This is a genomic window from Bacillus silvicola (assembly GCF_050524305.1).
Taxonomy (GTDB): domain Bacteria; phylum Bacillota; class Bacilli; order Bacillales; family Bacillaceae_G; genus Bacillus_A; species Bacillus_A cereus_AT.
The window spans coordinates 115,344-173,014 of record NZ_JBNGVC010000002.1 but is presented as its reverse complement, the minus strand read 5'-3'; the positions used below and the strand labels follow the sequence as shown (position 1 = coordinate 173,014).

Sequence of the window (57,671 nt, the reverse complement as noted above, 5' to 3'; positions counted from 1 at the left end):
AACGACCAATCATGTTCATTATTTCTTTTATAGAAAAGCCTTGTACATAGAAATAGATCGTTTGATAACGTTCATACATTCGTTTCGTTTTAGTCGTTTTCATTGCTACAAGTAGGCTTTCTTTTTCGTTTTGGTGTACATGTGTCATTTTGCTCCGCTCCATTTGTCAATATATGTTACTTATTATATTTCGACAAACAGTAGCTGTAACCTTTTAATTCAACTTATATAGTTTCTTTTTATATTTTTTCGTTAAATCTTTCGTTTCAAGTGCAAACATTACTCTTTCCCCTCCTTCGTAATTTTGTGTATCATGTCCATCAATTCGTCTTTTGATATTTCTAGTACTTTTGCTTCTTCCCAAACTTTAGGTAAATACTCGGTCATAAAAGTATTTTGTCTTTTTTTTAGTACGACTTCTTTTGCTCCCTTTGTAACAAACATCCCGATCCCTCTCTTTTTATATAAAATCCCCTCATCTACTAGTAGATTTACTCCTTTTGCAGCTGTAGCCGGGTTAATTTGTAACATCTTCGCAAATTGATTTGTCGACGGAACTTGTTCTTCTTCAAGTAATATGTCTTTTAAAATATCAGATTCAATTGTTTCTGCAATTTGTATGTATATTAACTTATTTTGTTCTAGAGTAGGTTTCACGATTTCACCACCTTAGGTTCATAGGTTCATTACTTATGTAATTAACCATAGCACAACATTATATTTTTTTCCATAATTTTCATCAAAAAAAGAATCATTCGATACTGAATGACTCCCTTTGAAAAATGTCCGTATTTTCAATCGTTAAATAACCACATCTTCCTCCATATCACTTAGATTCCCGCACAGGATGTTCATCAAAGAATTGTTTCCGGAAATCTTTATTATTAACAAGCGCTACTATTTTTTCTAAATTACCATAAAAGAAGTTCATTATGATTCCCTTATTCCATATTTGATCACCTTTCGGAAAATCATTAAATTCTTTATACAGTATAGGTAAGAGTTCTTCTCTTTTCAGTGTAAAATTCTTAGTTTCCAACTGAAACTCATACCCTTTCGCATTTGGTACTAAAATTGCAAGATAAATAGCATTAAAGAGAAAGTTCTTTTTCATCGTATCCTTTTCGTCAAACCAATACGTCTCAATCATATCTTCTGTTAATTTATCGTTCTTTTTTTCACCGTATTTCACTGCGACTTTCTCATTTTTCAAGCTTATACTTTGAACTGTTTCACCACCAGGTAAACTTTTAACAATTGCAGACACATCAGAATTATTTCCAACGTACGTCCACGTATATTTCTTAAAATCCGCTGGTCCAATATCTGATATTTCTTTTATTCTCCCTCCGTTAGAACAAGCAGTAACAAATAAAAAAATTGTTAGCATAACACCCGCTATTTTATTCATATAGTTCATTAGACACCCCCATTTTCTATATATAATTCGAGTAATACAATATATCCATTAAAAACCCTTCAAAATATACGCATTTTAATCAAAATTAAAAATTTTCACTTTTTATGTTTACAATTATCCATTAATTGTATATACTTACTAACGTAAGAAAAATATTCTAAAAGGAGGTCGAAGGAAATGATGAAATTACAATTACATGCTTTAACTTTAGCGTTAACTGCACCTGTGTTTTTCGGACAATTGAATATGAATTCGACCACCCTAATGGAGAATTGAAAATCGTACTTTATTTCTATTAATTCATAAATTCGCCACAGGAGGTCGTATACTTTCCTGTGGCTTTTTCACGCCTAGCCATAGGAGAACTATATCTTCCTGTGGCTTTTTTGTGCGATTTTTTAGTCTCTTACATTATTTTTTTAAGAAAGGAGCAACATTCGATGACTATTAACGTATTGTTTTTAAGTATTACGATTCAAAGAAACACACTTTCAAAGGCTGAAATGCTTCATAATGAACAAATTGAAAAAGCAATGGATCGTGTTAAGGAGCGCCAAGCACATTATTGCGATCACTTGTAATTCCTTTTCGAAAGGAGGAATTCGCTTATGACTTTTCATATTTTCTTTTTTACGACTGCACTTCAGAAAAAAACTTTATCTGAAGCTGAAATCTTTCATAAACAACAATTAAAACAAACTATGGATAAAATAACGGACATTAAAAGTTCGTATTATACACAAATGTATTAAAAATACTTTTTAAAGGGGCAATATCCTAATGAAATTTAAAGCTTTCTTTTTAACGATTACCATTCAAAAGCGTAAATCTTCAAAAACTGAAATCTTACGTGAACAACATATCAAAAACATTATGGACGAAGTGAAAGAGCGCCAGTCCTCTTATTACAATCGTCTTTACTAAATAAATGATAAAGGGGCAATATCCTAATGAAATTTAAAGCTTTCTTTTTAACGATTACCATTCAAAAACGTAAACCTTCAAAAGCTGAGATCCTACGTGAACAACAAATTAAGAATATTATGGATGATGTGAAAGAGCGCCAGTCCTCTTATTACAATCGTCTTTACTAAATAAATGATAAAGGGGCAATATCCTAATGAAATTTAAAGCTTTCTTTTTAACGATTACCATTCAAAAACGTAAACCTTCAAAAGTTGAAATCTTACGTGAACAACAAATTAAAAATATTATGGATGATGTGAAAGAGCGCCAGTCCTCTTATTACAATCGTCTTTACTAAATAAATGATAAAGGGGCAATAAGCCAATGAAATTCAAAGTATTCTATTTAACGATTACCATTCAAAAAAATAAATTTTCTAAGTCTGATATGCTTCATGAACAACAAATTAAACAGGCTATGGACAACGTAAAAGAACGACAAAGTCATTACTGTAGTCACCTGTAATCCCGATTTGAAAGGAGGAATTCATGTATGAAGTTTCACCTTTTCTTTTTAACCATTACGATTCAAAAAGAAACTATCTCTGAAAATGAAATTAAACAAGAGCAACAGTATAAAAAGATTATAGATGAAATTCGTGATCGTAGAAGCAAGTACTGCACTCACCTATAATTATTTGAAATTAGGAGTCGATTATGATGTTAATAACGCGGTGTAAAGAAATGATTTGGATAGTTCAGAGGGATTCCACGTAGTTTAACAGGAATACTTTATACATGCGTTGTAGTTAATTTGATGTGTAAAAAATATATAATAATACGCCTTTCATACACTCTAAAAATTTGAAAAGATACACCACTTTTTCAGCGGTGTATCTTCCCTAATTTTTTCTATTTCCGATTACTTCGTTTCGTTTTAAACAATCTCACTAGGTTCGAAACAACTGTTTTCGTTACCGCATAAACAGGCACCGCTAAAATCATTCCGATAATTCCAGCAAAGTTACCTACTCCTAAAATAAGGATAATAATCGTTAACGGATGAATGTTTAATTTCGAGCTCATAATACGTGGAGATATGATGTTACTTTCAAACTGCTGTACAATTGTTACAATAATAATTACGTACAGAGCTTGCATCGGAGATACGAATAGACCGACAATAACAGCTGGTGCTGCTCCGATAAAAGGACCTAAGTTCGGAATTATATTTGTAAGTGCTGCGATGATCCCTAAAACGAAAGCGTACGGTAAACCGATGATTAAATAACCAGTAAATGTAAAGGCGCCAATAAACATACAAACGAGTGCTTGACCTTGAATATATGCAGATAATGTTTCGTTCGTTTCCTTTATGATACGAAGTCCTTCTTCACGGTAAGACTCTGGTAATACACTAACGGCTTTACCTGGAAATGCATGTCCATCTTTAAACATATAAAATAAAATGAACGGTACTGTAAAAATAACTAATGCTACGTTCGTGATAATACCAAATAAAGCCGTTGCACTCGACGTAAGTGTGTTTGGTATTTCCTTTAAGTATTCAATTGCATTTTTCTCAATTGTCTCAATGGAAACGTAGTTTTGTGTAGATAGCCATTCAAATAATCTATGATGGGATAGATCTTGTATGTATACTTTTCCCTCTTTTATATAAGTCGGCATGTTTTTCACTAAATCCATTAGCTGTTGTGAGATTGTTGGAACAACTACTCCAATAGCAACTCCAGTTAATGTAATGATAAAAAGATACAGTAGTAAAATCGCTAAACCTCTCGGTACTTTTTTATTCTCCAAAAAGACTAACAATGGGTTAAAAATGAAGTATAAAAATAGCGCGATTAAAATTGGGAAAAATAATGTTGATATGAAGATACCAATCGGTTGAAATAGAAACGATATTTTTGTGCAAATAAATATAATTCCTACAACCATCAGCACTTCTAATGTCCAAAAGTGCACTTTCGATTTCAAAAAAACATCCTCCTTTAAACTAGCACTTCTTTTCATTGTACCAAAATAAACATGAATTTTACATAATATTTTCCTTTACAATATTCCAAAATACCTTTAAATACACTACAATGAGATTGCATACAAATTTGTAGGTAAAGGTGATAAATATGACCCAATGCATCATTTGCAGAAAAGATACGAAAGAACTTAGTGAACAATATGTCATACCAGAGATATTATGTGGATATTATTTCACAAACTCCATTTGTGATTCCTGTCATGAACACATGACAACAAATATTGACCGTCCTTTAATTAGACATAAATTAAGTCAATATAAGATTGAGCAAATGAAAAAACAAATCGACTCCCCTCTCTATACGAATGAACATGGTGAGGAGCTGGCGGCCGCTGAAACGGATGTAGTCGAAGTAAGTGATGAAATACTTTATTCCAATGCATTAATTATGAAACTATGTAAAAAGCACGATATTTCATTACATAATGAAATTTGGAAAGAAGAGCGCGTAACAAAAGTAGCTAGTTCTATTCAACGTGAATTGCTTTTAGATAACCGTAAATATAAAATGAGTGTATTAAAAATGGCTTATACTTTTGCTGTACAAACAATTGATGGCTACTTTGACGATCCAGATGCGATTGATATTTCTACCATTCTATTAAATGCCGATTTCATGGAATTAAAGGAAAAGAGTATCGTTCGTGACTTAAGCAAAAGTTCTTTATGGAATACATTAAATACCACGAGTGAAAACCATTACTTTATTTTACTTAGTGATAAAGACGGGCTGTTCTGCTTCATTCGCCTATTTGATATTTTTGACGTTGTTGTTCATTTATCAGAAAAAAGGTACGATCTTCCATCACCAATTGTCGGCGTAAATAATGTAGACAAAAAAGGATTTTTTGTAGAAAGCTTAAAACAGTATATGGACGGGCTATTTAAAGAAACTAAACCTTCTATTTAATCGACACCAGAACATACGGTCTCCTTTCTTCATGAAAAGACACTGTGTTATAATGAGTATGAAAAGAACAATACAATCACATAAAACAATTAAAAACTGTATATAAATAAAAAAGGACTAGTGTGCGGCTACACACTAGTCCACGTAACTTAGCAGATTGGATTGTTCATTTATCCTATTTGTTTCGTACAAACACAACAACCCACTTTCTATAGGCATAGGTGGGTTGTTATTTTTTGAGCTTGTCAATTAAGACGACAATAAACGTTAACAATGCAACGAGAAACAGTCCACCTTGCAGCAGCAACGTAATTTCACTCACGAATTATCACCCCCCTCCTACCTGGAGAAGTGATAATTGAACAACCAACCGCACCTTAAGTTACCTCTTAATTTTACCATATTTATTAATTGTTTACGATGAAAACCCGCAAGCTTAAAAAATTGCGAGTTTTTTATTTCTCACTATTTTTTTAAAGCATATGCATCAGCTATCATTTCACCAACGATTTTATTTTCTTGTTGCTTCTCGTCTTTTGATAAAGGGAATAACAGTTCTGCCACTTCTTCCCCCTCCTTGAACTGATTCATATAAATGAATAAATTAGGTTTTTATATAATAAAAAACCAAAGGCATTCCCGATGATTTAACTAGGTTTTATTAAAAGACACATATGATTCGTTTGAACATCGTTACTGTTTGTTTGAAATACAGTTCGATTTATATTCATAAAAATAGTATATTTCTTTATTTGAAAGGCATTTTTCACTTACTATTTTTCATGGTCCTTAATCCACTGTAGCCAATAAGAAAACTCACATGCCAAATGCATTTGATGCGATTTAATAAGACTATTAGGACAAAGTGCTGGAAACTCTACAACTAGACTTACTTCTATTCCAGTATCTGTATCTTTGAATTGATGTCGAACTCCACCAATAGTAGTACCGTCTTTCATACGTGCAACACCTGTTGATTGGTATTGATAAGACTTATCTCTAGGTGTCTTCAATCCCGTTTCGTTACCATAAACAATAAAAAATTGAACCGGAAACGGAGAATTACCAGTAGTTTCGATAACCTCTAATTCATTTTCCCCAAAGGGTCTTAGTACATAGTGATCAGGACAAGCTGATAAATTCACTTGATCATTTTCACGTGATTGTTTAAGCATAAAACTATCAATCCCATTTATCGCTTCTTCTGCTGTAATCCCGTCTAAATAGATACTTGTTTTTGAAAATTTTCGTCTATCGCCAGATAAAACAGTACAAATACGCATACCTATTCCACTTAATCTAAGTTTTGATTTCAACTTATCATACATCTCATTATATGAATATCCCATCTTTACTTCCGTTAGCTTTTTTATCATGGCGTCTGTATCATTTATTTCAGGCTCTTTATGTCCTAATGTATTTAATACTTTTTTAATACGCTCTCTTTTCCATTTTGTAAGTTTCTCTTGCGAAATATTGTTTCCATCGATAATAATCTTCATATATATTCACCTTCTTTTTGATCGTATCGTAGTGTAGTTAATACTAAATTAACCATTTCTTGCTTCGTATCTAGACTCAACTTTACTTCTGAATGGGCAATACTGCTAAGACCGTATAAAATAAATCCAGAAGCTAATAATGAGTTGTCAGTATAAAAAATCCCCGTTTTCACTCCTTCTTCAATTACTTGTCGAATTAATGGTTGCATTCGTGTGAATAATTTCTGTTCCAGTTGAAAATGTTGTTCCGTCTGAAACGAACTCATATTTTTATAGGGTGCTAATTTTTCAATAAATGTCCAAAATATATCTAGAGAATCTTTCATCTTCTGCATTACAGACCGTTCATTTGAAATAAGTATTTCTTCGATTAACTCCATATTTTTCACAATGAAGCTATTTAAAGTCTCATCAACAAAATCTTCTTTAGATTTAAAGTAATAGTAAAACAGCCCTGTTGCTACACCCGCACGATTCACAACATCTTTAATGCTAAATCCTCCCATACCATTTTTCATATATAGTTCAAAACCAATATCCATTAACTCTTGGCGTCTTATATCTGGTTCTTTTGATATTCTTTTCATACGTCATCTCCTACTATGTTTTTTACCACGACTGAATCTGATTCAATCAATCTTATTTGATAAATTTAAAAATCAATTTAGAAACTAAGCAACAAAATCCCTACAAAAAAAGAGTAATCCCAAGAAATATGCTTCTAACCTTAGATTTATCAAAAAAGTTAGATCATATAACTTGAGACTACTCATTCTCATTAAACACGTATTTTCTTTTCAAATCGATTAAACTTTATTTTAGCTGCACCATTTCTGTCTCTACAATCATTTGAGGAAGCGACTTTTGAATTATTTCCTTTAAAACATAAAGAGCTTCATCCACATAGCCACCTTCAAAATTCTCTAAGGGCTCAGGTAATTCATCTTCATCTAATATATAGTATTCTCCACTTGGAAGTACCAAAATATCAATAATTAAGTCTTCAAATGACACTAGTTCGTCTGTTATGTGCGTATTTTTTACAATATTAAAATAAGAGCCTAAATACATTCCGTTCTTATCTCTCCATATGTATAAATTGTACGGACGATTTTCCCAGTAGTATGCAATGGTGTAACTTCCTTTTGGGATTGTTAAACTCGAATCATTTGTATTCATCGTAAATGAATACTGAACCTCATGAAATAACATGATACTTTGAGATTTCTTTTCAAGTATTAAGCAATTGTGATCTATTATTGTTGAGTCATACCGAATTTTCCTTTCTATAATTTCACTTTTAGGCGTCCGTAATTTATTCATTTTTTGTTTCCCCTTATGCTATTTCTATTCTTAATTATATCCCTTTATATAGTGATAAAGAAGTGTATGGCCTACAATTACACAATAAAACTCCTTCTTATTTAGAAGGAGTTTTTCACTATCCACCATTCATATGTTTTAACCTTTCAGTAACCGCATCATAAAATTTTCTTTCCTCATCCACATTTAAATGCACACGACTCACTGTTTTAGAAAATCCATATAACAACTGCGCTTTAATTGGTTCTTTTAACGTTATTTCAAAAGTTGCAGGTTCCTTTATAAATTCCATAACAGTTGCATCAAGAGCCTCTTTCTCTTCTTCTTTCTTTAAAAGTTCACCTTTATAAAATGCAATGTTATCAATTTGTGCAAATGGTATAACGATTTTCTTTCCTAATCCAATTTGAATAATTACTTTTTCTTCCGCAACGATAATTGGATTTTTACGCATCGCTTGTATTTCAGCTAAAAAATAAAACATCGCATATATGTTTAAAATAAGTAAAATCCAAGCTATGACTGGATTCCATTGATGAAGTAAATAATGAAAACCGATACTTTCAATTACAGTTGCATGAATAATCATGATATAAACACCTATTGCACCGGTCTTTTTATGATATGAGTATGTGAATTCACTTTCTGATACTTTTACACGCCACGATAAAAAAGCATAATAGAATAATTTACACTCAGTAAGAATGATATTTACTGACTTACTTCTTTTCATAGTATCATCAAATGCTTGATCAATCGCATAAGAAAATGAAGAATACTCACTTCTATATTCTTTATATCGTTTTATTATTTTAGGTAGAACTCTAATAATTTTATATATCAGAAGCAGTTCAAAACATACAAACAAAATTTCTCCAGCAACTATTACATACGAAACAAATGAAAAAGCTTGTAAATAATCACTAGGAATTATAAATCTTGCGAACACGTATCCTGCTATAACTACAGGAAACATATACGTTAACGAATACCTTTTTCGTATAATAAAGAAATATGTGATGACTGGAATTACAAACATAAAATCTAATAACGAACCAAGCACTACTTCTTTCGGAGCAGCCGGTACAATTGGAAGGGCATACAATAAATAGTTTGACAACATAATTAAAGATACAAGCCCAAACCAAACACCCCTTCTCTTCCGAGATATGGTGACATTCATACGTTCACACCTCTATTCAAAAACCTCATTTAAATGGTCTTTATAAAATAAAATGGCACGTTCAAATTCTTTTACTTCCTCTACTTTTACGACCGCTTCCAGCAATAATTTCATCGCGGATTCATGATCGTTTACGTTGTATTTTGCTAGTGATAAAAACACTTTCATCACGTCATTTTCCGGGAACTTCTTTATCCCTGCTTCTAATACAGTAATCGCTTTATCATACTCCCCTATACAACGATACGTACTGCCAAGACCGATATACGCACCGCAAAGGGATTCACCATCAAGTCCGTTCGCGATTGCCTGTTCATAATACGGAACAGCCTCCGTTTCAAGACCCATTACATCATGTATCCAGGCGCATTGATATAGTACTTCTGCATCCCTCGTAAAATTTGTTAACCCTATAAGTATCTCTTTAGACTGTGCATATTTCTTTTCATTTCTAAGTTTAATAGCTTGCTTCAATAAATGTTCCATAAAATCCACTCCTCACAAAATGTTCATTATGCATATAACATGTATTACACATTTACGAGCAGCTAATAGCCTATTCCGTTGATTCGATTTAATAATCAGTAAGGGAGAAGTTCCCTCACTAATTTAATATTAACTCCATTACATACTATGCGACTGCATCTCTTTCTAAAAGCTTAAATTTACATAGAAGTGATACGATTACATAAATGCTCTAACATATTGATAATTTCTTTTGCAGTTTCATCTTTCCCATTACATAACTTCACGTTGCCCTCTTGTCCGATAACATGATGTACAGCGCCGCGAGAATATAAAGAATGCGGTGAGTTCGCTATCATTATACTTGCTTTCGCATCTTCCATCCTTTTGCTTGCTCTTTCAATAAGTTCTGCTTCATTTACGTCACTTTCCAGTTTAAAGCCAACGAGTATCGTTTCTGGATCCCAACTCTTTATTTGTTTTAATACTTTTGGTGCTTTTTTAAAATGAATAATTGGAGCGATGTCACTCGAAATCTTTCCGTTCATATTAAGAATATTTCCATCTTGATCACAAATCTTTTCGACAACCCAATCTGAGCCAGCAGCAGCCATAATAACCGCATCAACTTTTTCATGTGTAATAATACTTTTCATCTTATCTTGTAAATCAATAATCCCCTCAAATGGGTGCAATTCTAATTGGTCATTTACATCCATTGGCTTCTCAGCGAAATAGCCATGCAAATATATTACATTTGCTCCTTTTGTCATTAGCTCTTCTGCAATAATTCTTCCAATTGTACCTTTTGCTAAATTTGTATGTCCACGTACTTGATCCCATTTTTCTAGGCAACCGCCGCTCGTAATTAATACTTTTTTCCCCTTCATCTTAACCATCCCTTACTGATTTTTCGCACGAAACCACTCTGTTCCAAAGTCAACTGCATCGCGTTGTCTCATAAAACGGCACGTCGCATTCCCTATCTTCCCACGCGTAACTGTTCCTTTCCGTTCGTGTTCAATTCCGATTTCTACAAACGTGTCAGAATCGTAATCCATTTCAACGAACTCTTTCCATACTCTTACACCTGCTTCTATAATAGGCGCTCCTACCTTTATTAACTCGCGTGCACCTGTACGTACCTCAGATAAATGTATGGACGTATTGGAGTCGTATCCGACACCAAGTAATAATATGTATCCATCTAAATCATATATTTTTCGTAAGGGCGATTCTTCCCCAAAACTTATGGAAAGTGAATGATTTGCTATAATTTCCTCAGCATGTTTCCCCCATGCTGCAAAACTACTTAGCGGATGATTACTGCGCAATACATTCGGATATGTACGAAAACATTCAACTACTTTTCCCATTGCCCTTGTTGGTGTTATACGTGGGTCAAATGCGGGGACATTATCCCGGATAATTTGCCACCAGTCTTCTGGTACAGGTGGTCTTGACCAATGTTTTGGATCGGATAAATCTGAAGATTGGGTTGGCATAATTATCGTTCCTTCTTCTGTAACAACTTTCATTAACGCTTCTACTACGGCAACTGCCCCACCAGATATCCAACCGATTGAACTTAATGATGAATGAACAATAACTGTCATTCCTTTTTCTATCCCTAAGGTTTTTAAATCGTTTGTAATTGTTTCGATTGTATTTGGAAGTTTTGTACTCGCCACTATTTCATTCATTTTCACGATTGTTCCCCCATTTTGCTTTAAACTAATACATACATATATTATCATATTTTTCTTAATTTTTAACTTAATCATTCCGATTACTATACGTCTGTCGTTTTTATCATATCGAAAACAGTTAAATTATGGTATATTAATTTGAAATAAATATAAAAAAGTGAACGCAATGAAAAACTTTCAATCTAGCGATCTTAATTTATACTAATATGAAATAGCCCATCACAAATGATGAGCTATGTATTTTATTCATTCTCTAAATAACAATAAAACCTCTCTACTCCCAGGTATTTCTCTCCTAAGCTTTCAATCTTAAAGTTACATTTCTTGTAAAATCCGACTGCCTCTGTATCTGTCTCAGCCTCAATATATGTTAACTCATATTCCCTAATTATTTCTTTAATCATTTGAAGTGCAATGCCTTGATTACGATATTTTTCATCAACAGCTATGTGACACATTCTCGCTCTATTTGTATAAATTAACGCTATACCTATACAACCCTTACTCCCATATTTATATAGCACTGCCTGATCATTTTTATACATTGAAATTGCTTTAATTAAGCTTGCTTCACTTGGACCGGTCGCATGCTTTAATACTTTTTTAATGGAATCTATTTCTATATGCTCAACACGTTGTAACATCCTATCTCCATCCTTTCTCATGAAAAAAAATTAGCTCTTTAGTGAAAAAGAGCTAATCTTTTTATGCCGTTATTTTCTCTTCTTTTTTCACAACTACAGCTACATAACTATGAAGTATCATTCCGACAATTACAAGACTCATTCCAATCCACGATAAAGAAGACGGAATTGGAGCCGATAACCAGATCAGCTCTCCTACTAATGCAAATAAAACTTCACCAGACTGTGTCGCCTCGACTGTTGCTAATTTTTGCGGATCATCTTTTACAAGATCTGTCGCAAAGAAAAATAATACTGTTGCAATTAAACCTGAACTAATCGCTACAATAAAACATTGAAAAACTTGACTACTTGACGGTAAACCGCTTGTAGATACTTCATAACCAGAAAGTAAAAACCAAACTGGTAAACTTGCTAATGTCATACCGAGAACTCGTTGGAAGACATCTAATTCGCCCTTACATACTTGCATCATTTTTCTATTTCCAAGTGGATATGCAAACGCAGCAATGAGTACAGGAACTACACATAAAATGGTTTCACGAATCCCTAAAGAAGAAGCGTGTTCTACTTGCATAAGAACAACACCAAATAAAATAATACCTGACATTACTAATTCCTTCATTGGAAGTTTTTTATGTAATGGGTCTACCGCAAAAAATGGTGTTAACAAAATCCCTGCAACTATTGTTATTTGCCATGTTGATGCAACAAGCCACCCTGGCCCATACGCTCCAGCGAAACTTAGCGGTGCATAAAAAAGACCGAATCCTACAATACTCCATAATAGCCATTCTTTCGGATTACTTTTCATATATTGAAAGAGTTGTTTTAAGTTCCCTCTATACATAACAATAAGTAATAGCATTGGAACCATAAAGTAATATCGTAGTGATGCACTCCAAATCCAACTCCCGCCCCCTAAGTCCATCGATCGGTTTAACACAAAGGTAAAGGCAAAGAAAAACGATGCCAATATCCCTACTGCAATAGCTTTCATTATAAAACCCCTTATAATAGTTTTTTTATTAAATAAATTTCAATCTATTCGAATGCAAAATTTTTTAACAGAATATTAACTTATAAAAATAATAATGTTTTAATTCATCATACAATATATTAAAATAACATTAAAGTGAACCGCTACAGCATTCGTTTCGTGAATTACGCTAATCGAAATGTGTATGTATTTTATATCCGCTGTATGCATAATGATCGGTGCATATCGTACAGATGAAGAGTTTTAACTTAAGAAATAAATTAGTTATTTGGATGTGATCATATTGAAAACATATAAAATTTCCATGGTATTCACCTTAATGATGTTAGCTGCAGGACTTTCTTTTCTTTTCATTTGTATTTTAGCTTTAATAGATGAGTTTTTCTTCCTTGGTATTCTAATTTTAATCATCCCAGGCCTTTTTTTATACTATGGTTTTTATCTTTTGAAAAAAAGAGGAGAGAACACCGTTTTTTATTGGGATGATGAAGGTATAATAATTGATTTAGATGGGAATAAAGTTTATTGGTATGAGATAGAAGATATTGTATACAGCGGTTTCCCAGAAACAAAAGCGACTGTAGTTTCCACTCACTATACTCATCACGAAAATATAAGAATACGCCATAAAAAATGGCAGCCAACAATTTCGCATATAATTTACTGGTATTTAATTGAGCAACCAAAAGACTACCATAAAAATTTGATGTTAACTTGGGAAGAAAAGAAACAAAAGCCAATTTAAAACGAACTCCCCTAATCTATTAATTAAGGGGAGTTTTTCACACTTACATTTAGATTATATGTAATTGATTTTCTTTGTATAATTTTCTCAATCGATTTATATGTGCTTGATGGTACCGATTATGATCAGCTATATGCCATATTCCCCATCTTATAGTCGCACTTTCTCCCTTTTCATAGGACACTTCCCGGGTTAAATCATTTTCTGTTAGTTTCATACATTCCGCATAAAATATATGTTGCACAGCTTCATAAGCTTGCATTAATTCTTGCAATGTATCTTTTCTTAAACTTGGCAATTCCCCTATTTCATTCAACATAGGCCCATATTTATTTTTAAGCACCTGTGGAACTTCTTCTCCTCTTAAACGATATACCCAGTGTAAATCGACAACTGCTAAATGCTGAAGTAGTTGCCCTATACTATTTTCATTATTTTCAGACCCTTTAAAGGATAGTTCGTTCTCTTCTGTACCTTCTACTAAAATTTGCAATCGTTTAAATGTATCAAGAACTGTTGCATACAAGATCGCTACTTGCGGGTTCATATCTTTTTCTAAATGGAGATCTTTCATGATAATATCCATCCTTTAAAGAAACAATACCATATTTTCATCATCACTATACACACCATTCATCTTTATAGCTCTTTTTTCAATTGCATACGTTTTAAATCCCATTGATTTGTACAATTTTTTTGCTGGTTCGTTTGTGGACACAACACCTAAGGTTAATTGCTCTAGTTTTATATCTCGCGCTCTTTGAATGGCATTTGCTATTAACTCACGTGCCAATCCGTTCCGCCTGTTTTGTGCATCTACATACATCGCAACGACATGACCTTTATGCTTATATGCCTCTTTCTCTTCAGTCAGTAAAGTGACAACTCCAATTAATTGATTTTCTTTATTAAAAGCACCGAATGTACAACTATTAGCAGATGTTAAATTACTTGCAACTCGGTCAAGAGGATTTTCCTGGCGGATTGCCTCTTCATAAGTTGTTATAAACGCCTCTGGATTTACTTGTAATGCTTGTAAGCGTAACTCCCAATATTGCTCCGCATCTACTTTCGTAAGTAATCGAATCATATTCCCTATCCCCTTTAAGTTTACATAATATTTTTATAGACTATTAAATAAAGATTGATATTCTTCTTTTAACATACTATAACGATAGCGATGAATGAATTTACCATGACGTAATCTATCATTTCTCATTATTCCTTCACAAACAAATCCTGCTTTTTCATAACTCTTTCTAGCTTGTAAATTATCTTCGTCTACTCGTAGCCATATTTTTTCTAATTCGAATGCAGAAAAGCCAATTTGTAACATACTGTATAGAGCTGCCATTCCATATCCTTTACCCCAATATTCTTTATTTCCAATGGCAATCCCTAGTTCAGCATTTTTATTCGTTTTATCGAAATTCTTAATATCTACCCATCCAATGTGTATACCCTTATCAGTTAGAATAGCTCGTTGTTCATATCCATTCTTTCGACTTATACACGTTTCAATCCACCTTCTCGTATCTTCACGAGTGAACGGTGGATATTGATCTGGTACAACTAAATGTTTTGTTACTTCTGTATCTAATGACCACCTGTACCGATCTTCTACATCATCTAGTGATAGTTCTCTTAATTGAACAATTGGTAAATTCATTTTGCTACCCCTTCTCATTTCCCTATAGAAAATCCTTCGAACATTCTTCCCCCATACTCTTCTAACGTTTTTTCTATAAAAGCGATTAAATCCTTTTTCTCACCTGTTTTATAAAAGTGATCGAAAACCACAACAAATTTCTCCGCATATACTTCGTCGTACCTTTTCAACACTTTAATGAACCATTTTGAATTTCCAAGCCATTGTCCATTTACCCTCAAAACATATTCATGTACTAAATCAGCTAATAAGTTTGCGATAAACAATTCTTCTTCTCTCTTTGTTGCACCAATCAGGTCATCCAAAGCATCCGTAATAAAATAGCGCTTCTGCTTCATCATTTCTTCAGTCCATTTATCTGGTCCCTTCATTAGTAGATCATTCGCTTCTCTTTTTAACCGCTCAACAATTTCAACTTTCCCTTTTAAAACAAACCCTTCTAATACTAATTGCGGTAAAGAAGGTCTCCCGCGGTCACAATCCATTTTAAAAAAGGTTTTATACGTTTCAAAATTATGTACAAATACTTCAACAGGCCACCCATTACTATAGAAAGATTCTCTATAACAAGATGACAAACTGTGGTCGAATATTACAATATCAAGGTCAGATGTTTTCGTAGCCTCTCCTCTAGCAACACTTCCCCCTAGTAAAGCAACATCACATTTCGAAAATTTTGATGTAATTATGTTTTGTGCCGCTTCAATTGGTTTCATAATCTTACCCCTTCTTATTTTACCTTCCTTTTTTCAGCTCTTTCTCGTGCCTTTTTAATATATGGTTCTGCATCTGGAGTTTTACATGACGTTGCACCATGATCAACTTCTACTTTTCCAATTTCACGTGCAATTTCAATCGCTTGTTGCTCTAAAGCTTCATTTCGAATCCCTATCGCAATTAATGCACTATTCATTGCCTCTCTTTTTCTGTTTTTTTCATTATGTATATGAACTTTAATCACTTCTAAATACGGTAAGAAGAAGTCATTGTCTAACGTTTTATTTTTTATTGCAATATTCGCTAATAATGACCAACCAGCTCTTCCAATCCATTCATCATCAGACTTTGTCCATTCTTCCATTCTTTCTATCGCGATTGGCGACGTACATATAGCTGTCATAAAAACGTCCATTAAACAATAATAATCAACATCCTGAACCCACCTATTTAGCTGTTCTGATGTTAGTTTCTTCGGATCTAAAATCATTGTCGCTAAAGTCATAGCATCCATATTTTTTGTTTCCCATAATGAAATTGCTAAATCATGATCTTTTTTTATCTTCTTTTTTAACAATTTTAAATTCGCAAAACTAACTCCAAATAACGGCTCTTTCGCCCCATGGTTTTTATACGTCTTACGAGTTTGTTCTGTCCCATACTCTTTTAGTTGCTGCATTACTTCTTCAAGTAACATAGGTCCACCTCTTTTATGTTTTATGTTGACTTCATATATGTATGTACGATATATTCTACATTATTTTTTGGTTTTCCTATATTTATTTTTTAAATACGGTATGTGAAATTTTCATCGATATTCTTTAAAATCAAAAACATCCTCTTCTTTATTTTTCACACGGTTGTTCATTCGCACTCTGTATACAATACTCCACTAGCGCATTCAACGGATTTATTATGTTCCTTCCTATTATATTTTCTACCCTTGTAGCAGCATCTACCATTGATAATTGTGTAACTGAAAACATTTCGTTTCTATCTTTCATAATTTCATATAAATACTGTTCTAATTTAGCATCATGCTCTTCTTTGCGGCCTTGCATAATTAACTCAAATATCCCCTCTATCACTTCTACTTTTACTTGTATGGATTTATTATTCTGCTGAGCGTATAGTCTTAGAGCCTGTTTATAGTCTTATCTTTTTATTAAAATAGCGAGAAATCCTAGGACAACCATTTGTTTACTTGTTTCTAGTTTTCTCTCTACATTTTTGAACAATCGTCTGTATTTTTCTAACCAAGCAAATGAGCGCTCTACGATCCATCTTTTAGGGATCACTTGAAATTGATGCAATTCGGACCGCTTGGCAACTTGTACTTCAGCATTCAATAGCTTTTGAATTTCTTTTTGAAACTTTTCTCCTGTGTACCCACCATCCGTGAGGATGGCTTCTATGGTTTCTTTCAATTCAGGATATTGCTCGTACATTTCGAGTGCGCCTTTTCGATCTGTGACATTGGCAGTGGTAACATGGATTGCATGGGGAAATCCAAGAATATCTACACTGATATGTCGTTTAATACCAGAAACTTTCTTACCACCATCATAACCTTTTTGTTCAGCCGTATCTGCATTCTTAACACTTTGGGCATCGACAATATTAAAGCTAGAGCTTTTGGGGCGATTCACTGCTTCCCTTATTTGCCCAACAATTTTTTAATAAGGTCTCTAATAGACTACTACCTTCGGCATTGGATTTACTCCATTTTGCATAGTAGCGGTAAACATTTTGCCATTTGGGATAATCTTTTGGTAAAGCACGCCACTGGCAGCCTGTACTCAGAACATAGAGTAGTGCATTGAACACATCATAAAGGTCATACTTTCGCGGACTTGTGCGTTTGCTAAACGTTTCTAGTTCCTCACGAATGATCTCGAATTTTTCACGGCTGATATCACTTGGATAAGACATACACTCATCTCCTGTTTTTGCATACATCCTAACATATTTATAAGACTATAAACAGGCTCTTAAACGTTCCATCGTTCCTGAAACAGTACGGTTATTTGTAAATAGTATTGTCTGTGGCTCTTCAACCTGACAAATCATTTCAAAGAATGGCTCATCAATTTTCAATATAGGCATGTCTATTTTGAAATCCTCATCTAATAACGTGATATAATCTGTACAAGTTATTAAAAGTGTATCTACATCACTTTCAGCTATATACTTTATAATATCTTTTAAATTATTTCGTGCTTGTTCTCGTTCTATTTTTAGTCTGTGTGATAAGATTGGATCTACAAAATGGAGTATTTCGATTTCAAAAGATTGCAACACTCGGTCAATGTATTCAATATTTGAATGATGAGCATGTAAACAAGCTAATTTTTTCATACTTATCCTCCCTTTCTAAAACAAAAAATATGAATGAACCATTTTACATACAGTTCCATTCATTTAATTCTTCTTTCATTTTTTCAAACCTGCAAAACCGTGAAATCTTGCATACTTTTTAAAAAACTTTTTTGCGTTTGTAAAAAAGTTTTTTTGCATTTCCCCCTCTAAAATTGCTAATATAGTAGAGTAGAACTTTTATAGAGAGTAGGAAAATTATGCACAATGGAATTCGGATGACAACTTTAGTGAAAAGGGCTCTGTTGATTTGCGCTGGGGTATTATTTACATACGAAGCTGCTTATGGATCAACACATATCGCTCTAGCAAGTACAGAGGATGAAGCGAAATCTGTTCAACTTGTAAGTGAAATTCAAACGTCCCTTGCACCGAAAGAAGCTCCAAAGCACTATAACGGGCAAGTTAGAAAAGTCGCTTACTTAACATTTGACGATGGTCCTGGAAAATACACAGCTGAGCTTTTAGATATGTTAAAGAGTGAAAATGCAAAAGCAACATTCTTCCTAATTGGTTCAAATGTGAAAGCTTTCCCTGATCTTGTAAAACGTGAAAATGCTGAAGGCCACTATGTTGGGATGCACAGTATGACCCATAACTACAAGAAGCTTTACACAGAAGGTCATTACGTTGATGAAATGAAAGAAGACCAAGGCTTAATCGCTGGTGTTCTAGGAAAATCACCAGTATTAACACGCCCTGCTTACGGCTCAATGCCAGGATTAAATGAAGCCCTTCGCAACAAAGTTGTCGAAAATGGTTTAAAAGTTTGGGACTGGACAATTGATTCATTAGACTGGAAATACAACAAAATGCCAGTAGACGCTGCATCTGCTAAAATCGTAGAAAACGTTCTACATGGTGCTACAAACCCAACAGAAGTTATTCTAATGCACGATATTCATCCACAATCAGTAAAAGCAATACCTGGTATAATTAAAGGATTGAAAGAAAAAGGATATGAATTAGAAGCTTATAATGAGAACGAACACTTCCCATTAAACTTCTGGCATGATAATCGTATGTAATAAAAAGACTTGATTCCCTCTTGTAGGTTATCAAGTCTTTTTTTATCGTTTTGGGAATTTCCTTTGTTGCTCTTCTATAGAACGAATAATATTCTCTCTATCCTCTTGAGTTATACCGATAGAAAATTCGTACTCTTCTTCCTTACACCATGCGGGGTTAAGTTCCAGCGATAAGCGAATAACAATGTTAAACTCCCCTGATTTTTCCCCCATAAATTCAAACGCTAAATTTGGTTCTATGAAATCTAGTTCGTTATATGTAGGGTTTGGTAAAGATTCAAACCATTTTATCATGTACTGTAAGTCGTAAGTTTGTAAAAAAGGATCCATCGTTTCAAAAACTTTATTTTCTTCTGATAGTTTCGCCTTTACTCTTAGCCAATTTCTATCACACTCGTCTTTTGCATCTTTATATTGGTAATTTACAACCTCTAAATGTAGTGATATTTTTTCATTTTGAAAATTCATGCATAGACTCCTTTTATTTTACCCTATTTTAAAAATATACTTTTCTGTTTCAATATTGATCCTCAAGGAAAATCAAAAAGTTTTACAAACAATACAATCATAACACATTTTTTTCAAACCAATCCCTATTTCCTTTATTCAAATTCCCTCACTGTCTTACAGTATAATATTTACATTTAATAAAAAGACTTGAATTCTAATTATGAATTCAAGTCTTTTTATTATCTATTCTTTAGAAAATATTTCCTAGCAATTTTGCAATCTCACTAATTAAAATACCAACAACAGCAAAGTCAGAATCACCGAATGTTGTATTTTCAAATCCTAATCCACCTAATATAGGTAGTAATATGGCTGGTAGGAATGAGATTAATAACCCATTTACAAAAGCTCCAAGTATTGCTCCTCGTCTTCCTCCAGTTGCATTTCCAAATACAGCAGCTGTTGCCCCTGTGAAGAAATGAGGGATTAATCCTGGCACTATTACACTTAAGCCGATAAACGGAAGAATAAACATAGATAGTAATCCAGCAATAAAACTTATTAAAAAACCAATAATAACTGCATTTGGCGCGAATGGAAAGATTGTTGGACAATCTAATGCTGGTTTGGCGTTTGGTACAAGTTTATCTGCTATCCCTTTAAATGCGGGGACAATTTCTGCAATCAACATACGGACACCAGCTAGAATAATATATACACCCGCAGCAAATGTAATTGCTTGCATGAATGAATACACGAGATAATTTTGTCCGTTACTTAATTCTGTTTCGATAAAGTTTTTCCCAGCAAATGGTGCAACAATAAAGAATAAAATAGCCATTGTTAATGACATAGAAACTGATGTATCACGTAAAAAACCTAATGACTTCGGTACTTTAATTTGTTCTGTAGATTTTTCCTTATTCCCAAATTTACTACCAACAAATCCTGCTGCTAAATACCCAACTGAACCGAAATGACCAATTGCGATATCATCCATTCCCGTAATTTTTCTAACATACGGTTGAAGTAGGGCTGGAAAAATGACCATAAGTAATCCTAGAATAATGGATCCAATAATAACTAGTGAAGCGCCTTTCATCCCTGTAGTTGAAAATACAGCTGAAATTAAACATGCCATGAATAAGGTATGATGACCGGTTAAAAATACATATTTAAATCTTGTAAATCGTGCAATTAGTAAATTAGCAATCATCCCAAATACCATAATTAATGCCGTTTCTGTTCCTAAAGTTTGCTGTGCTATCGCAACAACTGCTTCGTTATTTGGAATAATCCCTTTAATATGGAATGCTTTATCAAATATTTTACCAAAAACATCTAAAGCTCCTATTAATATAGTGGCTCCGCCTCCTAAAACGACGAAGCCCATAATTGTTTTTAATGTTCCTGAAACTGTATCTGCAAAATTCTTTTTTTGCAATAGTAAACCACACATAGCAAACAATCCAACTAATATTGCAGGCTGTCCCAAAATATCCTTCATTATTAAATCAAACATAGCACTACTCCCCTTTCACTGTTTCTACATCAGGTGTTTTTGTAATGCCTCTTTAATTTCATTTAAATCTAGAATGTTTGTTAATCCAGCAACTGTGCGAGTACCATCTTCAAGGTTGCAAATGATATCTTTCGCACCTAAATATAGATCTGCTTGTTCTGATTTACTTGATGCTAAATCCGTATGAGAAACTTCAGCTTGCAAACCAAGTTCAGTTAATATTTTCTTTACATTCATTTCTATAATAAAACTACTTCCTAATCCATTTCCACATACAACTAATACTTTTTTCATTTCAATCTCCCCTTTAATTAGAATATTTAGCTATCATTTCTAGCATTTTATCTTTTGAATTTGAATGCATTAACATTTCTATGTTTTTTGGTTCAGATAACATCTCACTTAATTGTGCCAATGCCTTCAAATGTGTTTCGTTATCTATAGCTGCTAATACAATAATTAAATTTACAGCATGCTCTTGTTTTTCTGAGAATAAAACACTTTCTTTTAATTGTAATAAACTCATCCCTAACTTTTTAACTCCTGCCTCAGGGCGAGCGTGAGGTATTGCAATTTTAGGTGCAATAACAATATACGGGCCTAATTTCTTCACATTCGCAATCATCTCAGAAATATATTCTTCAAAAATATGTCCACTTTGTAATAAAGGTTCCGACGCAACACGAATTGCTTCCTCCCACGCCTCAACGTGATTCTCAAGCTGAATAAATTCTCTAGTTAATAGCTCGTTTAACATAGGCTTATATTTCTCCTCCTTATCAATATGTACCGGACCACTCATAAACTCTCTCAATTCATTTTTCAAAGATTTTTCATCTAAAATGTCTGTGTATTTTTGGATAATACCCATCATCATATCAACTGAATCATTTTGATTTTCGCCATACAAAGCTACATTTACTTTTCGTAGTAACGATGCTTTTTCGGAATCAGTCAAAATTGGATTTACCATAAAGATAGGAATTTTCCCCTTCTCAAGTTCAGTTGTAGTAATGATACAATCTACATCAAATGCATTTGATTCATATTCCCGCTTTGAAATTGCTTTTAAAATATCTACACTCGAAAACAATTGCTCTAATTGGTACTGCAACATACGTGATGTGCCAATACCATTTGGACAAACAAGTAGCGCAGTTTTTCTTGGACTGGGAACGATTCCTTCTTTCCTCATCCAAGCACCAAAATGCATAGTAATATATGCCATTTCATCATCTGAAACCGCCTTTCCAACATATTCTTCAAAATGATGAATCACTTTTTTTGTAAGAGTATATACCTCTTGATAATTTTGCTGGATTGTATAAAGTAATGGATTTTCTATTTCAATCCCGTACTTTACGCGATAAAATGCCGGTTTCATATGCATATATAGGTCTGAAGCAAGTCCTTTAAAATCTTGAAATATAACACAAGCATAATGTTGAAAATCCTTTATCATACATCCGACCATTGAATGTATTCCATCAATCTCACTTTTTTCAAAGTCTTTTTGTTGAGCATTTACTTTTGCTCCTAACAAATGAGTCGTAATATAATAAATCTCGTCTATTGGAAAATCCACGAAAAATACTCTTTCAAACTGTTTTGCAATATATTTTGCTGCTTCAAATTGTTTTGTTTCACGTAGTACATCCTTTTCAGCATCTTCCATCTCAACACATTTTCCATTTACAATACGATTGCGGAATAAATACATGTAAACGCTTAAACTTTCAAGTACCTCATCTGTGTACTGAACTCCTAAAAGCTCATCACAATTCGATAAAATATTTTTTATTATAAGAAGTTCCTCGTGATCTTTATTACCTTTTACACTTTTATTATCATTCGTAATATATTTCACATGCGATATTAAATATTCCCATCCATGCTTTGAAATTATTTGTGAAAGATTTAAGATTAATATATTTCGTTTTCCATGTTCATTCCCTATAATATTGTAGCCATGTTTACGATTAAAGTTTAATGCGAGCTTAAACTTCACTAACTCTGCTTTTATTTTTTTCAAGTCAGCAAGAGCAGTATTACGACTGACTTGCACAAGTTCTATTAAGTCTACTAATAGAATCCTTTTCTCCATTGTTAGTAAATAAAGAACCAGCAATATTTTTCGTTCATGTGGAGAATATTCATATTGGCTTGTTGTAAATCCATTTAACTTTTTTATCACTCTTTGCTTCGTTTCATTATCAAAACAGTAGCCTAAAGGGCGAATATATTCATATGAATTTAAATCCTCTGCAACTAACCAATCTTCTATTTTCTTCATATCATAATAAATTGTTCGCTTTGAAACTTGTATGACTTCCATTAATTGAGATACAGAAACATAGCTATCTGCTTGAATAATTTGCTGTAAAATACTTATACTTCGACTATCTAATATCATATATGATATACACCCTTTCTATACTTGTTCTTAAATAGAATTGCAAGTATAGATACTAACTTTGCAAAATTAGAATTTGAAATCGCTTTCTATTAATATCTTATCTTGTATCTCTTCTAAAATTAAGTCCAAATTCTTGTTTATGCACAGTGCAATGATTGTACTTTTATTTTTAAATTTTATTATATACGCACGGTATATGAAATTACACAATACATATTTTTATTTTAAAGACAATTTGTCAATCTAAGTGCGACAGTTCCTCCTGAAACGCTTCATGGACAGTTTCCCACGTAAGTAAGTGGTGTAGTAACTTCTATTTTACACGAAGCGAGATGGCCTTTTTTGCTTTTTTCTTTAGGTGTTACACTTGATAATACAATGCGTCAATACATAAAATATTTTTAACTTATTACCCTTTATACATAAAATAAATTTGATTTGCGATATAATCTGAACTAAAGTGAAGTCCATTCCTTATCCACCACATGATGATACCTACCAAAGAAGCTGTTTTAATATCAACCGCAACATAGTCATCTGGCAAATCCTTTTTCGTATTCTCTCTTCTCGTTTCTATTAATTGCTTTAAAAATAAAAATAGTTGTTCCTCAAATTGATTCATTTTAAATAATATAAATAAATAATTTCGATGGATATATAAATAATCAAGTAATTGTGTTAGCTTTTGTTTTTCTGATAAATCTTTTGCATGTATTAAATCCACAATTTTATTAGAAAGCTCGTTTAAAATCTCATTTGTGATTTGGTCTAGTAAATCTTGAATATCTTGATAATGTAAGTAAAATGTTGTCCGATTTAATCCTGCTTTTGTTGCGACTTTCTGAACCGTTAAACTTGAAGTACTAGGATTCTCACATAGGAGAGAAAAAACAGCATTTTTAAACATTTCTCTTGAACGAACTGTACGAGGATCTTCTTTTTTAGGTGTAGACATTTTGAAACTCCTTTATAGATATTCTCTTTACTTACTCGACAGTGCATACCTTATATGTCAAGTAGTGAACATTTTCAACAAAACTGTTCATGGTCAAAGAAAATTTATTTTGTTACCATTAATTTTATCGACACATTGTCGATAAATCAAGAAAACAATGAAGGAGTTTACCAATGCAAAAGGAAATATCAGAAAGAAATAAAAAAATTATATTAGTTGTGCTCATTGCCGGCTGTTTTTTATCAACATTGAATCAGACGCTATTAAATGTGGCGATGAGTAATTTAATGGAAGTATTTGATGTTACGGCTGCAACAGTGCAATGGCTATCAACAGGCTTTATGCTCATAAATGGTGTTCTCGTGCCAATTACTGCGTTTTTAATGAAACGATTTACAACACGGCAGCTATTTATTAGCTCGATGCTCTCTTTGTTTATTGGGACGGTTCTCTGTGCATGTGCCGTGAATTTTGGCATTCTGTTAACAGGAAGAATGATTCAAGCAGTTGGAGCAGGAATTATTATGCCGCTAATGATGACTGTTATTTTATATTTATACCCTAGTGAAAAGCGTGGAAGTATTATGGGGACCATCGGATTTGCCATCATTTTTGCGCCAGCCATCGCTCCAACATTATCTGGATTTATCATTGAATATGTTTCATGGAGATGGTTATTTATTGGATTAGCTCCATTTGTATTAATCGTTATTATTCTCGCGCTAAAATATTTAATGAATGTTGCTGAAACAACAAAAGCAAAATTAGATATCGTAAGTGTCATTTTATCAACGATTGGCTTTGGTTGTATTATCTTTGGATTTAGTAGTGCAGGAAGCAAAGGATGGGATCATCCAGTTGTTATTACTACAATTATCATCGGAATAATCGTTACAACTCTATTCTGTTTACGTCAAATAAAGTCTAGCGATCCACTACTAAACTTATCCGTATTTAAATATAAAATTTTCACTCTTACTTCAATCATTAATATACTAATTACGATGATTATGTATGCGGATTTAATTCTATTACCGATTTACTTACAAAATGGACGAGGTTTTACTGCATTAGAATCCGGTCTACTTCTATTACCCGGAGCTGTCATTAATGCCTTCTTATCACCTATCACCGGGAAAATGTTTGATAAATACGGTGCAAAACCACTCTTTATTATAGGTTTAATATGTATCATTATTTCGATGTGGGGTGTAATTGATTTGACCGAATCCACAACTTATATGTATTTAATGGTTCGTACCATTATTCTACGAATTGGGTTAAGCTTCATTTCTATGCCTTTAAATACAGCAGGTTTAAACGCTTTACCAAGAGAACTGGGTTCACATGGTTCCGCAGTAAATAATACGATTCGCCAATTAGCAGGTGCTATTGGAACAGCAGTTATCATCACAGTGTATACGATTCAGTCAACTTCACATACTTTACAGTTATCTAGTAATAACGGGAACATATCAGCTATGCAAGTAACAAAATTATCTTCTATCTTCAGCTCAAGTGATGCCTATGTATTTATGTTAGTCTTATCTTTTGTAGCACTGATATTTGCATGTTTTATGCCAAAAAAAGTAGCACTCCAAAAATCCGAAAGTAACTCTTAAAACAAAAAATCCTACCCGTATGGAATACGAGTAGGATTTTTTATTATTTATTATTTATTTCGTTGCCCCGTCTTCAGTCGTCTTCACCTTCGTTTTATTTTTATCACGATGGTTATAGTTGTACTTAGAACGATCTACTGGAGTGAAGCCTTCTGGTGTGTAGAATCGTAATAAGTCGCCGTTAACAACTTGGTCAGAGTATTTTAGTGATTTTTGAACCATTTGTTCATTTTGTTTTATTTCGTCTGTAAATTCTACTGGATTTCCAGTCGCTGTATCATAGTATTTGCCGTTCAGTGCAGTAACTGTTGGGCTTACGTAGTTACCGTTACGGAACGGAACGACTTGTTTATGATCTGGCGATAATAAATCTGATCCGAATTGGACATAATTCTTTGTATCTGTACCTAGTAAGTGTAATAACGTTGGAAGAACGTCAATTTCTCCGCCGTATTGATGTTGTACGCCGCCTTTCATTCCTGGTACGCGAATGATTAAAGGTACACGTTGTAACTGTGCATTTTCAAATGAGTTCATTTCTTTACCCATTATTTGAGACATTGCTGCACTATGATTATCTGAAATACCGTAATGGTCACCGTACATAACAATAATTGAGTTATCGTATAAACCAGATTGTTTCAAGTAATCCATGAATCCTTTCACAGACTCATCTAAATAGCGTGCTGTTTGGAAGTACGTATCTACTGATGAATCACCAGTTTTAGCTGGTTCAATCGTTGCTTCCGCTTTATCAATAGGATAAGGGAAATGGTTCGATAACGTAATGAACTTCGTATAGAACGGTTGTTTCAACGTTTGTAATAACGGAATCGATTCGTTAAAGAACGGTTTATCTTTTAAGCCATAGTTTACTACATCTTTTTCGTTCATATCATAGTATGACGCATCAAAGAATTTATTAAAACCAAATGATTTATAAATTTCATCACGGTTCCAGAACGTCTTGTAGTTACCGTGGAACACTGCTGATGTATACCCTTGTTGACCTAAAATAGCTGGTGCTGATTGATACGTGTTATTAGCTTTATTTGTAAAAACAGATCCTTGCGGTAATCCAAACATTGAGTTCTCTAACATGAACTCAGCATCAGATGTTTTACCTTGTCCTGTTTGATGGAAGAAGTTATCAAAGTATAACGTATTCGCATCTTTTGTAAATGAGTTTAAGAACGGTGTAACTTCTTGACCATTTAATTTGTAGTTTAGTAAAAAGTTTTGGAATGACTCTAAATGAATATAAATTACGTTCATTCCTTTTCCTTTACCAAAATACTCAGGATTTGGACTTGCATACGTTGATGAAAGATAGTTTCTAACTTCTGTCATATTATCTCCATCAGCTAATGCTCGTTCGGTTGATGCTTTCGCACTTTGAATACCGTCATAAATCGTAAAGTTATACGCACCTAAATATTTCACGATATAATTGCGGTCAAATGTTCTTGTTAACAATTCAGGGCGGTCAGATTCTGCAAGACCTAAATTAACGCTAAAGAATAAAATACCTGCTACGAATACTAAAGATAATTTATGCTTTGCAACACGGATTGGTTTAGGATTTACAAATTTCGTTGCGACTAAAACAATTAGAATGATCGTATCTAAGAAATATAGTGGATCATATAAGTGTAGCAATGCAAAAATACTACCACCTAAATCTCCAAAGTTATTCGTTTGTGTTAATGTCGGGAACGTAATAAAGTCGCTGAAAAAGCGATAATATACTACGTTTGCGTATAAAAGTATAGACATTAACAAATTAATAACAATTAACCAAATGTAAGCTCGTTTCCCTTTTGCAAATAATGCTAGACCTAAAAATAGAACTGCTGAGCTTAACGGGTTGAAAAACAGTAAGAATTTTTGAATTGTGTTCGATATCCCCAAATTAAATTCTGTCACATATGCTGCATATGTTTTTAACCAAAGTAAAATAACGGCAAATACGAAAAATCCAAAATGATTACTTAATACTCGTTTACTCTTTAATAAAAATTGTTGCATCTCTCCACCTCTTTTGATCATCCAAGGCTTATTTTGTATAAGTCTGTCTCTCTATTCAATTTTTCTTCTTCAAATAGATTTTATTTGTTTAACTATATGAAGAATATTAGTAATTATAATTTGTAACTTTTATTTATTCAACTATTTCTTTCTAAACATTTTGACCTTGGTTTCTATTTAACAAAATAATTTTGTAACATTTCCTGTTTTCTCCCAAGGCTCATCCACTAATTATGACTCCACAAACTATAACCCTTTATTTCCTCATTTGCAAACTAATCTATCTCCAATTTTGGTACATATTTCACATAAGAAAAAGTGTAGTTTGACCTTATTACTCAAACTACACTTCTCCTGTTACAATTAACTCCTTCAATCCTATAAACATTAAATTTCATCTATGTATCAAAAATCTATGCAAACATAACATTACAACTTCTTACCACCGTTAATGTTATATTTGAATAATTATTCATTTAGCACCTTGGTCTTCACCTCTTTTCAACAAAACCCTCGCTCTCATAAAGAAAGCGAGGGTTTTCACTATTTATTATTGACCTTTATACATTGCATCTACTTGTTTTTGAAGTTCTTCATTTTCTAAGTACTCATCGTAAGTTGCCTCTTTATCGATTACACCGTTTGGTGTTACTTCGATAATGCGGTTTGCAATCGTTTGTACGAACTGATGGTCATGAGATGTGAATAACATTGTACCTTTGAATGCAATTAAACCGTTGTTTAATGCAGTGATAGACTCAAGGTCTAAGTGGTTCGTTGGATCGTCAAGTGTGATTACGTTCGCACCACTTAACATCATTTTAGATAGCATACAACGAACTTTTTCGCCTCCAGATAATACAGAAACGTTCTTCTTAACTTCTTCACCTGAGAATAACATACGGCCTAAGAAACCACGTAAGAAGCTTTCTGACTCATCTTGTGGAGAGAATTGGCGTAACCAATCAACTAAGTTGAAGTCACTGTTCTCAAAGTATTTAGAGTTATCTCTTGGGAAGTACGATTGAGATGTTGTAACGCCCCATTTGAACGAACCGCTATCTGGCTCCATTTCACCCATAAGGATTTTAAATAATGTTGTCATCGCAATATCGTTACGACCGATAAATGCAACTTTATCACCTTTATTTAAAGTGAAGTACACATTATCTAATACTTTTTCACCATCAATTGTTTTAGAAAGACCTTCAACAGTTAATAAGTCATTTCCTATTTCACGCTCAGGTGTGAAGCCAACGAATGGATAACGACGTGATGATGGTCTAATATCATCTAATGTAATTTTATCTAATAATTTTTTACGAGAAGTTGCTTGTTTCGCTTTAGATGCGTTTGAGCTAAAGCGTGCAATGAAGTTTTGTAACTCTTTTACTTTCTCTTCTTTTTTCTTATTAGCATCTTGTGTTAATTTTAAAGCTAATTGGCTTGACTCATACCAGAAGTCATAGTTACCAACATAAAGTTGAATTTTACCGAAATCAAGATCAGCCATGTGCGTACAAACTTTATTTAAGAAGTGACGGTCATGGGATACAACGATTACTGTATTTTCAAAGTTCATTAAGAAGTTTTCTAACCATTGAATCGCTTTTAAGTCCAAGTGGTTGGTAGGCTCATCTAGTAATAGAATGTCAGGTTTACCGAATAAAGCTTGAGCAAGTAATACTTTTACTTTCTCTGCCCCAGTTAATTCTGACAATTTCTTATCATGAAGATCTTCACCAATACCAAGTCCTTTTAGTAAGATTGCAGCTTCTGACTCAGCTTCCCAACCGTTAAGCTCAGCGAACTCACCTTCAAGTTCAGCAGCACGCATACCATCTTCATCACTAAAGTCTTCTTTCATGTAAATGGCATTTTTCTCTTGCATTACTTTGTAAAGTTGCGTGTGACCCATAATTACTGTTTCTAATACTGGGAACTCTTCATATTCGAAGTGATTCTGTTTTAATACTGCTAGACGCTCACCTGGCGTAATATGTATGTCACCTGTTGATTGTTCGATTTCTCCAGATAAAATCTTTAGAAATGTTGATTTACCAGCACCGTTCGCTCCGATTAAACCGTAGCAATTACCTGGCGTGAATTTTATGTTAACATCTTCAAATAATTTGCGATCCGCAAAGCGCAAACTAACGTTACTTACTGTAATCATTTGTGTCCTCCTACTAATACCGCTTATTTCAGCGTTTTCTCACCGATTGTCTTAAAAACCGCAAATTACGATTCACTTATTGTAGACTATAGCTATTATATAGTAGAAGATGGATGAATAGCAACGGTTGATTGCTATTCATCTCTTTTCATCCATGAATAAAATTCTTATTTTTAACGAAATAAGATTGTACAGAAATAAAATAAACTTTAAGGAGGTTTTTTTGAAGAAAACATTAATAATTGGTGCGTTATGTATATCTTTAGCTTCTTTAACTGGTTGCTGTGGTAATAACAATGCAAAAACGCCTACTGAATCAAAACAAGAAAAAAAAGAAACGAAAGTAACAGTAGATTCAATTATCTCTGAATTTAAAAGTGCTGGTCTACAAGCAGAAAATTCAACTGGACTTCCAGAAAAAGAATTTGGTAATCTTCGAAAAGAAGGAAAACGTATTATCGTACCTGCGCTCGGTGAAGATAAAGGCGGTAGATTATTCGAAATTACAAAGAAAGACGACCTAGAGAAAGTTAAGAAATATTACGATGAATTAGGAAACTCATCTCCTATGTTTTTCTCTCATACATACGCAAAAGGTAATTTCCTTTTACAGATGAATGGCGATATGAAAGACGAGGAATTTGCAAAATATAAAGATGTGATGGACAAGTTTATTAAATAAGAAAAAAACCCTTTTGAAATAACGGGTTCAGTTTAGGGAGAGAAAAATGCTAATAACCATTAGAAATAACACAATAATTTGTATGCATTTCGCATTATAAATAGCAAACTAAAACGCTCAGAAAATATTCTGAGCGTTTTTATTTCCTTCTTCAACTAAAGCACCCGTTAGCGTAAGTACAATATTTCACAATATGTTACTTTAAGTATCAAAAACAGCGATGTCTTTTTAAAGAATTGCACCAGTTAGTGTAAAAAGCTATTTCACCATTTGTATTGTTAACTTATCTTTTAACATTGACCTATATGAGTCAATTTCATATTTTGTATTATTAATTTTTTCTTTTTTCATTTTTAACATATCGAATATTTCTAACTCTAAATTCCTTCTAGCTTCAAGAACTTTTATCGCTCCTTCTACACCTGAATGGTTATGTTCTTTTCCATAGCCTTGGTTAGTGTAATAGTCGACAATTCCTGTGGACCATTCTAGGGTTCTTTCTTTTAATACCTTCCTAAATGAAAATTCAAGATTATCTTGTTCTACATACAATAACATTGGATTTAAATTCTCTATGATTTTTGCAACTTTCATTACATAATTTATTATTTTTTCTTTTTGTTCACCATATTTAATCATCCCAATCGTTAATGGATTTTGTATGAAACAACATTCAAAGATATAAACCTTATTGTCTTCTAGAGCAATTTCAGCAAAGTCATTCCATTTGTCAGCAATTAATTCAACATTTTTATCGAATGGTAATTCATATATATCATTTTTAAAAATAGTGTTAAATAATTCATCCGAAAACTGGTCACCAAACTCATTTTTTATCTTTCTGTATGGTAATAAATAATTGTTTCCTTTTTTTAGAACTCTTTTAAGAAGCACTTCTTTAAAATCTCCACTGTTAGATAATAATCTATCGAATTCAAATTTATTAAAACAAGATACACCATCATAGTCGGCTGGGTGGTTCAAATTTCCCTCTAAAAATAGTTCAACTTCAATTTTATTTTGGCTTAGAATTTCATTTATTAGCTTTGCAGTGGTTGATTTTCCAAATCCAGGTAAACCTTCTACTATTATTAGTTTTGTGTTCATAGTTATAAATCCCTTCCCTCAAAGTATTTAACCAAGATTAAAAAGATCACTTACTCCACTGCAATCACCCCTTCAAACTTAAAGTAACTTAACCTTTAGTTTAAGAACATTTTTTCACAATCTCTATAATTATTTTAACATAAATTTCTATTTACCTTTTAAAAAAATATAGTCCACCATTATTTGAGTGAACTATCTAAAGTAAATTATATTTTCTAAATCAAACACTTTTCCAGTAATCCCTAATCGTTGTGCTGGTGTTTTTACTGTTTTCTTTTTCCCTTCCTTTGTGGTAAATGACACACTTTTAAAAGGGGATTCTTTTATTTTCTTTTGCTTAATTTCTTTGTATAATCCTTCATTTTACTCGTTAACCCTATTAAAGCAGGTAACAATATTGGCATCACAATGATAGCTAATAGTAATAGTGCAACGCCAACAACGGATGCTACTTGTATAAGAGTCAATACACCTGAAGGGATTAATGCAGCAAATGTACCACCTAAAATAAGTGCCGCTGATAATACAACTCCTCCTATGTGACGAGATGCATTTACAATTTTCGTTACCGAATCACCTTCTATCTCGTTATAACGCATCATTACAAAAATGCTATAATCCACTCCTAAAGCGATAATCATTATGAAACTAAAGAATGGAACATTCCAGCTTAATGCATCTACATGTAATACATGCTTACTAATTTGTTCACTTATACCTAGTGATGCAAAGTACGCTAATATTAATGATCCAATAATAAAGATTGTGTTTAATAATGAACGTGTAATCACGATTAATACGATCGCAATTCCAATTAACATAATTGTAGCCGTACGTAAGAAATCTTGCCCGGTTACTTCTTTTAAATCAACGTTTCTAGCTGTTGTCCCTCCAATTGCTGTTTTCGCATTATTTAATTCGGTCCCCTTTAAAGTACCATCTATCGTTTTATTGATTTCTTGAATAATTGGCATCGCTTCTTTTGAATACGGATTCACGTCTAAAATGATTGTCATTTTAGCAGTCTTTCTATCGTGTGACATATACGTATTCAAAGCTTTTTGGAAATCTTCTCCCTCTAAAACTTCTTTTGGAATATAAAACTTCTCTGAGCTTTTTGATTCATTTAGCTCGCCTAAATATTTCTGTGCGTCATTTAGGCCGTTACTTACTTTCCCAAGCCCTTCTGTACTTTTAGATAAGCCTAATTGTAATTGCCCCATCTTTTCTTGCAAATCTTTCAGCCCAGTTAATAGCTGGCCTTGCCCATCATTTATTTTTGTTAATCCGGTTTGTAACTCTGATGACTTGTTCGCAATTTGTTTTGAACCTGAAGCACCTTCATTTAATCCATTTTTAAGATCAACTGCCCCTTTTTGTAATTTAGTAACTCCATTGCTCATTTCTTTTAAGCCGTTATCGACTTTCAATAATGATTGATTCGCTTCTTTAAATGACCCCATAGCTGCTTTATGCTGCGTCGCTAATTCATTTAATTCTTTTGATAGTACACTTAATTGCTTTTGAGCCTCTTTAGCAATTCCTATCGTTTGCTGTATGTTCGGATCATTTGCTAATTCTGGTTTCGTTTGAATGAAATTGGTCATTAACATTTCAATTTGTTCATAACCTTTTTTCGCGCCATCAATCGCTTGAGAAATACTTCCGAAATATTGATCGTAAGAACTTAAACCTTTTTCTAATTGTGCATAACCAGCATGAAGCTGTGAAGTTGCATTTGATAATACACTTATATTTTCGTTTACTGAAGCTAAACCACTCTCGATTTGCTGCGCTCCTTTGGCACCGTCGTTTATGCCATTCGATAATTGATTTAAAGCAGTTCCTAATGCTGATACACCGTTTTTCGCCTCGTTCGTTCCATCAATTAACTTTTGAACATTTGCGAGACTATTTGAATCATTACTACTCATTTTATCTTTCGCATCCGTTAATCCATTATTAATTTCTTTTATGCCACCATTGGCATCTCCTAATCCTGTATTCAGTTCTCCGGCTTGTTTATTTATATATAATTCTTTTATCTTATCACCGGTTGGACGCGTCGGTGAATATACCTCTGAAACTCCTTTAACTTTCGAAATTTTATCAGTTAGTTCATCTAAAGTTTGTAGGGAGGTCGCCTCATCTAACTTGTTATTCGATTGAATGACTAACGTACTTGGTGAAGAAAAACCAGGAGGAAAATGATCTTCTATGACGTTAATCCCCATCTTTGATTCATACTTATTATCTACTTCAAATAAATCATTGTAATTAAGTATGTTAGAGTATTTTAATACGAAAGGAATCGATATCACGAATACGATGATTAAAGCAACAAATGGCCTTGCTACTGAGTTTTTCGCAAAGAATCCCCATAAGCGGCTATCCTCATGACCTTTAAATGTTTTAACTGGATAAAACATTCCTTTTCCTAAAAGCACCATAAAAAATGGATTTAAAGTCGTTAATACGAGTAGTAATACTAAAACACCAATTGCTACCGCTGAAGTAGATTGATATAATTTAAAACTCGCTAACGCAAGTGATGCAAAACCAATTAGTACCGCTATACCGCTATATAATACGGTTTTACCTGCCGATTTAAATGTTTCTTTCGTGGCCAAAAATGCATTTTCTTGTTTACTTAATTCTTCTTTAAATCTCGTAAATAATAAAATGTTATAATCTGTTCCTACTCCAAACAGGACGACGACTACAAACACTTGCGTAAAGTTTGAAAATGGGAAATTAAATTGATCTACAAGATGAGCAATAATCCCCATTGAAACTAAATACGACACACCGACTGTAAGAAGAGAAACAATCGGAACAACTGGTGAACGGAATACGAGGATTAATACTACAAGAATGAAAATGATTGAAATAACTTCAGTCTTCTTCACTCCCTCTTGAGAAGATTTAAGAAAATCACCCGCTATTAAGTCACTTCCTGTTAAGTACGTTTTTACCCCTTTCGTTTGTACTTTTTTATGAAGATTATTTGCAACTTTTGATATTTCACCATGCTTTTTATCTATTGATATTTGCGTTAAAATAGTCGTATTATCTTTAGAAACTAACTGTTTCTCCAAGTCTTTATTATCTAAATGTGAAACAACTTCCTTTATTCCTAATTGCTCTTTTTCATTTTGCAGGGCGTTGATTGTTTTTATTATTTCCTCTTTTTGCTCAGTAGTTAAAGCAGCTTTATTTCCACTATTAAAAACGGCTATAATTTCGTATTTTTCAGTCCCGTCTTTATCCATTTCTTTTATCATTTTGTCAGCAATACTACTTTGTTCTGTTTTAGGAATCGTAATGTGCCCTTTTTCTTTCACTAATTTATCCATATTAGGCATCGTTACGATCATTGTAATAGTAATAACTATCCATAATAGAAAAGATAAACTTCTCCAACTTTTTAGCTTGCTCATTTGAATCATCTCCCGTTTTTAGCGTTTCACGTTAAGTGCGGAATGAATATTCATTCCTATTCTTTTAAAACTATCATTTCGGAATGAACGTTCATTCCTATTATCCTATTAATTTTTTTCAATTCTATTAAACCACTACCTACGGAATGAATATTCATTCCTTTAAATGTACAGATATATCATCTCCTGTAATCGTTTTTTATATTTGTTTAGGAATGAATGTTCATTCCTGTCCATATAGAGCTATAGAATCAAATGATTCTAATAGCATTCCAAGAGCTCTCTTCCAATTCTTTTACTAATTCTTTTGAGTATTCTAATTGCCCTGTTGCCATTACTTTAGTTAATTTTTCTAACGGTTGATATACAATAATAATTAAAGCAACTGGAGGCAATGGACGAAGAAAACCTTTTGCGATTCCATCTTCTATAATATTCATAAAGAAGCCTATAAAATCGTCAAATATTTTGTTACTCTGTTCATCAAGAAAATAACTACCACAGTGAGAATTTGTAAAAAGAAAAGCATCCACATTGTTTCTCGCAAATTCAAATAAACGGTTATAAATATGACTAAACTGTTCACGAATATTTGCTTCAACAGGAAAATCAGTTTTTAGTATTTCAGATAATTGCAACATGCTTTTTGAAAATAATGAGTTAACGAGTGCCTCTTTATTTTCAAAATAGCGATAAATAGTACCAGCGCCGACTTTTGCTTTTTCAGCGATCATCGGAATTGTCGTACCATCGTAACCACGCTCTGCGAAAAGTTGTATTGCAGCATCAAAAATATCCTCTTGTTTGTTTTTAGCCATTTTTTCACCTCAATTTTAGGAATGAAAATTCATTCCGCTTTTAATTATAAATTAGATGGATTAAAAGTCAAGTGTGCTACACAGTTACGTTATGTTTTTTAATCCCATATCTGTGAGTGAAATTATATCGGCGATTTTCATGATATATCAGCGCAACTCGAATTTTATCGGCGATTTTCAGAATATATCAGCGCAACTCAAATTTTATCAGCGATTTTCAAGATATATCGACTTAACGACAAAAAACAACAAAATAAGAGCGAACTGTACCAAAACTTTATTTGGTACAGTTCACTTTCAAATATACAATTAAAAGAAATCATAAATAAACGCTTCACGCACCGGGACTACATTCTCAAATGTTCGTATCTCCTCTTCGCTTCCACTAATTAATTCAAGCTTACTTAGCTCTAACGGACGTTTATAGCCAAACATTATTGTAGATAGCGCATTAATGTCCAGCTTAATTCCTTTATCTATTGTTTCTTCTTTCATAATTGTTATTTCCTGATTTGCAAGTCTCACCGTTACGTTATTCCACGGAGCAAATGAATCTGTAACGTGTAAAATCAATTCTTGCTGCGCATCGTTCCAGTTCAACTCATATTGTTTTAAGAACTGCTCCACATCTACAATTCTTCCCATAAAATATGGTTTTATTTCTGCCTTCACGCGTGGCTCTTGCAATGTATATAACAACGGTTCTTTCTCACTTAATATCATTTCAACTTCTTTAATCATAGAATCATGCTGGCAAATAAAGTTCCATAGGCCATTTCTCGCTTCATTATGCAGTGGAACAAATTCTTCTACTGTCATTTTATAATTTTCTATTTTATATAATACGTAACCAGCTGCCGTTTTATTTTCATCATAGTAAATCGCTAATGTTAAATCATGATAGACCGCTTGTAACCACCATTTTTCACTGCGAACTAGCATACCTGAAAAGCGTTCTGCAAATGTTTCATAAATTTTCTCTACTTCTTCTGGATGGTTTTCTTTATTAAAACGTTTCACAATACCATTTACTTGTTTTTTCATAATCAAATCGCTCTTCTCCATATGACATACAAGGCGATTTGCACAAAGCTCCCAGCCGTATTTGCGGTAAAATGAAACAGCAAATGGATGTAACATCGATACTGTATAACCAGCTTTTTTCATCGTTTGCAGTGAATGCTGAAGTAACTCTTTTACATACCCACTTCTTCTATATTCCGGATACGTCGCTACCCCTGCAACGCCTCCCATTTTAAATTTTTCTGTGCCTATGTAAATATGAAACGGAATAAGATGCAATTTTGCTGCTAAGTCTTCCCCTTCCATAATGCCGTATATTTCATGACTTTCTTTCATTCGAGTCATTTGTTGCTGCACTCGTTCCTCATCTGCTTTATATTGAAAAGCGTATTCTGATAAACATAATGCTTCTCTGAATTTATCTTCTTTTAATTGTATGACGTTCATCTTTTTCTCCCCCATTCCCTATATGTATTGTACTATCATTTTGAATGTTTCGGGTTGATGATTAGAAATATATCAACGTTTTGAATCCCAGATAAGATTGGTAGGAAAATACGGATTTACAACGTCAAGTAAATCCCATAATAAAAAAGCTTAATTTCTCGGTATAGTAAGGGAGAAATTAAGCTTTAGTTAGTTAATATGACTTACAAAGGCATATTTACCACTTTAAATAATATTAGGGTGATTTTTCTCGTTGTAAAGTTATAGAAAATTAATCCCCCGCATTATCGTTCTATTTACAGATTCTTAATCATTGTGCGATGAGGAATACCCGCATCTATAAATTCTTCAGAAATACTTTCATACCCTAAGTTTTCATAGAAACCAATTGCATGTTTTTGGGCATTCAATTTCACTTTAGAAATGCCCTGATTTTGTGCAAACTTCTCAATTTCATTCATAATTAATTTTCCAGAACCTGCTTTGCGATCAGTTGCCACTACACAAATTCGTTCAATTTTACCAACGCCATCTACAATACGAAAACGTCCAGCTCCAATTGGCTTGCTATTATCGTATAACACAAAATGAGTAGCGGTTTTGTCATGTTCATCAATTTCTTCTTCTACATCGACTTGTTGTTCTTCTATAAAAACCTTTTGTCGAATAGCGTAAGCATCTTCTAATTGTTGTTGATTATTTACGATTTCTACTATCATAAATATTTCTTCCCTTCTAAGTTAAAATGTTTCATCAATTGTCGAGTTAATTAATTAAATGAAAACGATTAAAATCAATAGGTACCGTTCTTCTTGTTCGGCTTCTTTTCAACGTTAAGGGAAAAACCTTGTCTCAAAAGTCCTATTGTTGTTAAATAGTTCATTTTTAACATTATAAGTAGCTTGCTTATAATGTCCTTACGAGCTTAATGTATATTTATACTGTATATCTGCTTTTCATCCTATTATTTCGCTAACTTTTGAAGTTCTTCAAAGAATGTAGGATATGATACGCCTACTGCTTCTGCATCTTCAATTGTTGTTTTTCCTTCTGCTAGACAGCCAGCAATCGCGAGCATCATTCCGATGCGGTGATCACCGTAACTATTTACTGTATTGCCTTTTAGAGCTGATTTTCCGTATATGATCATGCCGTCATCAGTTGCTTCTATGCGAGCTCCTAGTTTCGTTAACTCCGCAACGACTGTATCAATACGGTTCGTTTCTTTTACTTTTAATTCGTGTGCATCTTTAATCACTGTAATTCCTTCTGCTTGTGTTGCTGCTAAAGCGATAACTGGAATTTCATCGATTAGTCTTGGAATAATATCTCCACCAATTTCGATTCCTTTTAATGAAGAAGTTTCGATTGTAATGTTCGCAGCTGGTTCTGATGCGCCTTCATGAATCGGTTCTACAGTAAACGTAGCACCCATTTTCTCTAAAACATCTATAATACCTGTACGTGTTGGGTTCATTCCTACATTTTGTAATAGTAGTTTACTATTTGGGATAATTGCACCTGCTACTAAGAAAAATGCCGCTGATGATACGTCACCTGGCACATGGACGTCTGTTGCTGTTAACTTCTGTCCACCCGCCAGTTTTACAGTTTTCCCCACGCGAGTTACCTTTACACCGAACGCTTCAAGCATTCTTTCCGTATGGTCGCGGGAAATATGTGGTTCTGTAACAGTTGTTACACCTTCTGCACGAAGTCCTGCAAGTAAAATAGCTGACTTTACTTGTGCGCTTGCTACAGGTGAAGTGTACTCAATTGCTTTTAAATCTCCGCCACGTATTGTGAGCGGCGTAAATGTTCCTTCTTCTCGGCCATCAATATTTGCGCCCATTTGTTTTAATGGATTTGTTACACGTTTCATCGGTCTCTTTGCGATAGACGCATCACCTTGTACGCAAGAGAAAAATGGTGTGTTAGCCAAAATCCCTGACATTAAACGTATTGTTGTACCGGAATTACCAACATCTAATACAGCTTTCGGTTCTTGTAAACCTTCTAATCCTTTTCCAATTACCGTAACTTCGTCTCCATGCTGCGTAATCTCTACTCCCATTTCTTTAAAACAAGAAATCGTACTTAAACAGTCTGCACCAGGTAGGAAACCTTTAATTGTTGTTTTCCCTTCTGCAATTGCGCCGAACATAACAGCGCGGTGTGAAATGGACTTATCACCTGGGATTGTAATTGCGCCATTCAATCCGTTAGTTACAGGTTGTATTGTTGTTTCTTTCACTTTGTCACCCTCTTTTTTAAATTGTTTCATACGTTTGGTATTCTTCTTTTCCAAGCGCCAGCTTTGCTTTCATCCGATCGTCTTCTCTTTGGAAACTAATACGTAATACCCCAAGCAGTCCTTCTCGCGCTTCTAATATTTGCAAGTTCGTAATACTAATTTCTTCGCGCGCCAAAATACTCGTTATATGAGCCAATGCACCTACTTTATCTAAAACATCGACGTATAAGTCATGATAGGCAGGAATTGCACCTCTCTTTCGTACTGGTAAAGAATCACGGTATTCTTTTGCGTCAGCAAAATAATTTTGTATTTCACCCGCATCTCCTTTAGAAACCGTCTTATATAAATCTTCCATTTCAGAAATCCATTCTTCTAATAGCTCCAATAAATGCTCACGGTTTTGTTTTACAATATCACTCCACATTTTCGGACTACTTGAAGCGATACGTGTTATGTCTTTAAATCCGCCTGCCGCAAGTTGATGAATAAGCGGGTTATCCCCTGCATGTTTCTCAACTTGTTTTACTAATCCTGCCGCTATAAGATGCGGGAAATGACTAACAATTCCTGTTACATAATCGTGTTCTTCTGTATTTAAGACGAGAAAATGTGATCCTGTTCCTTTTAACCAACCTTTTAGTTCTTCCACTTGTCCATTTGGCACATGGTTCATTGGTGTTAAAATGTAAAATGCATTTTCAAATAAATGTGCTTTTGCACTTTCAACTCCAGTTTTATGAGAACCTGCCATTGGATGTCCACCAATAAAAGAAACTTCCTTTGAAAATAAAGCTTCAGCTTCGTTCATAATCGTTCCTTTTGTACTACCAACATCGGTCACTATAACATCTTTTCGTAAACGAAATGACGCTAATTTGTGTAATAACTTCTTCGTTTCTTCAACTGGAGAAGCAAAAATAATTAAATGTGCCTCTTCACATGCACGCTGTAAATCTACTGCTACTTCATCTACTACATGTAATTCTTTCGCACGCTCTACTTGCTCTTTAAATATGTCATATCCGGCAATCGTTACTTCGTGTTCTTTTTTTATTGCTAATGCAAGTGAGCCTCCTATTAATCCTGTTCCAATTAATACTACCTTTTTACACATTTGCCTCATCTCGAGACTTACTTTTCTTATTTTCAAAGTGTTGTTTTAACACTGAAATCACTCCTTCATTTTGCTCCCTTGTGCCGACTGTAATACGGACACCATTCGGGAACGGACGAATAATAAATCCTGCGTGTGCACAAGCTTCATAAATCTCTCCACCATTATCTACTGGTAAGAAGATGAAGTTTGTTTGCGACGGATAAAATGGAATTTCATTTTCCTTACAAAAACTTTCGTATTGTTGTAATCCCTCTGTATTAACACGTACAATTTCTTCAATAAATGCTTCATCGTTAAAAGCAATCGTCGCTGCTTTTTGCGCTAATGAAGATACGTTAAATGGCAAACGTACGACATTTAAATTCTCGATTAACTCTTCGTGTCCAATCGCATAACCAACGCGGAAAGAAGCTAATCCATACGCTTTAGAAAACGTTCTAAGTACAAGAATGTTGTTATGTTTTTCTAGAAGCGGTAATGTCTCAGGGAAATCTTTTGCTGTTACGTATTCATAGTACGCTTCATCAATGACAATTAACGTATTTTCACTAATGCTTTCAATGAATTGAGTCAATTTTGACTCATTCACATATGTGCCTGTCGGGTTGTTTGGATTACAAATCCAAACGATTTTTGTATTGTTATCAACTGCTGATGAAATTCTGTCTAAGTCGTATACACCGTTATTTAAAGCAACTTCTTTCACTTCACAGCCTTCAATAATTGCATGATGACGGTACTGCGGGAATGTTGCGCTAGCCGTTACAATATTATCTCCAGCTCGTAATACGGCGCGACTTATTATTTGAATGACCTCATCTAAACCACTACCGCAAAGTATTTGTTCCATTTGAACATTTAATTTCTCTGCGATTGTTTGACGGAGCTTTGTAGCACCTCCGTCAGGATATAAAGCATGTTCCAACCATGATTTTTGCAATTCTTCTAAAACACGTGGGGAGCAGCCGAATGGATTTTCATTCGATGCTAATTTCACAAATGAATGATCTCCATACACTTCTTTCATTTGTTCAGGTGATTTACCTGGTTTATATGGTTGTAATGATGATAGTTGATCTTTTACTCGCATGTTAAATCCACCTTTTCATTAAAATTCTTTTGCGTATTTGTTATGTTGCGTAATGTTTTGCTTTAATAATTCCATACGGTCTTTTCCGAATTGTTCGACTAGCGCATCTGCAAGTTCCCATGCTACAACAGATTCAGCAACAACACCGGCTGCTGGTACTGCACAGCTATCAGATCTTTCTATACTCGCTTGGAATGCTTCTTTCGTATCAATATCAACACTTGCTAACGGTTTATATAATGTAGGAATTGGCTTCATTACGCCTCTTACGACAATTGGCATACCTGTTGTCATACCGCCTTCTAAACCGCCAGCATTGTTTGTTTTTCTCGTGTAGCCTTTTTCTTCATCCCACATAATTTCATCGTGCACTTTACTTCCCGGCTGTCTTGCCGCTTCAAAACCAATTCCGATCTCAGCACCTTTAAACGCATTCACGCTCATAATAGCACCGGCAAGTTTTGCATCTAATTTGCGGTCGTAATGAACGTAACTACCTACTCCAATTGGCATTCCTTCTGCAATGACCTCAACAATACCACCGATTGAATCTCCGCTGCTTTTCGCATCATCAATCGCATCCATCATTTCTTGTTCTACTTCTTTATCTAAACATCGAACTGGTGAATTTTCAGTAATCGTTTGAATTTCTTCTATCGGTAAGTGAGTAATATGCTTCGCTTTTACCCCACCAATTTCAAGAACATGTCCTGCGATTTCTACACCTAATTCTTTCAAAATTTGTTTCGCAACTGCACCAGCTGCAACTCTAACTGTCGTTTCTCTTGCAGAAGAGCGCTCTAATACGTTTCTTATATCACGATGGCCGTATTTAATTGCCCCGTTTAAATCCGCATGTCCTGGACGTGGCTTTGTAATCGTACGCTTCATTTCTTTACTTTCTTGCTCTGAAATTGGTTCTGCGCCCATTACTTTCGTCCAATGTTTGAAATCATCATTTTTTACGATTAGCGTAATTGGTGAGCCAAGTGTCATCCCGTGACGTACACCACTTACAATCTCAACTGTATCTGTTTCAATTTGCATGCGTCTTCCGCGCCCATGCCCTTTTTGTCTTCTTAATAACTCTTTATTAATATGTTCCGCCGTTAATGTTAAACCTGCTGGTACACCTTCTAAAATAACTGTTAACTGCGGCCCATGTGATTCTCCAGCTGTAATGTATCTCATTTCTCTTGCCCCTTTACTATTTTTTTGTACAAAAAAGTCCCTACTGAGCGCTCAGTAGGGACGATGTTTATCGCGGTACCACCCTAGTTGTAGACTTATTTCGTCTACCTCTCTTCTTCTTTAACGATCATTTGACCGTCCTTCCCTCCAAAGGTTGGCGAGAAAGATGCTCCGAGGCTGTAATTCATGCTTACCTTTGTGCTGATTCACACCGACCATCAGCTCTCTTTAACAGTGAGATAAGCACTACTGTTTCCTCTTCAGCGCATATATGATATGGAATTAAGATAATTTATTTTTGAAACCTTTTAACTCATCCATGAATCTATGGAATTCTGGAATATCCATTTGTTGCGCAGAATCTGATAACGCAACAGCTGGGTCTGGATGTACTTCTGCCATTACTGCATCTGCTCCAATTGCAAGTGCCGCTTTCGCTGTTGGTAATAATAGATCTCTACGTCCAGTTGAATGCGTCACGTCAACGATAACTGGTAAATGTGTTTCTTTCTTTAAAATCGGTACTGCTGATATATCTAATGTGTTACGTGTCGCTCTTTCGTATGTGCGAATACCGCGCTCACATAAAATAATTTGGTCGTTACCTTGCGCAATAATGTATTCCGCTGCATTGATGAACTCATCAATTGTTGCTGCTAAACCACGTTTTAATAATACTGGCTTGTTAACTTTACCTACAGCTCGTAGTAAATCGAAGTTTTGCATGTTACGTGCGCCAACTTGAATTACATCAACGTAGTCTAGCGCCATTTCAACATCGTTCGGATTTAAAATTTCACTAATAATCGCTAAGTCGAACTCATCTGCTACTTGGCGTAAAATTTGTAATCCTTCTACTCCTAAACCTTGGAAATCGTATGGAGATGTTCTCGGTTTGAAAGCACCACCGCGCATTAATTTTAAACCTTGGTCTTTCATTGCTTGCCCTACTTGGCGAACTTGCTCTAAACTTTCTACTGCGCAAGGTCCCATAATGAACGTTTGTGTTCCGTTTCCAATCAATTCGCCTTTCACATTAACGATTGTATTTTCTTTTTTCTTTTTACGTGATACTAGTAACGCTTTACGGTTATCATCTTCTTGTAATTCTAAGCTTGCTTTGAAAATCGTTTTGAAAATATGTTGAACCGTTGACGTTTCGAATGGTCCTTCGTTATGCTCTGCGATCATATCAAGCACTTCACGCTCACGTACTGGGTCAAAACGTTTCGTACCTTGTACTTGTTTTTGTTCCCCAATTTTTTGAACGATTTCACCGCGTTTGTTTAATAGGTGTAATAGTTGTAAGTTAATTTCATCTACCTGTTTACGTAATTGATCTAATTCATGATTTGCCATTTGGAAATCCTCCTCTAATGTTTTAAAAGTATAGTAAGAGAATGAAAAATTCTCTATTTTCAGAACTGGTTAATTATACAAATTTAAAGTGGAATCGATACCTCTTCTTATTTTAAACTAATAATTACCATAAAGACACTAACTACTAGTTAATAAGCCACTTTTTTTGTACAAAAAAGCCCTACTGATTCAATCAGTAGGGACGATATTTATCGCGGTACCACCCTAGTTGTAGACTTATTTCGTCTACCTCTCTTCATTGTTAACGATCAATGTGACCGTCTTTCCCTTCATAAAGATAATACTATCTTTACTACGAAAAAGATGCTCCAGGACTGTAATTCGCTCTTGTTTTTGTACTGGTTCGCACCAACCACCAGCTCTCTGTTACAGGGAAACAACAACTACTGCTTTTCCTTTCAACGCATGTTTATTATATTTTCAAGTTGGACCGTCAAAATACAAAAAGTCCCTACTGAATAAATCAGTAGGGACGATATTTATCGCGGTACCACCCTAGTTGTAGACTAAATTTCCGTCTACCTCTCTTCACTGTTAACGATCAATTGACCGCTCTTTCTTCATAAAGACAATCGTATCTTTACTACGAAAAAGATGCTCCAAGACTGTAATTCATGATTATCCCTGTACTGGTTCACACCAACCACCAGCTCTCTGTTACAGTAAGACTAACCACTACTGTGATCTCTTCATTGCACTTTGTTTATTCAAATGTTTTTGAAATTGAATAAGTATGATTCGTATTATAGAACGCTTTTCAAAACACTGTCAACAACTTTTTATTTATTTTTTTAAAATTCCGCTTTCACCCTAGAATTCTTCTTGCAAATTCTCCATTACTATTCCGATACGAATCATCTCATTTTCAATTAATTTTAATACGTGTTTTTCTACTCCATAATCAATTAATTGTTCTTTTATTTGTATGATTTCCTTCTCAAGTAAATCAGCTTCTTGACGTGTTTGAAGTAAAATAAAAAAGACATTTGCATAAAGCCCTTTATATTCTTTCATGCTATTCTTCTTTTCAAGCATCTCAGTAAATAACTGTTTCATTTCCTCTTGATTGCATTGCCCTTCTACACCTAGAAATTTACTTGATATAATACAAAGTCCTTTTTCTAAAATCTCATCCATACATAATACAATACGTAAAATCATCATATATTCTCTCGTAGTTATTACACCCATTTTCGGACGTTCTCTTAAAAATACACTTAGCCATGCTGTCCAAAATTTTTGTTGTTCTTTTCCGCTTAACGTTTTTACGTAGTAGCATACATACTGCATAAATTTAATTTTATTATTTTCGTTTACTTGCATTAAGAGTGGGTATAACCAATCTGTTTTTTGCTCCCAATACAGTACACATTTAATAAATACAAAGCTAAGCCATTTTAAAAACGCTTCTCTCGTATACGGATGTAGCACCTCTAAATGTTCTACCGCATATTTAATATATCTCTTCATTTCTGTAAATAAAGGTAAATTAATTTGCGTATAACATAATCCCGCCCACGCATACTTGGTCAGCTCATTTTCTTTCTTTAAATCTAAGTAGGGTAATATATATTTTCGGCACCATTGCTTCTCAATATGGTATAAAAACGTAATATCTGCTGTTAAGCGAGCGAACATAAAGTTCGTTCTTTCCGAAGTAACCCTTACCTGTTCCTCAAATAAAAATAAATATTCATACACATTACGATCATATAAGTGATCGTATGCTAACAGTTTTAGTAATACAGCGGTCATCTTCCCAACAGGATGCTGTATAGACTCATTGTAAAACTCTTGTTTTCCAATCTTAAAATCCGTTTCCCCTCTCATAACTTGTGGAAATACTGAAAAAGCAAAACGCTTTACAACCCGTATACTATTCTCTTCTAGCTCTTCTAATCGATTGCTAATTTCATATAGAAAACTACTAATTAACCAATGAAAAGTATTATTTCTAACAAACTTCTGCAATAACGGAATAATCCTTTGAATTTGCTCACTCGTTAAATTCCTATTATTTCTCCACTCTCTAATACAAACAAACCACACTTCATTACTAATTTCATGTACGCCTACTAGTTGATAAGCAAACGAAACACTCCACTCTACATTCAATTTACATGCTTTTGATAACATCTCTAAAAAATGGCGTTGCTCAAAAACACCATCTTGAGAAAACTGTAGAACTTGCTTCATTATTTCATCGTCTTTCAGCTGTAGTAATCCATCAGCTGTTACATTACAAGTAATGCTTTGTTCAATATATTCTTTCTTAGGAACACTGTATCGATCAGAAGAAAAATGAGGGTGCTTCTGTTTCATTAATTCATATCCTTCTATCGTGCATCGACTATTCGAATCACATGCAAATAATGTATCTAGAACGAGACAAGCATCAAACGCCCTCTCTTCTGCAAGATGTTCTAATACAGTTTGGATAATTTCCTCTTTTGTTTCTTCTAAAGCATCTGCATAATAATTCTTTAAAAGTTGAAACACTTCATGTTTATATGTGACATCTAGCAGAAGGCCTTCATGTAGTAACCACTTCAGTTTGACATCCGCAGTAACGAATACATTTTTATTCATCGCTTCAATCGCAATTCGCTTTTGAAGTACACTATCTGTTTCTATCATTTCTGTAATATAATAATCCGCTTTTTTCTCATTGTTTTCACATAAATATGTAAGACACTCTTTTACAATTTGAATTAAAAACGTAAAATCATTTTGCTGTAACTCTTGCTCTGAAATTTCTCTATCTCTTTTTTTTAGTACACTTTGTCTTAATGATAATAGTTGTATCTTTTCTAATCCCATTACCATAATAGGAGCAGCATAGTATGAGATATGTGGTCTCATTTTCTCTTTCCAAATTCGCTCTACATGAGAAAAAATAGGCACTGGTAAACGACTCGATTCCTCAAGTTCTATCGACTCTTGCATATCATTTCCCCATCTTCTTACACGTTTCAATTTAAGTTTCCCGTCTAAAATAAACGTTAACAACAACAAGCCAATTTCTTTATGTTCAGGGAAAGAACATTTTTGCAATAAGTATGAGATCATTTCAATTGAGCTACTATCTTTCTCTGCTGTTTCTAATAAAAGCAATGTCCATCTTGCAAACAACAAAGGATCCATCGATTCCTTCGTTTCGTTCAAATAAGTACAAATTGTTCGCCACAATAACCGGGATATTTTAGAATGATTTTTAAAAATCATTTGAAATAGTTCTTTTTGATGAGTAAAAAGGAATTGCTCCACTAACCATTCCGCAAGTAATTCATCAACTTCATCATAATTTGCTGTAAGCAGAAATAAATTTCTTAGTTTTCCCTCTGCTTCAAGCCATTCCACCCATTCGTAATCACGAGCAAATTCAACAAAGTACCGAACTGTTTCTATTTTTTTTATTGATTGTTTTATATAGGATAATTGCTCCTGCTCTACTGATGGAGGAACAGTTACAATATCACGAATACGCATTCTTTTCGTAATATAATTATCACCCATTAATTCCGCCCATCGTTTCACCGCTTTCACAAGTGACTGGTGATTATTTGCTTTATTCGGATACACAATAGGTCTTATCCCTAAATGTTCCCAATGGTATGTATTATCACCTTGTGCGACGAAAGCATAACGCCTTGTACTCGGTGGTAACCCTGTTGCTAAATATTTCATTACTGGGTCATTATGACTATACCCAACGAATAAAACGGTGTAATTCGAAAATAAATCCACTAGAAATCGTCTCGCCCATCCTTCCGTTAAGTAAGCCCTTCCAAAATCACCATCTGTTAAAATTAAAGCTTCTTTCTCCTGCTCTATATTCCCATGTATGTAAGCTAAGCCTTTAAACGCTCTCCCTGTCGGTAATGCAGGTGCATAATAAATATTTAGCTCTCTATTCATTTCCTTAATTGCATACGTAAAATGTTGATCAAAGTTTGTCGTTACAATGCGAACATCCGTATCTAACGGGAACAACCTTGGAATGGCATAATGTAATGGATTCGGTTTTGATTTTTCTATATTAACGAGATCTCTTGCAACTTGGTGTACATCTTTCGTTTTCGCAATTTTACCAAGATAATAATCGTGTGGTTCTGTCATCTCACGTTTTTCGACATATAAAGCTTTCGAAATTTCATCAACTAAATCATCGAAATTCGGTAAGTTTGATTTCCCTTTCATAGAAACTCCCGCTCCAACGAATAGTACTAACTTCCCTTGTTCAAGATGATCAATTAACTCATCTGGAATTTCTACTTCTGAAGTAATCCACATTCCGGATTCCCCCTTACCTAAAAATGTCATCTACTCTCATTTTACTATAACATTTTTTTGTTATTTTTATAATATTTAGATAAAATTTCAAACATGAAAAAATTTTATCTAAATAAATCCGTAACAATGTATGAACTCCTGAATTTATTGCAAAACTATGTATAAATCGGAGGTGTAAATATTGAATGATTTTACTGTAATAGTAATCAAATTTATATCATGTATTATCGCTTTTAGTATTGGACTCGCTTTATTTTTCCCCGCTACGTTCGTCCAAATTATTTCTTTTAGTCTATTTGTTACAATCGTTTCTTATATGTTTGTTGATAAAATCATTTTAAATCGAATTGGCGATTCTGCTGCCATTATGACGGATTTCTTACTTACGTATTTAAGCGTTTGGATTTTCGGAAATATTTTATTAGACAACTACATGCAAATCGCATGGGGCAGTATCCTTTCTGCCATCGTCTTTACATTATCAGAAGTAATCGTCCATCGTTTTTCTCATTCACGTACTCGTCATAACAACGATAATATTCGTATTAATCGCCGATTTGCGTATGGTACGGAGTTTGCTGAAGAACAGAATGTGTTGGATAAAGATAAGAAAAAGTAACGTTTTGATGAAGGAGTTCCCTTTTGGATAAGGTGGTGCTCCTTTTTTACATTATCATTACGGTGAATGAAATTATATTTGCGACTTTTAAGATTTATCGACAAAAATAAAAAGAAGCTGTTCCAAATTTCCATTTAGAATAACTTCTCCTTCAACACTTACTTACGCTTCTACTTTTAAATCTTTTAACGCAATAACATCCGCAAATGCTCCCAACACTGCGTTATGATGCTTCACAATGTCTTCAGCACGTAATACATCTGTATCGAACGTGCTATGGGCATCACTTACTAACGTTACTTTATATCCTTCACTAAATGCTCTGCGTATTGTCGTATCCACACAATACTCTGTTTGCATTCCTGAAATAATAACGTGTTCAATTCCTTTTTCTTGTAACACTTCGTTTAAGTTTGTCTTATGGAATGAATCTGGCGTCGTCTTTTCAACGATACTGTCCCCTTTTTGCGGAGCGATCGCCGCATGTACTTTCCAGCCATATGTACCTTTTTCTAACGGATGATCTTTTGGTCCGTTATGTTGGACATAAATAACCGGAAGACCATTCGAACGACATTCCCCAATAAGTTCTTGCAAAGTTTCTAAAAACTTTTCCCCATTATGTACTCGCATTCCCGCTGTATACATACCTGCTTGCACATCAATTACTAATAATGCTTTTTTCATTTCGCACAGCTCCCTTTGTTTGTATAAGCCATTACATACTCATTATAATGCTTTATATTCCACCATCCAACAATCTTCTAATTTCCCTTCATGCAGTTCATGTTCCTTTAATATCTTCACCTTTTTAAATCCACATTTTTCATAGCACTTAATCGCACGTTCATTATTTACTTTCGGATCCATTGCGATTGCTTCTGCTCCCATTTCACCCATAATGTATGTAATCGCTGCCTGAACGAGTTTTGTTCCAATTCCCTTTCCCCAATAATTAGGCTCACCGATAAATTGGTCCATCCCCCATATATTTTGTGATTCTTCATATCCATATAAAGCTTTCCATTCAGAATCAACAGGATACATTTGTATGTAACCGATCGGCATTTCATCAAATTCTACTATGCATCTTTTTTCATTACTGTTTGGATTATGTATAAAGTGATTAAGTACCTTTTCTACAGATTGCGGATTATCTCTTCCTTCGTAATACTGTAAAACTTCTGGATCTGTTAACCATTTAGAGATGATAGGTGCATCGTCTTTTGTTACATATCTAACCGATAAATTATTGTTTTGAAATAACATGTAGCACCTCGTTGCTAGTATTTTATAAACTGTTAAACTTTATTTTACATCATCATCTTTCTTATTTAATTACTTCTACTCCTCCCATGTATGGACGCAATACTTCTGGGATTATAACTGAGCCGTCTTCTTGTTGGTAGTTTTCTAAAATAGCTGCTACTGTACGCCCTATAGCTAACCCAGAACCATTTAACGTGTGCACAAATTCTGGTTTTGCACCTGATGTACGACGGAAACGTATGCTTGCACGACGCGCTTGGAAATCTTCACAGTTTGAGCAAGAAGATATTTCACGATATACCCCATAACTTGGTAACCAAACTTCAATGTCATATGTTTTCGCAGCTGGTAATGCTATATCAGCTGTACATAATACGATAACTCGATAAGGTAATCGTAACAATTGTAGTACTCTTTCGGCATTCGCAGTTAATTTTTCTAACTCATCGTATGATTCTTCCGGCTTAGTATATTTAACCATTTCAACTTTGCTAAATTGGTGCTGGCGAATAAGTCCTCTCGTGTCTGAAGTGACCCCTAAAAGTTAGACATGGTTATTTCATTAGGCAGCGTTTTGGGCGTGGGTCCGGTATTGTATCGGACTCATACCCTTTAATTTTGCCTTAATTCTCTTATGATTATAGTAAGATATATATTTTGCTAGTTCTTGTTCAAAATGTTCCATATTCTTAAAGTCTTTTCGATATAAAAATTCAGATTTCATAATACCAAAGAAATTTTCGATAACTGCGTTATCGTAACAGTTCCCTTTCCGAGACATACTTTGTGTAATACCACGTTTATGAAGAGAATCACGGTATTTTTTCATTTGATAGTGCCAACCTTGATCGGAATGAATAAGGAGGGCATCCTCATCTGTTAAGCGTTCAAAGGATTGGTCTAACATATTAGAAACAAGGGCGTAGGTTGGCCTTGAACCAATTGTATACGTGATAATTTCACCATTAAACAAGTCCAACATTGGCGATACATATAATTTCTCTCCAAATAATTTAAACTCCGTAATATCCGTGACCCATTTTTCGTTTGGCCTTTCTGCTTTGAAATTACGTTCTAAAATATTAGGGGCAATCTTTCCAACAGTTCCTTTATAAGAGCGATATTTCTTCATACGGACCAAACACTTTAATCCTAATTCTTTCATAATGCGTTGTATCTTTTTGTGATTTATTTTATGTCCACGATTAGTAAGTTCATCACGAATACGGCGATAACCATAACGGCCTTCATGTTCATGATAAACAGCTTGAATTAATACTTTCAAATCTGCATCTGGATCCGGACGTTTGGCATTTTTTAACCAATAATAATATGTGCTACGTGGAATATTGGCAAGCACTAAAAGTGATTGTACCGGAAATTGATGCCTTAATTCATAAACTACTTGCGCTTTGTCTTTTTTTGTGACTTCTGTTTGTTTTGAACTAAGGCATTCAACTTTTTTAAATACGCATTCTCCATACGTAACCTTTCTAACTCCTCTTGGAGTTCTTCAATGGAGCCTTCGACTGGTAATTGCTTTTTCACTATTTTGTGATTTTTATTATTCATAGACGGATGCCTCTTTTCTTTAAGTTGTAGGGCATCCAATCCTTCTGTTTCATAAGCTACTTTCCATTTACGAACCGTTTCATAAGATGGAATATTAAAAATTGCCGCTGTTTCCCTAATAGACGTCCTATTTTCAATCATATAGTTAAGTACGTCTAGTTTAAATTGCGTAGAGTAAGATGTATAGCGTTTTTCAAAAGCTTTTTCACCGGAATATTCATATCGGCTAATCCAGTGATAAAATACCCGCTGATCCACGCCTATAGATTTAGCAATGCTTGTCCCGCCTTCTGGGCCTTCTAAATATCGTTTTACTGCTTGTATTTTTTCTTTTGAAGAAAATTTAGCCATAAAAAAACTGCACCTCCAATTGTTAGTCGTGTCTAACAATTGGGGTGCAGTTCATTCACGTCCTGCACTACCAGCTTCAGAACGGAAACATGGCGTATGAGCGGTAAAATTAATAGGCAATTCTGCATCATTTAATATTTCGTCACGATAATAGTTCGCTAATGGTACTTCCGCCGTTGGAATTAAAGAGTAATCTGTGTCTTTTAATGTAAATACATCTTCCTTAAATTTCGGGAATTGTCCGGTTCCTATTAAACTATCGCTATTTACGATAAACGGTGGAATCACTTCCGTATATCCATGTTCTTCAACATGTAAATCTAGCATAAAGTTAGCTACTGCTCGCTCTAAACGTGCTCCCAAGCCATTGTAATATACGAAGCGGCTTCCTGTTACTTTTGCTGCTCGCTCAAAATCTAGTAACCCTAATTTTTCAGCAACTTCCCAATGTGGTTTTGCTTCAAATGAAAATTCGTTTATTTCTCCCCACTTACGTAATTCAACATTATCATCTTCTGATGCTCCAATAGGAACTGTTTCATTAGGTATATTTGGTAATGCCATTAATATAGAATTCAATTCCTCTTCTACATTACGTAACTCATCATCTAACGTTTTAATACTTTCTCCTACTTCACGCATTTCACTAATAAGTTCATTAGCATCTTGTTTTTCACGCTTTAACTTCGCAATACGCTCAGATACTCCATTACGTTTACTTTTTAATTCTTCTACTTCTACTAACAGTTCACGACGATTTTGATCTAATTCTTCAAATGTATCCAATTCAAGAAACTCTCCACCGCGATTAATCAATTTTTTCTTTACTTCTTCAAAATTAGCACGTAATACTTTTACATCTAACATGTCTTATCTCTCCTTTAATAAGTGACTAATGTCATCTTCTTCGTTCACATTAAGCTTTTAAGATAGGGAATTTCACTAAAAAACACAAAAAACTCCCGTCCCTATAAAAGGGACGAGAGTTAACCCGCGTTGCCACCCTAGTTGAAAGCATAGAAAATATAAGCTTTCCACTTAAAAAATTAACGGTTTTTAACCGGAAACGATTACTAACTTCACATTGAAGGGTTCCACATTTCACTCAAGGACGGATTCACAAGCGCTTTCTATCGGTTTACACCACCCACCGACTCTCTAAAAGAAAAGATACTTGTTACTACTTCCTTTCATAACTTTTAAACAATATAAATTTTAATTATCATTACTTTACAATAATTCTGTTTATTTTTCAAGAAAATATTGTATCTTTAAAATAAAGAGTTCATATAATCAATCAAACCACAAATAAACTGGAGGTTATTTACGATGTCTCATATCACTTTGAAAACAATAACTTCTACAAACTGGCGAGAAACGCTTACTAAAACAATTTTTAATGTAACAAAGCAAAAAACTAAAACAATTTGGAGATGAGAATTTGAAATCGACTTTAATCATTCTTCGAGGAAACTCCGCAAGTGGCAAAACAACAATCGCAAAGGAATTACAAGAACATTTCGGGCAAGGTACACTTCTAGTCTCTCAAGACGTAGTGCGTAGAGATATGCTAAGAGTCCACGACACAATGGATAACTTATCTCATGATCTACTATTTGAAATTACGAAATATGGAAAAGGAAAATGTGAAATTGTTATTTTAGAAGGTATTTTGAACAGCCGTAGATACGGTGCTATGCTGAAAGAATTAATACATTATTTTGAAGGAAACACTTATACATATTATTTTGACCTATCACTTGAAGAAACGATTAGACGGCATAATACAAGAGAAAAGCAGCATGAATTTGGTGAGGATGCATTACAGAAATGGTATAATCCGCACGATACAATTGAAGTGAATAAAGAAACTGTGTTTACAGATGATTTCACGCAGAAAGATATATTTCATACGATACTTAATGATATAACTATTCCGCATTAAATTCAGCATATTGAGCGTACTTGTTCTCGGACTTATTTTCAATCAATCCATGAAACAATATAATTTACAAATTATTATCTTAATCTTTCATTAAATTTATATTTTTTATGATTTGTAATTGTCATAAATAGAAACTGCCAATGTACAAAATAGTACTCAAATAAATAACACAAAAAGGGCATATTCCTTTTTGAATCGCCCTTTCCCCTTGAAAATATGAAAATTAACTATTATATTCCTGATTTCCAAGCAATGATGATAAATGTAGTCCAGAATATAGTTCCTAATATAATTGCTATATTTAATAGTATTAAAAACTTAAGTGATGCTGTATACTGCTTTGTTCCACGATATAGAAGTATCAAAGTTATCAATGATATTGTTGTAAATAAATACGCCATTACTGCTCCTATCCAATACCATATCATTGTATTGGAACCCCAATAAGCCATAAACTGAAACAATATACTAAAAATCATTCCTAAAATTGCAAAAAATAAGGAAATAACTATAGATTTCATGATGTTGTTACCTCCTTTTAAAAATTTTAATAGAATTAAAATGTTTTTACTAGGCTTGGTCTATAGTTATTAGCAAAACTGTCTAATAAACCATAAGGTCCGATAATAGTTGTAGAAGTAGGAACCATAAATGGAAGGTTACCCGAGCCATAATAATATGCTTGATATACAATTTTTGAACAATATGTTGGATCAGTACCTTTTGTATTCAAAGTCACTCCATAACTAGGAAATCTGTCTTGAGTTGCACTACCACTAGAAGAATAATATGTTCTATCTGCCCAAGAAGCGGCATTACCAGCTACATAATTATAAGAAGAAGAAACTCGATACACCCATACAGTACCTTTTCCAGTATATTCATCTAACCATTGTTGTACAGTTCTTTGTCTTGTAGTATTTAATACTCCTCGATTTGTATTAATAGCATACCCTGGAGCATCTAAAATATAATTGTCTCCATTGGCTATAGCTGCATGACCAGCAATACCATAAAAGGACGTACCATTAGTAATAAGTATGTCACCTCTTTTAATATTGAACCCTTGATAGTAGGCTCCTTGCCATCCTGAATCTTTTGCAGGTACTTCTTTAACCTTATCGTTTTTTATTTTCTCAAATGCTTTTTCATTATCTGTAACAATTTTCTCCCATTGCTCATATGTTATGCTTTTATCTATCGCTCCAGCTTTTATCCCTTCATTGTACTTTTGTTTTAAGTCTCCATTGGCTATATTCTCATTTGCTGAAGCTGATGGTGAATTAATAAAGAATATCATACATATTGATAATACCGTTAAAATGACTGACAAAAGCCTTCTCATCTGTATTCCTCCTTTCATTTTCTGAATTTTCTTAATAATATGATTTTAACATTTTTCAATAAAAATAAAGTTGATAAATAATTGATAAACAATTCTCCCCAAAAGTAATGATTATAGGAATCTCTTCCTTCAATTACTCTATATCCTTTCAATTCATTGCAATGTTCACCCTATAATAATAATTAACACTAAAAAGCATCGTCTTCCTGAATAGTTTCTATAATAAATTCTTTTAAACTTTGGGCTATTTCTTCCATTTCGTCATCCTCGTGATACCAAATATATACTTCATCATCCATGAATCCGCTATTTATTTTAAAGCACAATTTATCCCCTGAACCATCGTCACCAATTACGATAAGGTTTTCTGGCATATGCTCATCTCTCATGTCAACGTTTTGTCTAACTATATCATCCCAAGTTTTCGTTACATTTCTACTATCTTTAATCGGATATAGTATCCATTCCCCTATTTCAGCATTATTAACTAATTTAATAAGATCCCTATATTGATTTGGGAAAGCAGCACCTAACTTTTCTTCAGTTTCTTTTATTTGCAACTCCAATACACCTTGTTTCTTTGTTTCAATATATTCTCTTACTTCTTTCATGAAATACACCTATCCTTTGAACTTAATTACACTATTATGAGTGAAAATGTTTAGTAAATGATTTGATCCGATTTATACATTTCATTATACGTTAACCCGTCGTTGTCAACATACTATTCTTCTCTACTTCTCAATAAATTTTTATTCTACTTCCTCACCTCATTATTAATAGTTTTATTTTATAAACATGATACAAGTTTCATTTTCCTGTTATGTTTTAGTACAGATTTAGTAATAAACCCTTTAAAAATTCTATTTTACTTCCACTCAAAAAATAAAAGCCAGTCTCA

Annotated in this window: 57 protein-coding genes, 6 pseudogenes and 4 other annotated features (1 of these 67 only partly in view); of the genes and pseudogenes, 14 read left to right on the top strand and 49 right to left on the bottom strand. The window is 33.8% G+C overall.

Annotated elements, in window-relative coordinates; translation table 11 throughout:
- From ACP6L7_RS07865 to ACP6L7_RS07855, 3 genes and pseudogenes are all read right to left on the bottom strand, one after another.
- Positions 1 to 148: pseudogene (locus tag ACP6L7_RS07865) on the bottom strand (IS630 family transposase); it reaches 900 nt to the left of the window's first position.
- Between the two features lie 131 nt (positions 149 to 279).
- Positions 280 to 657 carry a GntR family transcriptional regulator gene (locus ACP6L7_RS07860; RefSeq protein WP_097829480.1) on the bottom strand — a complete coding sequence of 126 codons (378 nt, stop codon included), beginning with the start codon at positions 655 to 657 and terminating at the stop codon, positions 280 to 282.
- A gap of 169 nt (positions 658 to 826) precedes the next feature.
- Positions 827 to 1,420 (bottom strand): DUF4825 domain-containing protein, encoded by a 594-nt coding sequence (locus ACP6L7_RS07855; protein ID WP_097829481.1) that lies wholly within the window; start codon positions 1,418 to 1,420, stop codon positions 827 to 829.
- A 440-nt stretch (positions 1,421 to 1,860) separates the two neighbouring features.
- Here ACP6L7_RS07855 and ACP6L7_RS07850 point away from each other — a divergent pair, with 440 nt between their 5' ends.
- The 7 genes from ACP6L7_RS07850 to ACP6L7_RS07820 are packed head-to-tail and all read left to right on the top strand — an operon-like array spanning position 1,861 to position 3,019.
- Positions 1,861 to 2,001 carry a YrzI family small protein gene (locus tag ACP6L7_RS07850; RefSeq protein WP_097829482.1) on the top strand — a complete coding sequence of 47 codons (141 nt, stop codon included), beginning with the start codon at positions 1,861 to 1,863 and terminating at the stop codon, positions 1,999 to 2,001.
- Between the two features lie 27 nt (positions 2,002 to 2,028).
- A complete protein-coding gene (locus ACP6L7_RS07845; RefSeq protein ID WP_097829483.1) occupies positions 2,029 to 2,172 on the top strand; it encodes a YrzI family small protein in 144 nt (47 codons plus the stop codon).
- A gap of 28 nt (positions 2,173 to 2,200) precedes the next feature.
- Positions 2,201 to 2,344, top strand: coding sequence for a YrzI family small protein (locus ACP6L7_RS07840; protein WP_097829484.1), 144 nt, complete (start codon positions 2,201 to 2,203; stop codon positions 2,342 to 2,344).
- Between the two features lie 26 nt (positions 2,345 to 2,370).
- Positions 2,371 to 2,514 (top strand): YrzI family small protein, encoded by a 144-nt coding sequence (locus ACP6L7_RS07835; protein ID WP_002147208.1) that lies wholly within the window; start codon positions 2,371 to 2,373, stop codon positions 2,512 to 2,514.
- A gap of 26 nt (positions 2,515 to 2,540) precedes the next feature.
- A complete protein-coding gene (locus tag ACP6L7_RS07830; protein WP_098519725.1) occupies positions 2,541 to 2,684 on the top strand; it encodes a YrzI family small protein in 144 nt (47 codons plus the stop codon).
- A gap of 26 nt (positions 2,685 to 2,710) precedes the next feature.
- Positions 2,711 to 2,851, top strand: coding sequence for a YrzI family small protein (locus tag ACP6L7_RS07825; RefSeq protein WP_097830467.1), 141 nt, complete (start codon positions 2,711 to 2,713; stop codon positions 2,849 to 2,851).
- Between the two features lie 27 nt (positions 2,852 to 2,878).
- Positions 2,879 to 3,019: a YrzI family small protein gene (locus tag ACP6L7_RS07820; RefSeq protein WP_097830466.1), complete on the top strand. Its 141-nt coding sequence runs from the start codon at positions 2,879 to 2,881 to the stop codon at positions 3,017 to 3,019.
- Positions 3,020 to 3,237: 218 nt separating this feature from the next.
- On the opposite strand, the gene ACP6L7_RS07815 is transcribed toward ACP6L7_RS07820, so the two are convergent.
- Complete coding sequence (locus ACP6L7_RS07815; protein ID WP_000837890.1) at positions 3,238 to 4,323, bottom strand: AI-2E family transporter; 1,086 nt, start codon at positions 4,321 to 4,323, stop codon at positions 3,238 to 3,240.
- A 149-nt stretch (positions 4,324 to 4,472) separates the two neighbouring features.
- Here ACP6L7_RS07815 and ACP6L7_RS07810 point away from each other — a divergent pair, with 149 nt between their 5' ends.
- Positions 4,473 to 5,294 carry an HNH endonuclease gene (locus tag ACP6L7_RS07810; RefSeq protein ID WP_097830465.1) on the top strand — a complete coding sequence of 274 codons (822 nt, stop codon included), beginning with the start codon at positions 4,473 to 4,475 and terminating at the stop codon, positions 5,292 to 5,294.
- 229 nt (positions 5,295 to 5,523) lie between these two features.
- On the opposite strand, the gene ACP6L7_RS07805 is transcribed toward ACP6L7_RS07810, so the two are convergent.
- The 11 genes and pseudogenes from ACP6L7_RS07805 to ACP6L7_RS07755 form a co-directional block, all read right to left on the bottom strand.
- Positions 5,524 to 5,616 (bottom strand): putative holin-like toxin, encoded by a 93-nt coding sequence (locus ACP6L7_RS07805; protein ID WP_001290205.1) that lies wholly within the window; start codon positions 5,614 to 5,616, stop codon positions 5,524 to 5,526.
- Positions 5,617 to 5,759: 143 nt separating this feature from the next.
- Positions 5,760 to 5,873 (bottom strand): annotated as a pseudogene (locus tag ACP6L7_RS07800) (alkanesulfonate monooxygenase); the annotation flags it as partial.
- Between the two features lie 194 nt (positions 5,874 to 6,067).
- Positions 6,068 to 6,796: a hypothetical protein gene (locus ACP6L7_RS07795; protein WP_097830463.1), complete on the bottom strand. Its 729-nt coding sequence runs from the start codon at positions 6,794 to 6,796 to the stop codon at positions 6,068 to 6,070.
- Positions 6,793 to 7,383, bottom strand: coding sequence for a TetR/AcrR family transcriptional regulator (locus tag ACP6L7_RS07790; RefSeq protein ID WP_097830462.1), 591 nt, complete (start codon positions 7,381 to 7,383; stop codon positions 6,793 to 6,795). Before ACP6L7_RS07790 ends, ACP6L7_RS07795 begins: the two co-directional genes overlap by 4 nt.
- Positions 7,384 to 7,609: 226 nt before the next feature.
- Positions 7,610 to 8,119, bottom strand: coding sequence for a ribonuclease FAU-1 family protein (locus ACP6L7_RS07785; protein WP_097830461.1), 510 nt, complete (start codon positions 8,117 to 8,119; stop codon positions 7,610 to 7,612).
- 118 nt (positions 8,120 to 8,237) lie between these two features.
- Positions 8,238 to 9,302, bottom strand: a complete 1,065-nt coding sequence (locus ACP6L7_RS07780) for a hypothetical protein (RefSeq protein WP_097830460.1) — start codon at positions 9,300 to 9,302, stop codon at positions 8,238 to 8,240.
- 12 nt (positions 9,303 to 9,314) lie between these two features.
- Positions 9,315 to 9,788 carry a tetratricopeptide repeat protein gene (locus tag ACP6L7_RS07775; RefSeq protein ID WP_128854333.1) on the bottom strand — a complete coding sequence of 158 codons (474 nt, stop codon included), beginning with the start codon at positions 9,786 to 9,788 and terminating at the stop codon, positions 9,315 to 9,317.
- 179 nt (positions 9,789 to 9,967) lie between these two features.
- The gene (locus ACP6L7_RS07770) at positions 9,968 to 10,657 is read right to left on the bottom strand and encodes a phosphopantothenoylcysteine decarboxylase domain-containing protein (RefSeq protein WP_071772846.1); all 690 of its coding nucleotides are present in this window, start codon (positions 10,655 to 10,657) and stop codon (positions 9,968 to 9,970) included.
- 12 nt (positions 10,658 to 10,669) lie between these two features.
- The gene (locus tag ACP6L7_RS07765) at positions 10,670 to 11,470 is read right to left on the bottom strand and encodes an AAC(3) family N-acetyltransferase (protein ID WP_141533399.1); all 801 of its coding nucleotides are present in this window, start codon (positions 11,468 to 11,470) and stop codon (positions 10,670 to 10,672) included.
- 248 nt (positions 11,471 to 11,718) lie between these two features.
- Complete coding sequence (locus ACP6L7_RS07760) at positions 11,719 to 12,120, bottom strand: GNAT family N-acetyltransferase (protein ID WP_097830457.1); 402 nt, start codon at positions 12,118 to 12,120, stop codon at positions 11,719 to 11,721.
- A gap of 61 nt (positions 12,121 to 12,181) precedes the next feature.
- The gene (locus ACP6L7_RS07755; RefSeq protein WP_097830456.1) at positions 12,182 to 13,120 is read right to left on the bottom strand and encodes a DMT family transporter; all 939 of its coding nucleotides are present in this window, start codon (positions 13,118 to 13,120) and stop codon (positions 12,182 to 12,184) included.
- 274 nt (positions 13,121 to 13,394) lie between these two features.
- Between ACP6L7_RS07755 and ACP6L7_RS07750 the strand changes: the two genes are divergently transcribed.
- Positions 13,395 to 13,865, top strand: a complete 471-nt coding sequence (locus tag ACP6L7_RS07750; protein ID WP_240523187.1) for a hypothetical protein — start codon at positions 13,395 to 13,397, stop codon at positions 13,863 to 13,865.
- Positions 13,866 to 13,914: 49 nt separating this feature from the next.
- On the opposite strand, the gene ACP6L7_RS07745 is transcribed toward ACP6L7_RS07750, so the two are convergent.
- The 8 genes and pseudogenes from ACP6L7_RS07745 to ACP6L7_RS07710 all read right to left on the bottom strand — a co-directional run.
- On the bottom strand, positions 13,915 to 14,439 hold the full coding sequence (locus tag ACP6L7_RS07745) for a DinB family protein (RefSeq protein WP_097830454.1): 525 nt from the start codon (positions 14,437 to 14,439) through the stop codon (positions 13,915 to 13,917).
- Positions 14,440 to 14,454: 15 nt separating this feature from the next.
- Positions 14,455 to 14,955 (bottom strand): GNAT family N-acetyltransferase, encoded by a 501-nt coding sequence (locus tag ACP6L7_RS07740; protein ID WP_097830453.1) that lies wholly within the window; start codon positions 14,953 to 14,955, stop codon positions 14,455 to 14,457.
- Positions 14,956 to 14,988: 33 nt separating this feature from the next.
- A complete protein-coding gene (locus ACP6L7_RS07735; RefSeq protein WP_097830452.1) occupies positions 14,989 to 15,534 on the bottom strand; it encodes a GNAT family N-acetyltransferase in 546 nt (181 codons plus the stop codon).
- Positions 15,535 to 15,548: 14 nt separating this feature from the next.
- Positions 15,549 to 16,250, bottom strand: coding sequence for a nucleotidyltransferase domain-containing protein (locus ACP6L7_RS07730; RefSeq protein WP_097830451.1), 702 nt, complete (start codon positions 16,248 to 16,250; stop codon positions 15,549 to 15,551).
- 14 nt (positions 16,251 to 16,264) lie between these two features.
- Positions 16,265 to 16,948: a DNA alkylation repair protein gene (locus ACP6L7_RS07725; protein WP_097830450.1), complete on the bottom strand. Its 684-nt coding sequence runs from the start codon at positions 16,946 to 16,948 to the stop codon at positions 16,265 to 16,267.
- A gap of 148 nt (positions 16,949 to 17,096) precedes the next feature.
- Positions 17,097 to 17,396 (bottom strand): annotated as a pseudogene (locus tag ACP6L7_RS07720) (hypothetical protein); the annotation flags it as partial.
- Positions 17,397 to 17,405: 9 nt separating this feature from the next.
- Positions 17,406 to 18,183 (bottom strand): IS5 family transposase gene (locus ACP6L7_RS07715; protein WP_430529017.1). Its coding sequence is split into 2 segments (ribosomal slippage): positions 17,406 to 17,922 and positions 17,921 to 18,183, totalling 780 coding nucleotides; the frame shifts between segments, so codons are not numbered across the junction.
- A gap of 57 nt (positions 18,184 to 18,240) precedes the next feature.
- Positions 18,241 to 18,609, bottom strand: a pseudogene (locus ACP6L7_RS07710) (hypothetical protein); the annotation flags it as partial.
- A gap of 218 nt (positions 18,610 to 18,827) precedes the next feature.
- On the opposite strand from ACP6L7_RS07710, the gene ACP6L7_RS07705 reads away from it, so the two are divergent.
- Entirely contained in the window at positions 18,828 to 19,655 is an 828-nt protein-coding gene (locus tag ACP6L7_RS07705) for a peptidoglycan-N-acetylglucosamine deacetylase (protein WP_097830448.1), read from the top strand.
- 42 nt (positions 19,656 to 19,697) lie between these two features.
- On the opposite strand, the gene ACP6L7_RS07700 is transcribed toward ACP6L7_RS07705, so the two are convergent.
- The 5 genes from ACP6L7_RS07700 to ACP6L7_RS07680 all read right to left on the bottom strand — a co-directional run bounded on the left by ACP6L7_RS07700 (position 19,698) and on the right by ACP6L7_RS07680 (position 24,998).
- A complete protein-coding gene (locus ACP6L7_RS07700; RefSeq protein ID WP_097830447.1) occupies positions 19,698 to 20,123 on the bottom strand; it encodes a WapI family immunity protein in 426 nt (141 codons plus the stop codon).
- A 232-nt stretch (positions 20,124 to 20,355) separates the two neighbouring features.
- The gene (gene ulaA / locus ACP6L7_RS07695; protein WP_097830446.1) at positions 20,356 to 21,627 is read right to left on the bottom strand and encodes a PTS ascorbate transporter subunit IIC; all 1,272 of its coding nucleotides are present in this window, start codon (positions 21,625 to 21,627) and stop codon (positions 20,356 to 20,358) included.
- Positions 21,628 to 21,651: 24 nt separating this feature from the next.
- Positions 21,652 to 21,921 carry a PTS sugar transporter subunit IIB gene (locus ACP6L7_RS07690; RefSeq protein ID WP_002161414.1) on the bottom strand — a complete coding sequence of 90 codons (270 nt, stop codon included), beginning with the start codon at positions 21,919 to 21,921 and terminating at the stop codon, positions 21,652 to 21,654.
- A 13-nt stretch (positions 21,922 to 21,934) separates the two neighbouring features.
- Positions 21,935 to 24,040 carry a BglG family transcription antiterminator gene (locus ACP6L7_RS07685; RefSeq protein WP_430529016.1) on the bottom strand — a complete coding sequence of 702 codons (2,106 nt, stop codon included), beginning with the start codon at positions 24,038 to 24,040 and terminating at the stop codon, positions 21,935 to 21,937.
- Positions 24,041 to 24,452: 412 nt separating this feature from the next.
- On the bottom strand, positions 24,453 to 24,998 hold the full coding sequence (locus tag ACP6L7_RS07680; RefSeq protein WP_097830444.1) for a TetR/AcrR family transcriptional regulator: 546 nt from the start codon (positions 24,996 to 24,998) through the stop codon (positions 24,453 to 24,455).
- A 173-nt stretch (positions 24,999 to 25,171) separates the two neighbouring features.
- Here ACP6L7_RS07680 and ACP6L7_RS07675 point away from each other — a divergent pair, with 173 nt between their 5' ends.
- Positions 25,172 to 26,620 (top strand): DHA2 family efflux MFS transporter permease subunit, encoded by a 1,449-nt coding sequence (locus ACP6L7_RS07675; protein WP_098361713.1) that lies wholly within the window; start codon positions 25,172 to 25,174, stop codon positions 26,618 to 26,620.
- A 54-nt stretch (positions 26,621 to 26,674) separates the two neighbouring features.
- On the opposite strand, the gene ltaS is transcribed toward ACP6L7_RS07675, so the two are convergent.
- Together ltaS and ACP6L7_RS07665 are read right to left on the bottom strand one after the other, a co-directional pair.
- Entirely contained in the window at positions 26,675 to 28,648 is a 1,974-nt protein-coding gene (gene ltaS / locus ACP6L7_RS07670; RefSeq protein WP_097830442.1) for a lipoteichoic acid synthase, read from the bottom strand.
- A 550-nt stretch (positions 28,649 to 29,198) separates the two neighbouring features.
- On the bottom strand, positions 29,199 to 30,824 hold the full coding sequence (locus tag ACP6L7_RS07665; protein ID WP_000633869.1) for an ABC-F family ATP-binding cassette domain-containing protein: 1,626 nt from the start codon (positions 30,822 to 30,824) through the stop codon (positions 29,199 to 29,201).
- A gap of 241 nt (positions 30,825 to 31,065) precedes the next feature.
- Here ACP6L7_RS07665 and ACP6L7_RS07660 point away from each other — a divergent pair, with 241 nt between their 5' ends.
- Complete coding sequence (locus ACP6L7_RS07660; protein WP_373605116.1) at positions 31,066 to 31,506, top strand: stress protein; 441 nt, start codon at positions 31,066 to 31,068, stop codon at positions 31,504 to 31,506.
- A 258-nt stretch (positions 31,507 to 31,764) separates the two neighbouring features.
- Here ACP6L7_RS07660 and ACP6L7_RS07655 read toward each other — a convergent pair whose 3' ends face one another.
- The 11 genes from ACP6L7_RS07655 to ACP6L7_RS07605 all read right to left on the bottom strand — a co-directional run bounded on the left by ACP6L7_RS07655 (position 31,765) and on the right by ACP6L7_RS07605 (position 49,699).
- Positions 31,765 to 32,613, bottom strand: a complete 849-nt coding sequence (locus ACP6L7_RS07655; protein ID WP_097830440.1) for a P-loop NTPase family protein — start codon at positions 32,611 to 32,613, stop codon at positions 31,765 to 31,767.
- A 323-nt stretch (positions 32,614 to 32,936) separates the two neighbouring features.
- Positions 32,937 to 36,053: an MMPL family transporter gene (locus ACP6L7_RS07650; RefSeq protein ID WP_141533386.1), complete on the bottom strand. Its 3,117-nt coding sequence runs from the start codon at positions 36,051 to 36,053 to the stop codon at positions 32,937 to 32,939.
- 251 nt (positions 36,054 to 36,304) lie between these two features.
- Positions 36,305 to 36,871: a TetR/AcrR family transcriptional regulator gene (locus ACP6L7_RS07645; protein WP_097830438.1), complete on the bottom strand. Its 567-nt coding sequence runs from the start codon at positions 36,869 to 36,871 to the stop codon at positions 36,305 to 36,307.
- A 309-nt stretch (positions 36,872 to 37,180) separates the two neighbouring features.
- A complete protein-coding gene (locus ACP6L7_RS07640; RefSeq protein WP_071746313.1) occupies positions 37,181 to 38,341 on the bottom strand; it encodes a GNAT family N-acetyltransferase in 1,161 nt (386 codons plus the stop codon).
- A 296-nt stretch (positions 38,342 to 38,637) separates the two neighbouring features.
- Entirely contained in the window at positions 38,638 to 39,060 is a 423-nt protein-coding gene (locus ACP6L7_RS07635) for a GNAT family N-acetyltransferase (RefSeq protein WP_071746314.1), read from the bottom strand.
- A 245-nt stretch (positions 39,061 to 39,305) separates the two neighbouring features.
- The gene (gene aroA / locus ACP6L7_RS07630) at positions 39,306 to 40,595 is read right to left on the bottom strand and encodes a 3-phosphoshikimate 1-carboxyvinyltransferase (protein ID WP_097830472.1); all 1,290 of its coding nucleotides are present in this window, start codon (positions 40,593 to 40,595) and stop codon (positions 39,306 to 39,308) included.
- Positions 40,596 to 40,611: 16 nt separating this feature from the next.
- Positions 40,612 to 41,712 (bottom strand): prephenate dehydrogenase, encoded by a 1,101-nt coding sequence (gene tyrA, locus ACP6L7_RS07625; protein WP_097830435.1) that lies wholly within the window; start codon positions 41,710 to 41,712, stop codon positions 40,612 to 40,614.
- Positions 41,705 to 42,805: a histidinol-phosphate transaminase gene (gene hisC, locus ACP6L7_RS07620; RefSeq protein ID WP_097830434.1), complete on the bottom strand. Its 1,101-nt coding sequence runs from the start codon at positions 42,803 to 42,805 to the stop codon at positions 41,705 to 41,707. Before hisC ends, tyrA begins: the two co-directional genes overlap by 8 nt.
- Positions 42,806 to 42,823: 18 nt before the next feature.
- The gene (gene aroC, locus ACP6L7_RS07615; protein WP_097830433.1) at positions 42,824 to 43,996 is read right to left on the bottom strand and encodes a chorismate synthase; all 1,173 of its coding nucleotides are present in this window, start codon (positions 43,994 to 43,996) and stop codon (positions 42,824 to 42,826) included.
- A 53-nt stretch (positions 43,997 to 44,049) separates the two neighbouring features.
- Positions 44,050 to 44,269: a binding site (T-box leader), on the bottom strand.
- Positions 44,270 to 44,278: 9 nt separating this feature from the next.
- On the bottom strand, positions 44,279 to 45,355 hold the full coding sequence (locus ACP6L7_RS07610; RefSeq protein WP_001273571.1) for a bifunctional 3-deoxy-7-phosphoheptulonate synthase/chorismate mutase: 1,077 nt from the start codon (positions 45,353 to 45,355) through the stop codon (positions 44,279 to 44,281).
- A gap of 195 nt (positions 45,356 to 45,550) precedes the next feature.
- Positions 45,551 to 45,787 (bottom strand) — a binding site (T-box leader).
- Positions 45,788 to 45,841: 54 nt separating this feature from the next.
- Positions 45,842 to 46,078, bottom strand: a binding site (T-box leader).
- 108 nt (positions 46,079 to 46,186) lie between these two features.
- The gene (locus ACP6L7_RS07605) at positions 46,187 to 49,699 is read right to left on the bottom strand and encodes a DUF4020 domain-containing protein (RefSeq protein WP_097830431.1); all 3,513 of its coding nucleotides are present in this window, start codon (positions 49,697 to 49,699) and stop codon (positions 46,187 to 46,189) included.
- A 151-nt stretch (positions 49,700 to 49,850) separates the two neighbouring features.
- Here ACP6L7_RS07605 and ACP6L7_RS07600 point away from each other — a divergent pair, with 151 nt between their 5' ends.
- A complete protein-coding gene (locus ACP6L7_RS07600) occupies positions 49,851 to 50,288 on the top strand; it encodes a YndM family protein (protein WP_071746320.1) in 438 nt (145 codons plus the stop codon).
- A 162-nt stretch (positions 50,289 to 50,450) separates the two neighbouring features.
- On the opposite strand, the gene ACP6L7_RS07595 is transcribed toward ACP6L7_RS07600, so the two are convergent.
- The 5 genes and pseudogenes from ACP6L7_RS07595 to serS all read right to left on the bottom strand — a co-directional run.
- Complete coding sequence (locus tag ACP6L7_RS07595) at positions 50,451 to 50,975, bottom strand: cysteine hydrolase family protein (protein ID WP_097830430.1); 525 nt, start codon at positions 50,973 to 50,975, stop codon at positions 50,451 to 50,453.
- Positions 50,976 to 51,017: 42 nt separating this feature from the next.
- Positions 51,018 to 51,557: a GNAT family N-acetyltransferase gene (locus ACP6L7_RS07590; protein WP_097830429.1), complete on the bottom strand. Its 540-nt coding sequence runs from the start codon at positions 51,555 to 51,557 to the stop codon at positions 51,018 to 51,020.
- A gap of 61 nt (positions 51,558 to 51,618) precedes the next feature.
- Positions 51,619 to 52,083: pseudogene (locus ACP6L7_RS07585) on the bottom strand (aminoacyl--tRNA ligase-related protein); the annotation flags it as partial.
- Between the two features lie 36 nt (positions 52,084 to 52,119).
- A protein-coding gene (locus ACP6L7_RS07580; RefSeq protein WP_430528870.1) for an IS3 family transposase occupies positions 52,120 to 53,480 on the bottom strand; the annotation gives its coding sequence in 2 pieces (ribosomal slippage) (positions 52,120 to 53,024 and positions 53,024 to 53,480; 1,362 coding nt in all).
- Between the two features lie 54 nt (positions 53,481 to 53,534).
- Positions 53,535 to 54,347, bottom strand: a pseudogene (gene serS / locus ACP6L7_RS07575) (serine--tRNA ligase); the annotation flags it as partial.
- 105 nt (positions 54,348 to 54,452) lie between these two features.
- Positions 54,453 to 54,683: a binding site (T-box leader), on the bottom strand.
- Positions 54,684 to 54,921: 238 nt separating this feature from the next.
- Between serS and ACP6L7_RS07570 the strand changes: the two are divergent.
- Positions 54,922 to 55,425, top strand: coding sequence for a kinase (locus ACP6L7_RS07570; RefSeq protein ID WP_097830427.1), 504 nt, complete (start codon positions 54,922 to 54,924; stop codon positions 55,423 to 55,425).
- A gap of 230 nt (positions 55,426 to 55,655) precedes the next feature.
- Here ACP6L7_RS07570 and ACP6L7_RS07565 read toward each other — a convergent pair whose 3' ends face one another.
- The 3 genes from ACP6L7_RS07565 to ACP6L7_RS07555 form a co-directional block, all read right to left on the bottom strand.
- On the bottom strand, positions 55,656 to 55,946 hold the full coding sequence (locus tag ACP6L7_RS07565; RefSeq protein ID WP_097830426.1) for a DUF3902 family protein: 291 nt from the start codon (positions 55,944 to 55,946) through the stop codon (positions 55,656 to 55,658).
- Positions 55,947 to 55,981: 35 nt separating this feature from the next.
- A complete protein-coding gene (locus tag ACP6L7_RS07560) occupies positions 55,982 to 56,770 on the bottom strand; it encodes a hypothetical protein (RefSeq protein ID WP_097830425.1) in 789 nt (262 codons plus the stop codon).
- A 188-nt stretch (positions 56,771 to 56,958) separates the two neighbouring features.
- Positions 56,959 to 57,381: an SMI1/KNR4 family protein gene (locus ACP6L7_RS07555; RefSeq protein WP_097830424.1), complete on the bottom strand. Its 423-nt coding sequence runs from the start codon at positions 57,379 to 57,381 to the stop codon at positions 56,959 to 56,961.
- Between the last annotated feature and the right edge of the window lie 290 nt (positions 57,382 to 57,671).

Coding starts and splice junctions, on each gene's coding strand:
- ACP6L7_RS07590 (WP_097830429.1), bottom strand. CDS start 51,557: ATGTTATTTCAAAACAATAATTTATCGGTTAGATATGTAACAAAAGAC.
- ACP6L7_RS07765 (WP_141533399.1), bottom strand. CDS start 11,470: ATGAATGAAATAGTGGCGAGTACAAAACTTCCAAATACAATCGAAACA.
- ACP6L7_RS07565 (WP_097830426.1), bottom strand. CDS start 55,946: ATGAAATCTATAGTTATTTCCTTATTTTTTGCAATTTTAGGAATGATT.
- ACP6L7_RS07595 (WP_097830430.1), bottom strand. CDS start 50,975: ATGAAAAAAGCATTATTAGTAATTGATGTGCAAGCAGGTATGTATACA.
- ACP6L7_RS07725 (WP_097830450.1), bottom strand. CDS start 16,948: ATGTTACTTGAAGAAGTAATGCAGCAACTAAAAGAGTATGGGACAGAA.
- ACP6L7_RS07610 (WP_001273571.1), bottom strand. CDS start 45,355: ATGGCAAATCATGAATTAGATCAATTACGTAAACAGGTAGATGAAATT.
- ACP6L7_RS07605 (WP_097830431.1), bottom strand. CDS start 49,699: ATGACATTTTTAGGTAAGGGGGAATCCGGAATGTGGATTACTTCAGAA.
- ACP6L7_RS07655 (WP_097830440.1), bottom strand. CDS start 32,613: ATGAACACAAAACTAATAATAGTAGAAGGTTTACCTGGATTTGGAAAA.
- ACP6L7_RS07790 (WP_097830462.1), bottom strand. CDS start 7,383: ATGAAAAGAATATCAAAAGAACCAGATATAAGACGCCAAGAGTTAATG.
- ACP6L7_RS07770 (WP_071772846.1), bottom strand. CDS start 10,657: ATGAAGGGGAAAAAAGTATTAATTACGAGCGGCGGTTGCCTAGAAAAA.
- ACP6L7_RS07745 (WP_097830454.1), bottom strand. CDS start 14,439: ATGAAAGATCTCCATTTAGAAAAAGATATGAACCCGCAAGTAGCGATC.
- ACP6L7_RS07640 (WP_071746313.1), bottom strand. CDS start 38,341: ATGAACGTCATACAATTAAAAGAAGATAAATTCAGAGAAGCATTATGT.
- ACP6L7_RS07560 (WP_097830425.1), bottom strand. CDS start 56,770: ATGAGAAGGCTTTTGTCAGTCATTTTAACGGTATTATCAATATGTATG.
- ACP6L7_RS07855 (WP_097829481.1), bottom strand. CDS start 1,420: ATGAACTATATGAATAAAATAGCGGGTGTTATGCTAACAATTTTTTTA.
- ACP6L7_RS07635 (WP_071746314.1), bottom strand. CDS start 39,060: ATGATAGTAGAAATCGTAAATAATCAACAACAATTAGAAGATGCTTAC.
- ACP6L7_RS07780 (WP_097830460.1), bottom strand. CDS start 9,302: ATGAATGTCACCATATCTCGGAAGAGAAGGGGTGTTTGGTTTGGGCTT.
- ACP6L7_RS07785 (WP_097830461.1), bottom strand. CDS start 8,119: ATGAATAAATTACGGACGCCTAAAAGTGAAATTATAGAAAGGAAAATT.
- ACP6L7_RS07760 (WP_097830457.1), bottom strand. CDS start 12,120: ATGTTACAACGTGTTGAGCATATAGAAATAGATTCCATTAAAAAAGTA.
- ACP6L7_RS07665 (WP_000633869.1), bottom strand. CDS start 30,824: ATGATTACAGTAAGTAACGTTAGTTTGCGCTTTGCGGATCGCAAATTA.
- ACP6L7_RS07825 (WP_097830467.1), top strand. CDS start 2,711: ATGAAATTCAAAGTATTCTATTTAACGATTACCATTCAAAAAAATAAA.
- tyrA (WP_097830435.1), bottom strand. CDS start 41,712: ATGTGTAAAAAGGTAGTATTAATTGGAACAGGATTAATAGGAGGCTCA.
- ACP6L7_RS07680 (WP_097830444.1), bottom strand. CDS start 24,998: ATGTCTACACCTAAAAAAGAAGATCCTCGTACAGTTCGTTCAAGAGAA.
- ACP6L7_RS07775 (WP_128854333.1), bottom strand. CDS start 9,788: ATGGAACATTTATTGAAGCAAGCTATTAAACTTAGAAATGAAAAGAAA.
- ACP6L7_RS07850 (WP_097829482.1), top strand. CDS start 1,861: ATGACTATTAACGTATTGTTTTTAAGTATTACGATTCAAAGAAACACA.
- ACP6L7_RS07650 (WP_141533386.1), bottom strand. CDS start 36,053: ATGAGCAAGCTAAAAAGTTGGAGAAGTTTATCTTTTCTATTATGGATA.
- ACP6L7_RS07705 (WP_097830448.1), top strand. CDS start 18,828: ATGCACAATGGAATTCGGATGACAACTTTAGTGAAAAGGGCTCTGTTG.
- ACP6L7_RS07555 (WP_097830424.1), bottom strand. CDS start 57,381: ATGAAAGAAGTAAGAGAATATATTGAAACAAAGAAACAAGGTGTATTG.
- ACP6L7_RS07730 (WP_097830451.1), bottom strand. CDS start 16,250: ATGAAACCAATTGAAGCGGCACAAAACATAATTACATCAAAATTTTCG.
- ulaA (WP_097830446.1), bottom strand. CDS start 21,627: ATGTTTGATTTAATAATGAAGGATATTTTGGGACAGCCTGCAATATTA.
- hisC (WP_097830434.1), bottom strand. CDS start 42,805: ATGCGAGTAAAAGATCAACTATCATCATTACAACCATATAAACCAGGT.
- ACP6L7_RS07840 (WP_097829484.1), top strand. CDS start 2,201: ATGAAATTTAAAGCTTTCTTTTTAACGATTACCATTCAAAAGCGTAAA.
- ACP6L7_RS07740 (WP_097830453.1), bottom strand. CDS start 14,955: ATGATTCGATTACTTACGAAAGTAGATGCGGAGCAATATTGGGAGTTA.
- ACP6L7_RS07820 (WP_097830466.1), top strand. CDS start 2,879: ATGAAGTTTCACCTTTTCTTTTTAACCATTACGATTCAAAAAGAAACT.
- ACP6L7_RS07645 (WP_097830438.1), bottom strand. CDS start 36,871: ATGGCTAAAAACAAACAAGAGGATATTTTTGATGCTGCAATACAACTT.
- ACP6L7_RS07830 (WP_098519725.1), top strand. CDS start 2,541: ATGAAATTTAAAGCTTTCTTTTTAACGATTACCATTCAAAAACGTAAA.
- ACP6L7_RS07810 (WP_097830465.1), top strand. CDS start 4,473: ATGACCCAATGCATCATTTGCAGAAAAGATACGAAAGAACTTAGTGAA.
- ltaS (WP_097830442.1), bottom strand. CDS start 28,648: ATGCAACAATTTTTATTAAAGAGTAAACGAGTATTAAGTAATCATTTT.
- ACP6L7_RS07675 (WP_098361713.1), top strand. CDS start 25,172: ATGCAAAAGGAAATATCAGAAAGAAATAAAAAAATTATATTAGTTGTG.
- ACP6L7_RS07700 (WP_097830447.1), bottom strand. CDS start 20,123: ATGAATTTTCAAAATGAAAAAATATCACTACATTTAGAGGTTGTAAAT.
- ACP6L7_RS07685 (WP_430529016.1), bottom strand. CDS start 24,040: ATGATATTAGATAGTCGAAGTATAAGTATTTTACAGCAAATTATTCAA.
- ACP6L7_RS07735 (WP_097830452.1), bottom strand. CDS start 15,534: ATGAATTTACCAATTGTTCAATTAAGAGAACTATCACTAGATGATGTA.
- ACP6L7_RS07795 (WP_097830463.1), bottom strand. CDS start 6,796: ATGAAGATTATTATCGATGGAAACAATATTTCGCAAGAGAAACTTACA.
- ACP6L7_RS07835 (WP_002147208.1), top strand. CDS start 2,371: ATGAAATTTAAAGCTTTCTTTTTAACGATTACCATTCAAAAACGTAAA.
- ACP6L7_RS07845 (WP_097829483.1), top strand. CDS start 2,029: ATGACTTTTCATATTTTCTTTTTTACGACTGCACTTCAGAAAAAAACT.
- ACP6L7_RS07690 (WP_002161414.1), bottom strand. CDS start 21,921: ATGAAAAAAGTATTAGTTGTATGTGGAAATGGATTAGGAAGTAGTTTT.
- ACP6L7_RS07755 (WP_097830456.1), bottom strand. CDS start 13,120: ATGAAAGCTATTGCAGTAGGGATATTGGCATCGTTTTTCTTTGCCTTT.
- aroC (WP_097830433.1), bottom strand. CDS start 43,996: ATGAGATACATTACAGCTGGAGAATCACATGGGCCGCAGTTAACAGTT.